The sequence below is a fragment of the Pseudomonas sp. PWP3-1b2 genome, from assembly GCF_049896045.1.
GTDB classification, from domain to species: Bacteria; Pseudomonadota; Gammaproteobacteria; order Pseudomonadales; family Pseudomonadaceae; genus Aquipseudomonas; species Aquipseudomonas antarctica_B.
In genome coordinates this window covers 24,932-82,602 of record NZ_JAFCTN010000023.1, presented here as the reverse complement: position 1 = coordinate 82,602, position 57,671 = coordinate 24,932, and the positions used below count along the sequence as shown (strand labels likewise).

General features: G+C 56.6%; 43 protein-coding genes, 1 other RNA gene and 1 pseudogene (1 of these 45 cut by a window edge). 26 read left to right on the top strand and 19 right to left on the bottom strand.

Annotated elements, in window-relative coordinates:
- The 3 genes from dnaJ to grpE all read right to left on the bottom strand — a co-directional run.
- On the bottom strand, nucleotides 1-153 hold the beginning of the coding sequence (gene dnaJ, locus ACP7A2_RS16530) for a molecular chaperone DnaJ (protein ID WP_426135077.1). 972 nt of this gene lie to the left of the window's left edge; the window shows 153 of its 1,125 coding nt (coding positions 1-153); it begins with the start codon at nucleotides 151-153; the stop codon falls past the left edge of the window.
- 317 nt (nucleotides 154-470) lie between these two features.
- The gene (gene dnaK, locus ACP7A2_RS16525) at nucleotides 471-2,387 is read right to left on the bottom strand and encodes a molecular chaperone DnaK (RefSeq protein WP_426135076.1); all 1,917 of its coding nucleotides are present in this window, start codon (nucleotides 2,385-2,387) and stop codon (nucleotides 471-473) included.
- Nucleotides 2,388-2,489: 102 nt separating this feature from the next.
- Entirely contained in the window at nucleotides 2,490-3,050 is a 561-nt protein-coding gene (grpE, locus tag ACP7A2_RS16520) for a nucleotide exchange factor GrpE (RefSeq protein ID WP_426135075.1), read from the bottom strand.
- Between the two features lie 254 nt (nucleotides 3,051-3,304).
- Here grpE and recN point away from each other — a divergent pair, with 254 nt between their 5' ends.
- Complete coding sequence (gene recN, locus ACP7A2_RS16515) at nucleotides 3,305-4,978, top strand: DNA repair protein RecN (protein ID WP_348057053.1); 1,674 nt, start codon at nucleotides 3,305-3,307, stop codon at nucleotides 4,976-4,978.
- A gap of 84 nt (nucleotides 4,979-5,062) precedes the next feature.
- Here recN and fur read toward each other — a convergent pair whose 3' ends face one another.
- On the bottom strand, nucleotides 5,063-5,467 hold the full coding sequence (gene fur / locus ACP7A2_RS16510; protein WP_024077449.1) for a ferric iron uptake transcriptional regulator: 405 nt from the start codon (nucleotides 5,465-5,467) through the stop codon (nucleotides 5,063-5,065).
- Nucleotides 5,468-5,565: 98 nt separating this feature from the next.
- Here fur and ACP7A2_RS16505 point away from each other — a divergent pair, with 98 nt between their 5' ends.
- Entirely contained in the window at nucleotides 5,566-6,093 is a 528-nt protein-coding gene (locus ACP7A2_RS16505; RefSeq protein ID WP_426135074.1) for an outer membrane protein assembly factor BamE, read from the top strand.
- 63 nt (nucleotides 6,094-6,156) lie between these two features.
- Here the strand turns inward: ACP7A2_RS16505 and ACP7A2_RS16500 are convergent, their stop codons facing one another.
- Complete coding sequence (locus ACP7A2_RS16500) at nucleotides 6,157-6,456, bottom strand: RnfH family protein (RefSeq protein ID WP_426135073.1); 300 nt, start codon at nucleotides 6,454-6,456, stop codon at nucleotides 6,157-6,159.
- Entirely contained in the window at nucleotides 6,449-6,883 is a 435-nt protein-coding gene (locus tag ACP7A2_RS16495) for a type II toxin-antitoxin system RatA family toxin (protein WP_348057047.1), read from the bottom strand. The genes ACP7A2_RS16500 and ACP7A2_RS16495 overlap by 8 nt, the downstream gene beginning before the upstream one ends.
- Nucleotides 6,884-7,049: 166 nt before the next feature.
- On the opposite strand from ACP7A2_RS16495, the gene smpB reads away from it, so the two are divergent.
- Complete coding sequence (gene smpB / locus ACP7A2_RS16490) at nucleotides 7,050-7,532, top strand: SsrA-binding protein SmpB (RefSeq protein WP_003235073.1); 483 nt, start codon at nucleotides 7,050-7,052, stop codon at nucleotides 7,530-7,532.
- A gap of 38 nt (nucleotides 7,533-7,570) precedes the next feature.
- On the opposite strand, the gene ACP7A2_RS16485 is transcribed toward smpB, so the two are convergent.
- Nucleotides 7,571-8,338 carry an FCD domain-containing protein gene (locus ACP7A2_RS16485; protein ID WP_348057045.1) on the bottom strand — a complete coding sequence of 256 codons (768 nt, stop codon included), beginning with the start codon at nucleotides 8,336-8,338 and terminating at the stop codon, nucleotides 7,571-7,573.
- Between the two features lie 252 nt (nucleotides 8,339-8,590).
- Here ACP7A2_RS16485 and ACP7A2_RS16480 point away from each other — a divergent pair, with 252 nt between their 5' ends.
- From ACP7A2_RS16480 to ACP7A2_RS16460, 5 genes are all read left to right on the top strand, one after another.
- The gene (locus tag ACP7A2_RS16480; protein ID WP_426135072.1) at nucleotides 8,591-10,285 is read left to right on the top strand and encodes a lactate permease LctP family transporter; all 1,695 of its coding nucleotides are present in this window, start codon (nucleotides 8,591-8,593) and stop codon (nucleotides 10,283-10,285) included.
- Nucleotides 10,286-10,355: 70 nt separating this feature from the next.
- Nucleotides 10,356-13,166 (top strand): FAD-binding and (Fe-S)-binding domain-containing protein, encoded by a 2,811-nt coding sequence (locus ACP7A2_RS16475; RefSeq protein WP_426135071.1) that lies wholly within the window; start codon nucleotides 10,356-10,358, stop codon nucleotides 13,164-13,166.
- Nucleotides 13,167-13,302: 136 nt separating this feature from the next.
- Entirely contained in the window at nucleotides 13,303-13,581 is a 279-nt protein-coding gene (locus ACP7A2_RS16470) for a hypothetical protein (protein WP_426135070.1), read from the top strand.
- A gap of 104 nt (nucleotides 13,582-13,685) precedes the next feature.
- Nucleotides 13,686-14,082: a transfer-messenger RNA gene (gene ssrA / locus ACP7A2_RS16465) on the top strand.
- Nucleotides 14,083-14,269: 187 nt separating this feature from the next.
- On the top strand, nucleotides 14,270-15,526 hold the full coding sequence (locus ACP7A2_RS16460) for an integrase domain-containing protein (RefSeq protein ID WP_426135069.1): 1,257 nt from the start codon (nucleotides 14,270-14,272) through the stop codon (nucleotides 15,524-15,526).
- Nucleotides 15,527-15,671: 145 nt separating this feature from the next.
- Here the strand turns inward: ACP7A2_RS16460 and ACP7A2_RS16455 are convergent, their stop codons facing one another.
- The 4 genes from ACP7A2_RS16455 to ACP7A2_RS16440 are packed head-to-tail and all read right to left on the bottom strand — an operon-like array spanning nucleotide 15,672 to nucleotide 22,180.
- Nucleotides 15,672-19,148 (bottom strand): DEAD/DEAH box helicase family protein, encoded by a 3,477-nt coding sequence (locus ACP7A2_RS16455; protein WP_057396619.1) that lies wholly within the window; start codon nucleotides 19,146-19,148, stop codon nucleotides 15,672-15,674.
- A 1-nt stretch (nucleotide 19,149) separates the two neighbouring features.
- Nucleotides 19,150-19,485: a 3'-5' exonuclease gene (locus ACP7A2_RS16450; protein ID WP_230853156.1), complete on the bottom strand. Its 336-nt coding sequence runs from the start codon at nucleotides 19,483-19,485 to the stop codon at nucleotides 19,150-19,152.
- Between the two features lie 36 nt (nucleotides 19,486-19,521).
- Nucleotides 19,522-20,700, bottom strand: coding sequence for a restriction endonuclease subunit S (locus tag ACP7A2_RS16445; protein WP_426135068.1), 1,179 nt, complete (start codon nucleotides 20,698-20,700; stop codon nucleotides 19,522-19,524).
- Nucleotides 20,693-22,180 (bottom strand): type I restriction-modification system subunit M, encoded by a 1,488-nt coding sequence (locus ACP7A2_RS16440; protein WP_057396616.1) that lies wholly within the window; start codon nucleotides 22,178-22,180, stop codon nucleotides 20,693-20,695. The genes ACP7A2_RS16445 and ACP7A2_RS16440 overlap by 8 nt, the downstream gene beginning before the upstream one ends.
- A gap of 134 nt (nucleotides 22,181-22,314) precedes the next feature.
- On the opposite strand from ACP7A2_RS16440, the pseudogene ACP7A2_RS16435 reads away from it, so the two are divergent.
- The 7 genes and pseudogenes from ACP7A2_RS16435 to ACP7A2_RS16405 form a co-directional block, all read left to right on the top strand.
- Nucleotides 22,315-22,455 (top strand): annotated as a pseudogene (locus tag ACP7A2_RS16435) (integrase); the annotation flags it as partial.
- A gap of 469 nt (nucleotides 22,456-22,924) precedes the next feature.
- Nucleotides 22,925-23,197 carry a hypothetical protein gene (locus tag ACP7A2_RS16430; protein WP_426135067.1) on the top strand — a complete coding sequence of 91 codons (273 nt, stop codon included), beginning with the start codon at nucleotides 22,925-22,927 and terminating at the stop codon, nucleotides 23,195-23,197.
- 278 nt (nucleotides 23,198-23,475) lie between these two features.
- Complete coding sequence (locus ACP7A2_RS16425; RefSeq protein ID WP_426135066.1) at nucleotides 23,476-24,876, top strand: YfjI family protein; 1,401 nt, start codon at nucleotides 23,476-23,478, stop codon at nucleotides 24,874-24,876.
- Nucleotides 24,860-25,219, top strand: a complete 360-nt coding sequence (locus ACP7A2_RS16420; RefSeq protein ID WP_426135065.1) for a hypothetical protein — start codon at nucleotides 24,860-24,862, stop codon at nucleotides 25,217-25,219. Before ACP7A2_RS16425 ends, ACP7A2_RS16420 begins: the two co-directional genes overlap by 17 nt.
- Complete coding sequence (locus tag ACP7A2_RS16415) at nucleotides 25,197-26,177, top strand: integrase domain-containing protein (RefSeq protein ID WP_426135087.1); 981 nt, start codon at nucleotides 25,197-25,199, stop codon at nucleotides 26,175-26,177. The genes ACP7A2_RS16420 and ACP7A2_RS16415 overlap by 23 nt, the downstream gene beginning before the upstream one ends.
- Nucleotides 26,174-26,470, top strand: coding sequence for a hypothetical protein (locus tag ACP7A2_RS16410; RefSeq protein ID WP_057396613.1), 297 nt, complete (start codon nucleotides 26,174-26,176; stop codon nucleotides 26,468-26,470). The genes ACP7A2_RS16415 and ACP7A2_RS16410 overlap by 4 nt, the downstream gene beginning before the upstream one ends.
- 56 nt (nucleotides 26,471-26,526) lie before the next feature.
- Nucleotides 26,527-27,825, top strand: coding sequence for a hypothetical protein (locus ACP7A2_RS16405; RefSeq protein ID WP_426135064.1), 1,299 nt, complete (start codon nucleotides 26,527-26,529; stop codon nucleotides 27,823-27,825).
- A gap of 278 nt (nucleotides 27,826-28,103) precedes the next feature.
- Here the strand turns inward: ACP7A2_RS16405 and ACP7A2_RS16400 are convergent, their stop codons facing one another.
- Nucleotides 28,104-30,383, bottom strand: coding sequence for a DEAD/DEAH box helicase (locus ACP7A2_RS16400; protein ID WP_426135063.1), 2,280 nt, complete (start codon nucleotides 30,381-30,383; stop codon nucleotides 28,104-28,106).
- Nucleotides 30,373-31,107: a hypothetical protein gene (locus tag ACP7A2_RS16395; RefSeq protein WP_057396610.1), complete on the bottom strand. Its 735-nt coding sequence runs from the start codon at nucleotides 31,105-31,107 to the stop codon at nucleotides 30,373-30,375. Before ACP7A2_RS16395 ends, ACP7A2_RS16400 begins: the two co-directional genes overlap by 11 nt.
- Nucleotides 31,108-32,493: 1,386 nt before the next feature.
- On the opposite strand from ACP7A2_RS16395, the gene ACP7A2_RS16390 reads away from it, so the two are divergent.
- The 3 genes from ACP7A2_RS16390 to ACP7A2_RS16380 all read left to right on the top strand — a co-directional run bounded on the left by ACP7A2_RS16390 (nucleotide 32,494) and on the right by ACP7A2_RS16380 (nucleotide 35,432).
- The gene (locus ACP7A2_RS16390; protein ID WP_426135062.1) at nucleotides 32,494-32,751 is read left to right on the top strand and encodes a DUF6124 family protein; all 258 of its coding nucleotides are present in this window, start codon (nucleotides 32,494-32,496) and stop codon (nucleotides 32,749-32,751) included.
- A 105-nt stretch (nucleotides 32,752-32,856) separates the two neighbouring features.
- Nucleotides 32,857-33,882 (top strand): hypothetical protein, encoded by a 1,026-nt coding sequence (locus ACP7A2_RS16385; protein ID WP_426135061.1) that lies wholly within the window; start codon nucleotides 32,857-32,859, stop codon nucleotides 33,880-33,882.
- Between the two features lie 116 nt (nucleotides 33,883-33,998).
- On the top strand, nucleotides 33,999-35,432 hold the full coding sequence (locus ACP7A2_RS16380) for an ArnT family glycosyltransferase (RefSeq protein WP_426135060.1): 1,434 nt from the start codon (nucleotides 33,999-34,001) through the stop codon (nucleotides 35,430-35,432).
- 15 nt (nucleotides 35,433-35,447) lie between these two features.
- On the opposite strand, the gene ACP7A2_RS16375 is transcribed toward ACP7A2_RS16380, so the two are convergent.
- Nucleotides 35,448-35,936, bottom strand: coding sequence for a TIGR00645 family protein (locus tag ACP7A2_RS16375; protein WP_348057023.1), 489 nt, complete (start codon nucleotides 35,934-35,936; stop codon nucleotides 35,448-35,450).
- Between the two features lie 163 nt (nucleotides 35,937-36,099).
- Between ACP7A2_RS16375 and ACP7A2_RS16370 the strand changes: the two genes are divergently transcribed.
- Nucleotides 36,100-37,923 (top strand): hypothetical protein, encoded by a 1,824-nt coding sequence (locus tag ACP7A2_RS16370; protein WP_426135059.1) that lies wholly within the window; start codon nucleotides 36,100-36,102, stop codon nucleotides 37,921-37,923.
- Nucleotides 37,924-37,926: 3 nt separating this feature from the next.
- Here the strand turns inward: ACP7A2_RS16370 and ACP7A2_RS16365 are convergent, their stop codons facing one another.
- Nucleotides 37,927-38,256, bottom strand: a complete 330-nt coding sequence (locus tag ACP7A2_RS16365) for a hypothetical protein (RefSeq protein WP_426135058.1) — start codon at nucleotides 38,254-38,256, stop codon at nucleotides 37,927-37,929.
- Between the two features lie 282 nt (nucleotides 38,257-38,538).
- Nucleotides 38,539-40,977, bottom strand: coding sequence for a Lon protease family protein (locus ACP7A2_RS16360; protein ID WP_426135057.1), 2,439 nt, complete (start codon nucleotides 40,975-40,977; stop codon nucleotides 38,539-38,541).
- A gap of 267 nt (nucleotides 40,978-41,244) precedes the next feature.
- Here ACP7A2_RS16360 and ACP7A2_RS16355 point away from each other — a divergent pair, with 267 nt between their 5' ends.
- Nucleotides 41,245-41,733 carry a DUF3015 domain-containing protein gene (locus tag ACP7A2_RS16355; protein ID WP_017139294.1) on the top strand — a complete coding sequence of 163 codons (489 nt, stop codon included), beginning with the start codon at nucleotides 41,245-41,247 and terminating at the stop codon, nucleotides 41,731-41,733.
- An 89-nt stretch (nucleotides 41,734-41,822) separates the two neighbouring features.
- On the top strand, nucleotides 41,823-43,676 hold the full coding sequence (locus ACP7A2_RS16350; RefSeq protein ID WP_426135056.1) for a DUF4105 domain-containing protein: 1,854 nt from the start codon (nucleotides 41,823-41,825) through the stop codon (nucleotides 43,674-43,676).
- Between the two features lie 808 nt (nucleotides 43,677-44,484).
- On the opposite strand, the gene ACP7A2_RS16345 is transcribed toward ACP7A2_RS16350, so the two are convergent.
- The gene (locus ACP7A2_RS16345; RefSeq protein ID WP_426135055.1) at nucleotides 44,485-44,775 is read right to left on the bottom strand and encodes a DUF3077 domain-containing protein; all 291 of its coding nucleotides are present in this window, start codon (nucleotides 44,773-44,775) and stop codon (nucleotides 44,485-44,487) included.
- Nucleotides 44,776-45,388: 613 nt separating this feature from the next.
- Here ACP7A2_RS16345 and ACP7A2_RS16340 point away from each other — a divergent pair.
- The 3 genes from ACP7A2_RS16340 to ACP7A2_RS16330 all read left to right on the top strand — a co-directional run bounded on the left by ACP7A2_RS16340 (nucleotide 45,389) and on the right by ACP7A2_RS16330 (nucleotide 48,936).
- Complete coding sequence (locus tag ACP7A2_RS16340) at nucleotides 45,389-46,474, top strand: type I restriction endonuclease (protein WP_426135054.1); 1,086 nt, start codon at nucleotides 45,389-45,391, stop codon at nucleotides 46,472-46,474.
- 1,492 nt (nucleotides 46,475-47,966) lie between these two features.
- Entirely contained in the window at nucleotides 47,967-48,323 is a 357-nt protein-coding gene (locus ACP7A2_RS16335; RefSeq protein WP_426135053.1) for a hypothetical protein, read from the top strand.
- A gap of 115 nt (nucleotides 48,324-48,438) precedes the next feature.
- Complete coding sequence (locus ACP7A2_RS16330; protein ID WP_426135052.1) at nucleotides 48,439-48,936, top strand: GreA/GreB family elongation factor; 498 nt, start codon at nucleotides 48,439-48,441, stop codon at nucleotides 48,934-48,936.
- Nucleotides 48,937-49,116: 180 nt separating this feature from the next.
- Here ACP7A2_RS16330 and ettA read toward each other — a convergent pair whose 3' ends face one another.
- Nucleotides 49,117-50,781, bottom strand: a complete 1,665-nt coding sequence (gene ettA, locus ACP7A2_RS16325) for an energy-dependent translational throttle protein EttA (RefSeq protein WP_426135051.1) — start codon at nucleotides 50,779-50,781, stop codon at nucleotides 49,117-49,119.
- A 285-nt stretch (nucleotides 50,782-51,066) separates the two neighbouring features.
- Here ettA and ACP7A2_RS16320 point away from each other — a divergent pair, with 285 nt between their 5' ends.
- Together ACP7A2_RS16320 and glyA are read left to right on the top strand one after the other, a co-directional pair.
- A complete protein-coding gene (locus ACP7A2_RS16320; RefSeq protein WP_426135050.1) occupies nucleotides 51,067-54,918 on the top strand; it encodes a sensor domain-containing protein in 3,852 nt (1,283 codons plus the stop codon).
- A gap of 229 nt (nucleotides 54,919-55,147) precedes the next feature.
- Entirely contained in the window at nucleotides 55,148-56,401 is a 1,254-nt protein-coding gene (gene glyA, locus ACP7A2_RS16315) for a serine hydroxymethyltransferase (protein WP_426135049.1), read from the top strand.
- Nucleotides 56,402-56,585: 184 nt separating this feature from the next.
- Here the strand turns inward: glyA and yjiA are convergent, their stop codons facing one another.
- Nucleotides 56,586-57,545: a GTPase gene (yjiA, locus tag ACP7A2_RS16310; RefSeq protein ID WP_426135048.1), complete on the bottom strand. Its 960-nt coding sequence runs from the start codon at nucleotides 57,543-57,545 to the stop codon at nucleotides 56,586-56,588.
- Nucleotides 57,546-57,671: the final 126 nt, after the last annotated feature.

The window sequence follows — 57,671 nt, the reverse complement described above, 5'->3', positions numbered from 1 at the left end:
GTTGGCCTCCTTGAACAACTCTTCGGATTCTTTGCTATCCGGATTACGGTCCGGGTGATGCTTCATCGCCAGGCGACGGTAGGCCTTTTTCAGGTCCGCTTCGCTGGAGCTGCGCTCCACACCCAATACTTCGTAATAGTCACGCTTTGCCATAAGTCTTTGCACTCTTAAGGACGTTCGGCGAGACCCTCCTGAGCCTTGCCAAACTCGTTGAGCCCCAATACAGGCCCGGACCCAACTCACGTCAATTCAACGATCCTGGTCTTTACTGCCTTTAGCCAGGTACCCGGCCAAAAACGCGGTGACTGTCGCTCGGAAAGCAGGAGCATCCCCGATCACACCGCCAACATCCGAACGCTGTCGCATGTTGTAAAAATTCGCATACCCCAGACACGCCAACGCGGGAGCAAGCTCCCGCGCGGCGACATCCTACCAGTCACCGCTGGAAAGCGGTCAACCGGGCGACCAACTTACTTGTGGTCTTTTACTTCTTCGAACTCGGCATCGACAACGTCGTCTTGCTTGTTTTCAGGCTCTGCTTGTTGTGCAGCGCCTTCAGCAGGCTGACCTTGTTCGGCGTACATTTTCTGAGCAACCGGCGCGGAGACTTTCGACAACTCCTCAACCTTGGCCTCGATGGCAGCCTTGTCGTCGCCTTTGATGGCGGCTTCCAGGGCAACCACAGCTGCTTCGATTGCGGTTTTCTCTTCAGCGGTCACTTTGTCGCCCGCTTCGGAAATCATCTTGCGCGTCGAGTGAACCAGAGCATCGCCCTGGTTGCGGGCGCCGGCCAGCTCAGCAAACTTGGCATCCGCATCAGCGTTGGCTTCAGCATCACGAATCATCTGTTGAATTTCTTCATCAGACAGGCCGGAGTTGGCCTTGATGGTGATCTTCTGCTCTTTGCCGGTAGCCTTGTCTTTCGCGCCGACGTGCAGGATGCCGTTGGCATCGATGTCGAAGGTTACTTCGATTTGCGGCACACCACGTGGTGCTGGTGGAATCTCAGCCAGGTCGAACTTGCCCAGGGACTTGTTCTGCGCCGCTTGCTTACGCTCACCTTGCAGCACGTGAATGGTCACGGCGCCCTGGTTGTCGTCGGCAGTCGAGAACACTTGGGATTTCTTGGTAGGAATCGTGGTGTTTTTCTCGATCAGCGCAGTCATCACGCCACCCATGGTTTCGATACCCAGGGTCAGCGGGCTAACGTCCAGCAGCAGCACGTCTTTCACGTCACCGGCCAGTACGGCACCCTGGATAGCAGCACCCATGGCAACGGCTTCGTCCGGGTTCACGTCTTTACGTGCTTCTTTACCGAAGAACTCGGTAACCAGCTTCTGAACCAGTGGCATACGGGTCTGACCGCCGACCAGGATCACGTCGTTGATCGCGCCAACGTCGATACCGGAGTCTTTCAGCGCAATGCGGCAAGGCTCGATAGTGCGTTGAACCAGGTCTTCAACCAGTGCTTCCAGCTTGGAACGCGAGATTTTCACGTTCAAGTGCTTTGGACCGGTGGCGTCTGCAGTGATATACGGCAGGTTCACGTCGGTCGACTGAGCGGAAGACAGTTCGATCTTGGCTTTCTCAGCGGCCTCTTTCAGGCGCTGCATGGCCAGCGGGTCACCCTTAAGGTTCATGCCGCTTTCTTTCTTGAATTCGTCAACGAGGTAGTCGATCAGACGAATGTCGAAGTCTTCACCGCCGAGGAAGGTGTCACCGTTGGTGGCCAACACTTCGAACTGGTGCTCGCCGTCAACTTCAGCGATCTCGATCACGGAGACGTCGAACGTACCGCCGCCCAGGTCATAAACGATCACAGTGTGGTCGCCCTTGGCCTTGTCCATACCGTAAGCCAGAGCGGCTGCGGTAGGTTCGTTGATGATACGTTTTACATCCAGGCCTGCGATGCGACCGGCGTCTTTGGTCGCCTGGCGCTGGCTGTCGTTGAAGTAGGCCGGAACGGTGATCACCGCTTCAGTCACTGTTTCACCGAGGTAGTCTTCGGCAGTCTTCTTCATCTTTTTCAAGATTTCAGCCGAGATCTGCGGCGGCGACATTTTCTGGCCGTTTACTTCAACCCAGGCGTCACCGTTGTCAGCCTTGGCGATTTTGTAAGGGACCATCTTGATGTCTTTTTGTACGACTTCTTCGTCGAACTTACGACCGATCAGACGCTTTACCGCGTACAGGGTGTTGTGCGGGTTGGTCACAGCCTGACGCTTGGCCGACTGGCCGACGAGAATTTCACCGTCGTTAGCGTAAGCGATGATCGACGGCGTGGTGCGCGCGCCTTCGGCGTTTTCGATAACTTTAGCAACGCCGTTTTCCAGCACGGAGACGCAGGAGTTGGTGGTCCCCAGGTCGATACCGATAATTTTGCCCATGATTTACTCTCCCGAAACTTGAATTTGGTTGCCGCAGCAGTGGTGGCTAACTGCGGTAGCACTTAAACGCTTGACTTATAGATGGGGCCGTTACGACTGATTTCAAGCCTGCTCATCAATAGAAGGTGCAACAGGTGCAGGAGCCTTGCTCACTACCACCATTGCCGGACGCAGCAAGCGACCGTTGAGTTGGTAGCCCTTCTGGAACACTTTCAACACACTGTTAGGCTCAAGGTCATGGCTTTCTTGCATGGCCATCGCCTGATGATGCTCAGCGTTAAACGGTTCGCCGCCTTGCGGATCAATAGCTTCCAGCTGATAACGCTTCAGGGTGTCCTGGAACATTTTCAGGGTCAGTTCGATCCCTTCGCGCATCGGGCGGATGTTTTCGTCGTCCGCATTGGACAACTCAAGACCACGCTCCAGGCTGTCAATGATCGGCAACAGATCACTGGCGAATTTTTCCAGCGCGAATTTGTGAGCCTTTTCAACATCCTGCTCGGCACGGCGGCGGACGTTTTGCAGGTCGGCGGCCACACGCAGCGATTGATCCTGCGCAGCGGCCAATTGCTCTTCGAGTACTTGCACGCGAGTCGCCAGCTCTTCTGCGGCAGCCGAATTGGCATCTGGAGTTTGCGTATCCTGCGTCTGTTCGTCAGCCATAGATTTCTCCTTTCAAAATCATGCGCGAACTCAACTCGCGCTTCTGTTCCGGTATATGGGGCCACAATTTTCAGGTTCAAGGGCGCAGGCGTTACCAAAAGTCTTTCCAGTGATGCAGATCAATTCCGGCCGGCTCATTCCTGTTCGCGCTAAATAACGCGACTGTTCAAGCAAATCGAGCTAAGCATCAGGATTGTCAGCCCGGAACAAAACACTGTATAAATAACCAGACCTAAAGCCTGGGAGCGGCCGTCATGCTCGTGCACCTGTCCGTACATAACTACGCAATCGTTGAACATCTGGATCTGGAACTGGATCGCGGGATGAGCGTAATCACAGGCGAAACCGGCGCCGGCAAGTCGATCATGCTCGACGCACTGGGCCTTACCCTGGGCGACCGCGCCGACAGTGGCGTGGTGCGCCCCGGTGCAGACAAGGCCGACATTCTGGCCACCTTTGACCTTGCGGATATTCCCGAAGCCGAAGTCTGGCTGACCGAACGCGACCTTAATAATGAAGGCCCGTGCATCCTGCGCCGGGTCATCACGGCTGAAGGGCGCTCGCGTGGCTACATCAATGGCACGCCCTGCCCGCTCGGCGACCTGAAAGCGCTGGGCGAATTGCTGATTGATATCCACAGCCAGCATGAACACCAGTCCCTGCTGAAAACCGACACCCACCGCCGCTTGCTCGATGAATACGCCGGCGCAACCGACCTTGCCCGCCAAGTGCAATTGGCCGCCCAACGCTGGCGGCAAACGCGTCAGGAACTGGAGCGCCTTTCCAATTCCGGCGACGAGCAACGCGCACGCCATCAATTGCTCAGCTACCAACTTGAGGAGCTGGAAAGCCTGGGGCTTGGCGAAACGGAGCTGGAGCAACTGGAGCAGGAACACAAAAACCTCACCAACGCCGAAACCCTGCTGGGCATCTGTCGCCAAGTGGTTGAGCAATGCAGCGAAAATGATTCAGGGAATGTGCTGAATGCACTGACGGCGAGCCTCAACCGTCTGTCGACTGTAAACAGTGGCTCGGGCTCTCTGAGCGAAGCCACCACGTTACTGACCAGCGCGCAGATTCAGGTAGAAGAAGCCGTCGGCGAGCTGAACCGCTTTCTGGATCACTTTGATGCAGACCCTGCGCGCCTGCAGGAAATCGAGGAACGCCTCGACACCATCTATACCCTGGCGCGCAAACATCGAATCCAGCCGACTGAAGTGGCGACCATGCAGCAGAAATTGCTGGATGAAATCGAGACATTGAATGCGAATGACGAGTCTATCGAGCGACTGGGTGAAGAACTCGCGTCCTTCGCTCGTCATTACCAGGAGAAAGCCCGCGAGCTGAGCGACCTGCGCCAGCAAGCTGCTACCGGCTTGGCGAGCGCTGTGGAGCAGGAAATTCAGCGCCTGGGCATGCCAGGTGGCCGCTTCACTATCGAATTGCGCACCAATACCAGCAACGAATTGCAGCCCCATGGGCTTGAGCAAGTGGAACTGCTGGTCAGCGCCAACCCCGGGCAACCACTCAAGGCCTTGGCCAAAGTAGCCTCTGGCGGCGAGTTGTCACGCATCAGCCTGGCGATACAGGTGATTACCGCGCAAACCTCACGCGTCCCGACGCTGGTATTCGACGAAGTCGATGTGGGTATTGGCGGGCCGACTGCGGAAATCGTTGGGCAGTTGCTGCGCCGCCTTGGTGATCGAGGCCAAGTGCTTACAGTCACTCACTTGCCGCAAGTGGCGGCACAAGGGCATCAACATCTATTTGTACATAAGGTACGAGGCAGCGACGCAACGCACACAGCCGTATCGAAGCTGAACAAGTCCGAGCGCGTAGAAGAAGTCGCGCGGATGCTGGGCGGTATCGACCTGACCAAAGAGTCCCTGGCTCATGCGAAGAAAATGGTCGTCGCAACCAAGGCTTAAGCTGGCATTTTTCTCTCTATAGAAAGCACGAAGGCGACCTTGAGGTCGCCTTCGTGCGTTTCGCAGAGCAAATCTGCGTCGTTTTTACTTTTTCTTACGGATGTACAGCACCAGATTATGGTCCACCAAATCGAATCCGTGCTCTTCGGCGATCGCCTTCTGGAGCTTCTCGATTTCCGGGCTGGTGAACTCGATAACCTCATTGGTATCCAGGTCAACCATATGATCGTGATGACCACCGTCAGCCAATTCGAACACTGCATGACCGCCGTCGAAATTATGACGAACCACCAGCCCTGCGGCTTCAAACTGGGTCAGCACACGGTAAACCGTAGCCAGGCCAACGTCCTCGTTAGACTCCATCAGTGCCTTGTAAACATCCTCGGCACTCATGTGGCGCTGCTCAGCAGAATCGAGCATTTGTAGAATCTTGACTCGTGGCAGAGTCACTTTAAGACCGGCTTTGCGTAGTTCGCTATTTTCAACCATGGTTAGCTTTCTCGCGGATGCTGCTTCGCAGCTTCTCTTAATACGGGTATGATCGGCGTTTACGTTGTCCCAGCCAAGATAGTGGAAGTCGCCCACCGATGCAAAACACCAAGCTCTTGCTAACCAGTTTCACCTTTGTGGGACTGCTCGCACTCGCCGGTTGTTCATTCCCCGGGGTTTACAAAATCGACATCCAGCAGGGCAATGTCGTCACGCAGGACATGATAGACCAGTTACGCCCGGGAATGACCCGACGGCAAGTACGGTTTATTATGGGCAATCCCCTGCTGACCGACACTTTCCATGCCGATCGCTGGGATTATCTCTACAGCATCCAGCCTGGTGGCGGTGAACGCCAACAGGAGCGCGTCAGCGTCATTTTTAATGGCAACGACCAGCTTGTCAGCCTGTCCGGTGACTTCATGCCCGGTGTAAGCCGTGATGAAGCGCTGCTGGGCAAAGACAACGGCACCACCGTGCCGGCTCCAGCGCAGGAAGCCGAACAACCGAAGTCCGAAGTGCCGGCCAAGCCAGGCTCCTTGCTGGACAAGATCCAGAAGGACGTCGATGGCGTGGAGACCGTTCCAGTCCCATCGCCACAGCCTCTGGACACCAGCCCGCAGTAAGTGTGCGGCGCTCAGCAAAAAGCCCGGCATGCCGGGCTTTTTGTTGCCTGCAAATTGCCAGGCTTACGAATTCTGTTTGGCCAGCGCAGCCTTGGCCGCTCGCAGCCTGCGCGCCTCTTTAGGGTCGGCCAGCAAGGGGCGATAAATCTCGATGCGGTCGCCCGATTGCACAGCGCGCACCTCAGGGTCCGCTACCACCTTGCCAAATATTCCCAGAGCGCACTCAGACAGCGCCAACTGCGGGAATTGCGCCGCCATTCCAGACAGCCGCACCGCCGACCTCACACTCGTGCCTGATGGCAAGACCACCGCCAATAACACCTGGCGATCTTCGGCGGCGTACACCACTTCAATCTCAACCATGCAGTTGTTTGGCTCGTTGGCAAAACGCATCCACCAGCGTATTCGCCGCCTGATTGAACAAAGGCCCCAAGGTCGCCCGCACAATTGGCCCCGCGTACTCGAAAGACAGGTCCAGGCTGATCTTGCAGGCTTTCTCCGTCAACGCTTTGAACACCCATACACCATGCAGCTGAGTGAACGGCCCTTCCTCCAGATTCATCTCAATGGATTTTCCGGGCACTAGAATATTGCGCGTCACAAAGTGCTGACTGAGACCGGCCTTGGCCACTCCAACACTCGCAACCATCTGCTCATCACTGCTCTCCAGCACTTCGGCGGTCGAGCACCACGGCAGAAATTCCGGATAACGCGCCACGTCGTTGACCAGGTCATAGAGCGCCTGCGCCGGATAGGGCAATAAAGCCGAACGTTGAATATGCGTCGTCATGTAAGCGCTACTTCCACTGCTGAGGCAAACATCGCGAAAAAACAGCCGGATCCGCGAGAGAAAAAAACCAAAGAACTGCCCGTATTGTCCGGGATTCGCTCAACACGCTCAAGCACGCAGGTTGACCGTAGCCGACACGCTCGCAACTCCCTATAATGCCGCCCCTATGGCTAAACAAAAGAAACACCCTACAGGGACCATCGCGCAAAATAAAAAGGCGCGACACGATTACTTCATCGAACATCGGTTCGAGGCTGGTCTGGTCCTGGCCGGCTGGGAAGTAAAAAGTCTGCGCGCCAGCAAGCTGCAACTGGTCGACAGCTACGTATTGCTCAAAGATGGCGAGGCATGGCTGCTGGGCAGTCATATCACCCCGCTGACCACTGCGAGCACCCACGTGATTGCCGACCCGGTGCGCACGCGCAAGCTCTTGCTCAACGCCCGAGAACTCGAAAAGCTCGCGGCGGCCGTACAGCAGAAAGGCTATGCCTGCATCTGCCTGTCCTGGTACTGGAGCAAGCACCTGGTCAAGTGCGAGATCGCGCTGGGCAAGGGCAAGAAGGAATACGACAAGCGCGACACCGAGCGCGAACGCGATTCCAATCGCGAGCTGCACCGCGCCGTGCGCAACAAAGGCAAGGAAGACTAATCCTTGTGTCAATGTAGCCTTGGGTCAAGCACCCTGGGCTACATGCCTTTGCGCCGCTCCGCCCGCGCCACACGCTGAACTTCTTGACGCACCTCTTCCAGCACTTCCTGCACATACAGCAGGTGACGTGTTGAGACCTCGCGCGCCTGCTCGGCCCGCCCCTCAATAATCGCCAGGTACAGATCCCGGTGCTGACCGATCAGCATGTCACGGGTTTCCGTACGCTGCTGGTACATGCCACCGATATTGGTCACCACGTTACGCTTGAGCAAATCGAACAGCCCGCGAATAGTGTGCAGCAACACCGCGTTATGGCTGGCCTCCGCAATAGCCAGGTGAAACCTCGCATCCGCCGCCCCCTCCTCCACGCGACTGACCTCATCGGAACGCGCATAGCAATCCTGCAACGCCTCAAACGCCGCCGTCAGCCGCTCACGATCAACTTCCGTTGCACGCAGCGCAGCGTAATAAGCACACGACGCTTCGAGGGTCTGGCGAAACTCCAGCAGATCACGCTGGGCCTCTGGGTTATTTTCCAACAGGTGCAGCAGCGGGTCACTGAAGGTTGATCCCAATGAGTCCGCCACATAGTTACCGCCGCCCTGGCGACTGACCAACAGCCCCTTGGCCGCCAGCTTCTGGATCGCCTCGCGCAACGACGGGCGCGACACGCCAAACTGCTCAGCCAGCGCGCGCTCGGCTGGCAAGCGTTCGCCCGACTTCAGCGTGCCCTCAAGGATCATGCCCTCAAGCTGCTCGACAATATCGTCAGACAAACGGCGCTGACGCACCTGATCAAACCCCATAACTCGCTCTCCACAATCCCGACCCCTCGCCGGGCCCTCTATTCTGGCCTATCGCCGCGCTTGCAGCACCTATCAGAACGCCCGCGATTTAGCTGATCAGCACACCTCACCCAAGCGCCTACGACGAAAGTTTCGCGGGCGGCAAATTGACACACCCCTACCGAGGCTTTTACTCTAGCCGACAGCAACTGTAAATTGGTATTACCAATTATCCAGACTGCCTAAACAACAACAATCAGGGGCCACCCCACCATGCAAACCTGGCAACAGCTTTACAGCCCTCTCGGCAGCCTCGGCCTGTCCGCACTGGCCGCCGTTATTCCGATCGTATTCTTCTTCCTCGCCCTGGCCGTGTTTCGCCTCAAAGGTCACGTCGCCGGCAGCATTACCCTGGGGCTGTCGATTCTGGTGGCAATCTTTGCATTCCAGATGCCCGTGGACATGGCGCTCGCCGCCGCCGGTTACGGCTTTGCCTACGGCCTGTGGCCGATTGCCTGGATCATCGTCGCCGCCGTCTTTCTCTACAAACTCACCGTCAAAAGCGGCCAGTTCGAAATCATCCGCAGCTCGGTGCTGTCGATCACCGACGACCAGCGTCTGCAAGTGCTGTTGATTGGCTTCTGCTTCGGCGCCTTCCTTGAAGGTGCCGCCGGTTTCGGTGCGCCCGTGGCGATCACCGCCGCGCTGCTGGTCGGTCTGGGCTTCAACCCGCTGTACGCCGCCGGCCTGTGCCTGATTGCCAACACCGCGCCGGTCGCCTTCGGCGCGCTGGGTATTCCGATCATCGTGGCGGGCCAAGTCACCGGCATTGATGCGTTCAAGATCGGCGCCATGACCGGCCGCCAACTGCCGCTGCTGTCGCTGTTCGTGCCGTTCTGGCTGGTGTTCATGATGGATGGTCTGCGCGGCGTTCGCGAAACCTGGCCGGCGGCGCTGGTCGCAGGCCTGAGCTTTGCCGTCACTCAATACTTCACCTCCAACTTCATCGGCCCGGAACTGCCGGACATCACCTCGGCGCTGGCCAGCCTCATCTCGCTGACCCTGTTCCTGAAAGTCTGGCAACCCAAGCGCACCGCGGGCGCACAGATTGCCGGCGCTACCGGCGGCACAACAATCACCGCCAGCGCTGGCGGCTTCGGCCTGCCGCGCCAAACAGTCGCGTCGCCTTACAGCCTGGGACAAATCTTTAAAGCCTGGTCGCCGTTTTTGATTCTCACCGTGCTGGTCACGATCTGGACCCTCAAGCCCTTCAAGGCAATGTTCGCCACGGGCGGCGCGATGTACAACTGGGTGTTCAACTTCGCAATCCCGCACCTGGATCAGATGGTGATCAAGGTTGCACCGATCGTCACCCAACCGACCGCTATTTCGGCCGTGTTCAAACTGGACCCGATCTCAGCCACCGGTACCGCGATTTTCTTCTCCGCACTGGTCTCGATGCTGGTTTTGAAAATCGACATCAAAACTGGTCTGACCACTTTAAAAGAAACCTTTTACGAGTTGCGCTGGCCGATCCTGTCCATCGGCATGGTGCTGGCATTCGCCTTCGTCACCAACTACTCCGGCATGTCCTCGACCATGGCGCTGGTATTGGCTGGCACCGGCGCGGCGTTCCCATTCTTCTCCCCCTTCCTCGGCTGGCTGGGAGTTTTTCTGACCGGCTCCGACACCTCGTCCAACGCCCTGTTCAGTTCGCTGCAAGCCACCACCGCGCACCAGATTGGCGTCAATGACGTTCTGCTGGTGGCGGCCAATACCAGCGGCGGCGTGACGGGCAAGATGATCTCGCCGCAATCGATCGCCGTGGCCTGCGCCGCCACCGGTTTGGTGGGCAAAGAGTCCGACCTGTTCCGCTTTACCCTCAAACACAGCCTGTTTTTTGCCACGATCGTCGGGTTGATCACACTGGCGCAGGCCTACCTGTTCACCGGTATGCTGGTGCACTGAGACCTGCACGTAATAGGGTAAGAATCGACGCCGGACACCGAGTACGGCGTCTGCTATTTCTGGAGGACCGATGAGCCTGCCTGCTGCTTTTCTGAGCGACGTCGCACAACTGATCCCGAAAGATCGTCGCTTCGACGATCCACTTTCCACTCTCGCTTTCGGCACCGACGCCAGTTTTTACAGGCTGATCCCACAGCTGGTAATTCGTGTGGAGTCGGAAGACGAAGTCGTGGCGCTGCTGCAACTCGCCCAGCGTGATCGCGTGCCGGTGACCTTCCGCGCAGCAGGCACCAGCTTGTCCGGGCAGGCCATCAGCGATTCGGTGCTGATTGTGCTGGGCGATAATTGGAACGGCCGCGAGATTCGCGGGCAAGGCACGCAGATCCGCCTGCAGCCCGGCGTGATCGGCGCACATGCGAATGCGTGGCTGGCGCCATTCGGACGCAAGATCGGGCCAGACCCGGCGTCGATCAACGCTTGCAAGATCGGCGGCATCGTCGCCAACAATGCCAGCGGCATGTGCTGCGGTACGGCGCAAAACACCTACCACACGCTGGCAGGTATTCGATTGGTCCTGGCCGACGGCAGCCGCCTGGACACCGAAGACGCCGCCAGCATCACAGCTTTTCGCAAAACCCACGGCGCGCTGCTGGAAAGCCTGGCGACGCTGGGCCGCGAGACGCGGGCAAACGCTGAGTTGGCTGCAAAGATCCGCCACAAATACCGTCTGAAAAATACCACCGGCTTGTCACTCAATGCCTTGGTGGATTTCGATGAGCCGCTGGATATTCTCAGCCACTTGCTGGTGGGCTCCGAAGGCACACTGGGCTTCATCAGCGCAGTGATCTACGACACCGTGATTGACCATCCAAACAAAGCTTCGGCGCTGATTGTGTTTCCGGATGTCGACACCTGCTGCAACGCGGTGACGGTGCTGAAAACCCAACCGGTCGCCGCCGTTGAACTGCTCGACCGACGCAGCATGCGCTCGGTGCAGAACAAACCCGGCATGCCCGCTTTCGTACAGCAGCTATCGGAAAATGCCTGCGCACTGCTGATCGAATCCCGCGCGGCGTCGCCGTCGTTACTGCATGAGCAACTCGCGCTGATCATGGCGTCCCTGGCGTCCTTCCCGGTGGAGAAACAGGTCGACTTCACCGAAGACCCCGTGGAAAACGCGCGCCTGTGGGCGATCCGCAAAGACACCTTCCCCGCCGTCGGCGCCGTGCGCAAAACTGGCACCACAGTGATCATCGAAGACGTGACCTTCCCGGTTGAACAACTGGCCATCGGCGTGAACCGCTTGATCGAACTGTTTGACAAACATCACTACGACGAAGCGATCCTTTTCGGACACGCCCTGGAAGGCAATCTGCACTTCGTCTTCACCCAAGGCTTCAACAGCAGCGAAGAAGTCGCACGCTATCAGGCGTTCATGGACGACGTGGCGCAACTGGTGGCAGTAGAATTCGGCGGCTCGCTGAAAGCCGAGCACGGCACGGGCCGCAATATGGCGCCCTTTGTCGAGCTGGAATGGGGCAGCGATGCCTATCAATTGATGTGGCAACTCAAACGCCTGCTTGACCCGAACGGCATCCTCAACCCTGACGTGGTGCTCAGCGACGATCCCCAAATCCACCTCAAACACCTGAAACCACTGCCTGCCGCTGACGAGCTTGTGGATAAGTGCATCGAGTGCGGTTTCTGCGAGCCGGTCTGCCCCTCGAAAGGCCTGACCTTGAGCCCGCGTCAACGCATCGTGATCTGGCGCGATATCCAGGCGAAAAAACGCGCGGGTATCGACACCACTGAATTGAAGGCGGCTTATCACTACCAAGGCATCGACACCTGCGCCGCCACCGGGCTGTGCGCCCAGCGCTGCCCTGTAGGCATTAATACCGGCGACCTGGTGAAAAAGCTGCGCAGCCGTGACGCCGACCGTACGAAAACAGCCGATTGGCTCGCCAGCCATTTCGCTACCGCACTGCAAGGCGCGCGCTTTACGCTGCACGTCGCCAATGGCGCACGCATGCTGTTGGGCGCGCCGCGTCTGGCGAAGCTGTCGGCAAAAGTCACGCAGCTGTCCAAGGGCCAAATTCCGCAGTGGAGCAGCGCCATGCCACAGCCGGAAAAAGCCATACGTTTCAGTCCCGCCGTCACTGATGAGCGACCGCGCGTGGTCTACCTGGCAGCCTGCGTTTCACGCGCCATGGGCCCGGCAGCCGGTGATAAAGAGCAAATGTCGCTGTACGTCAAAACCCGTGGCCTGCTGGAAAAAGCCGGTTACCAAGTCGTGTTTCCCGACAATCAGGACAGTCTGTGCTGCGGCCAACCGTTCGCCTCTAAAGGCTACGCCGAGCAAGCCGAACTCAAACGCCAGGAACTGATCGGCGCCCTGCTCCATGCCAGCCGTGGCGGGCTCGACCCCATCTATTGCGACACCAGCCCGTGCACTTTGCGGCTGGTGCAAGACCTCAGCGAAACGCGCCTCGACCTTTACGACCCAGTGCGTTTCATCCGCACCCACCTGATGGACCGCCTCGACTTCACCCCGCAGGAAGCGCCGATTGCGGTGCACGTCACCTGCAGCACCCAACACCTCGGCGAAAGCCAGGCCTTGATCGACCTCGCAAGGCGCTGCTCGAAAACCGTGGTGATCCCCGAAGGCATCCACTGTTGCGGCTTCGCCGGCGACAAAGGTTTCACCACCCCGCAACTCAATGCCCATTCACTGCGCACCCTCAAAAACGCCGTGCAGCACTGCAGTGAAGGCATCTCCACCAGCCGCACGTGCGAGATCGGCCTGAGCCAACACGGCGGCATTGATTACCACGGTTTGGTGTACCTCGTGGACCGCGTCACCCAGGCCCGCGTGCATTAAAGCTGCAAAAAAACAGAACCCCTGTGCGCCGGCGCAGTCATCTGCATAGGCCTCGGCGAACGAGGCTAAACAGAGATGTCGCTGGCATGCCTTGAACGCCAGCAATGTCGAGCCCTTTTTCGCAAGGAGATACCCTATGAAGCGTTCCGCTCTTGCTGGCTTGTTCATTACCGCTGCGATGCTGGCCTCCCCTGTTTTCGCTGCCGGCGAAACTGATCTGTGCAAGATCAACCTGGACAAAATCAACAACGGCCAAGCTCTGCTGGCGACTGATACCAGTGGCAAAAAAGGCGAAATCGACACCGTTGTCTCCCAAGCCAAGGCCGCTCACGCCGCCGGCGATGACAAGAAGTGCATCGAGATTACCTCCAAGGCCCTGCAAGACATGCAGAACAGCGAGAAAGGCGGCCAATAAACCCGTCGCCGTCTCAAGGCCAACCTTCGGGTTGGCCTTCTCCAACCGTTTGGCGTACACTGCACAGGCTTGTCACTCACTAAGAAACAACGAGTTACAAGCACGGGGCCGTTTAGGATTCGACGCCGGTCGCGAAACTTTAGGTGCATGCCGAGTTGGTAACAGAACTCGTAAATCCACTGTTGCAACTTCTTATAGTTGCCAATGACGAAAACTACGGCCAGGAATTCGCTCTCGCTGCGTAAGCAGCCTTAGCCCTGAGCTTCTGGTACCTTCGGGTCCAGCAATCACCAGGGGATGTCTGTAAACCCAAAGTGATTGTCATATAGAACAGAATCGCCGTGCAGTACGTTGTGGACGAAGCGGCTAAAACTTACACAACTCGCCCAAAGCACCCTGCCCTTCGGGTCGCTGAGGGTTAACTTAATAGATACGGCTACGCATGTAGTACCGACAGCGGAGTACTGGCGGACGGGGGTTCAAATCCCCCCGGCTCCACCACTTCATCATCTAAAGACGTCCACGGACGTCTTTTTTTGTACCTGAAATCCAGTGAAATCAAGGGTTTAAGCGCTACTTGGCGCTGGAGAGGTTTTTTGAGTTCCAGCCGTTTGGGTATTCCAAATGGTATTCCAAGCCATCCGGTGCTATTTTTTGGAATACCAAAACGGTGTCAGAGGAAGCTCTCATGCCTGCTCCAGCCCTCCGCCTTTCCGACCGCCAGCTCAAGGCAGTCAAGGCAAAAGACAAGGATTACGTCCTCAGCGATGGTGACGGCCTTCAGCTCCGAGTCAGGAGCAACGGCTCGATGCTGTGGAACTTCAACTACCGCGAGCCGGTAACCAAAAATCGTATCAATATGGGGCTGGGCACGTACCCAGAGCTCTCACTAGCGAACGCCAGGAAAAAAGTGGTGGAAGCGCGCGAGCTGCTTGCACAAGGCATTGATCCCAAGGTGCAACGCAATGCACAGGACGAAGCCAAACGAGCGGAGACGGAACATACGTTCGAGAACGTGGCCACCGCCTGGTTCGAGCTGAAGAAGGACTCCGTCACGCCGGCGTACGCCGAAGACATCTGGCGGTCGCTCACGCTGCATGTATTTCCAGACCTGAAAACAACGCCGCTCTCGAAAATTACCGCACCGATGGTCATCGAACTGCTTCGCCCAATAGAAGCTAAAGGCAGTCTCGAGACAGTGAAGCGACTGAGCCAACGGCTCAATGAGATCATGACCTACGGGGTAAACTCCGGGCTGATTTTCGCTAACCCCCTCAGTGGCATTCGGGCGGTATTCAAGAAGCCAAAAAAAGAAAACATGGCCGCGCTACGACCAGATGAGCTGTCCGAGCTCATGATCGAAATCGCGAACGCCAGCATCAAGCGGATCACCCGCTGCCTGATCGAATGGCAACTGCACACCATGACCCGTCCTGCCGAAGCGGCCACCACCCGATGGGCAGACATCGACTTCGACAAACGCATCTGGACCATCCCGCCGGAGCGCATGAAAAAGCGTCGTCCGCACACCATCCCGCTGACCGAACAGGCACTCGCGTTACTGGAGACGCTCAAGCCCCACAGCGGCCACAGGGAATACGTGTTCCCGGCAGATAGAAATCCGCGCACCCACGCCAACAGCCAGACTGCCAACATGGCGTTGAAACGCATGGGCTTCCAGAACCGCTTGGTCAGCCACGGCATGCGCTCTATGGCCAGCACCATCCTGAACGAGCATGGGTGGGATCCGGAGCTGATCGAAGTCGCGCTGGCGCATGTCGATAAAGACGAAGTTCGGAGCGCCTACAACCGGGCGGATTACATCGAACGCCGGCGTCCGATGATGGCCTGGTGGAGTGAGCATATCCAGAAGGCGGCAACGGGCAGCTTGTCGGCATCTGCGATCAATCAAACCAGTGACCGCAACGTCGTGCCGATACGCTGAGGATTCACCGGATGGCGACAACCCGCGTAATCCGTGGCGTGCAGCGTGGCGACAGAAGTGGCGACTGTCGCCAAGCGCGTAGCCAAACCCTATAACCCCGACGCCAGCACAAACCGGGCAGCGCCCATGATTGAGTCAGTCGCCATCAGGCTGCCGCACTGCGTTTGATTGAGGCGATCACCGAAATGATTGCGTTGGCATCCGCGTCGCCAAACGCACCGTCTAATCCCTCGTGGTGCAGCGCGGTAAAAGGCGGCTCATATAGTTGACCTGCTTCCATCACGCCCTGCCGGGTTAGACGCTCGATGATCATTTCAACAAACCGAATCTGCTGACTGCTGTAGCGGTTCTCGTCGAGGAATTGACCGAAAGCCTCTTTTGCGGCATTGCGATCCAAGCCTACCAATGATCGGATCAGCAGTGTCAGCGGTTGGTCAGTGCCGTAGCACTGCTCGAACTGCTCACGACTCTGAACCGGTTCTGACTCGTAGACAAAATGCTCCAGCTCGCTCAGATCGCTAGGCGTCAGCGGCCGGTTAAACTTGAGCTTGGCGATGGCCACATGGTTCTCATTGCCACGGATATAGGCTTCGACCTTTTTCTTGTACTGCTCCAGGTTGATGCCGGTATTGAAATCTTTCAGGTTGACTACAGTCGCTTCGCCAATCTCGTCGCTCAGCACGCTATAAACGGGGTTGCTCAGGCGGCGTTCGATAAACTTGATCAGCTCACGCATCTTGCGCCGCAGTTGCTCAAGCATCGGCAAGCTGATGTCCTGCCAGTACTCGTCGGTTTGCACGTCCTGAAGCAACGCAAGCTCAGCATGCACTGCCGGAATGCTGTCCATCACTTCTAACTGGCTGGCCAGCTCGACTACCTTGTCACGATATGTCACGAAGTCGCTGGTCGAGCGAAGTAACCCCAGCTGCAAATTCAGGCATAGGAGATCGAACAACTTGGCGGATATGTGCTCAGGAGCGCGCTCACTCGGCAAGCCGGCGACGTGACTGCGCAGATCACCCAGCGCTGCATCATCCAGCGCATTCCAAACTTCACGCTCGGCAAAGCGGGTTACGTGCTCAAGTTCGGTACGCACGATGAAGTTGTCCTTATTCATCGCCGCGACTTCGTCGTGCAGCTCGTCGGTCAACTCCCTGCGCAGCTCGACAAAGGCATCGTACTGGCCTCTGGTCTCCGCCAGATCAACAGGCTCGCGAACGTCCTTCGGCGCTAACAACGACAGCAGATCCAGCCGCGCTTTGAACAACCGCTTGCCTAGCGGTTCGGCCGTACCGCCCAAAGCGCCTTTGGGGTTTTCGTTGAAGTATTCGAAGTTGGCGCAGAAGTCGAAGATGGCGAACTCGCGCTTGTGCACACCAGGCGCAAACAGGTCCGGGCATAGGCGCGTGCCGCGGCCGATCATCTGCAAGAACTTCACCTTTGAGCGGACGGCCTTGAAGAACACTAAATTCAACACCTGTGGCACGTCGATGCCGGTATCGAGCATATCCACTGAAATGGCGATCTGCGGCTGCTTGTTCAGTTTGCTGCTGAAGTCATCGATCAGGGTCTGCGCATAACTCACTGCATGGGTGATCACCCGGGCAAACTCCCCCTTAAAGTGCGGGTAATGATGATTGAAGCGCCGTGCGATAAAATCGGCGTGCTTTTGGTTCACTGCAAAAATAATGGTCTTGCCGAGCTTGTCGCCACCCTCCACTGTCAGGCCATTTTGCATCAAGTGTTTTAGCATCAGGTCAACGGTTGGCTCGTTGAATAGCTGCTTGTTGACCTCAGACGCTAGCACCTCGGTAGGTGCATCACCTTCGGCACTGTAATCGCCCCAATCCAGCGACTCCCAATGCTCTTTCTCATCATCGCTGAGCTGGTCGTAACGGATGCCTTCGCGAACAAACTTGATCGGCACCGAATAAGCCTTGGGCGGCACTAGATAACCATCATCCACCGCTTCATTCAGGCCGTAGGCATCGGTCGGTACACCGGTTTCCAGACCGAACAGGTGATAGGTATCGCGATCCACTTCGTCACGCGGGGTAGCGGTCAGGCCCACTAGATAACTGTCGAAGTAACGGAAAATCGCGCCGTACTTCTGGTAAACACTGCGGTGCGCCTCGTCGATCACGATCAGGTCGAAATGGCCAACGCCGTACTTGCGACGGTCGCCCTCCATCTGGTCGATCAAACCCATCATGGTCGGATAGGTGCACAGATACACCCGACCTTGGCCATTTTTGTCGGTAACAAGATTGACAGGACTGGAGTCCGGCAGGAACTCCTTGAAGGCATTTGCGGCTTGTTTTACCAGGGCTACCCGGTCAGCCAGAAACAGCACGCGCTTGACCCAGTTACCCCGCATCAACAGCTCGATCAGGGCAATCGACATCCGTGTCTTGCCAGTGCCGGTGGCCATGGTTAGCAAACCGGCGCGGCGGCCCTGACTCAGTGATTCGGTCATCGCTCGAATCGCCCGGTGTTGATACGCCCGCTCAACAATCTCGCTATTGATCGGCAGTTCGCGCAAGTCGGTTTGCAGGCTGCGCCGCTGAATCGCCAACTCCAGCTCATCGCGGGTGTAAAAACCCTGCACTTCGCGTGGCGGCGCACGGCGGTCGTCCCACAGCCAGGTGTGGTTACCGTTGCTGTAGAAAATCAGCGGCCGCTGGCCCTTCTCGGCTTCCAGGCAATCGGCGTACAACTTGGCTTGCTGCTGCCCCACGTCCGGGTCTTTCAGGCTGCGCTTAGCTTCCACCACCGCCAATGGTCTGCCGTTGGCACCCCACAGCACGTAATCGACAAAACCCTCACCTTGCCCGTTGGGCATGCCGCTGACTGGCACTTCAGCGTCAGCGTTTTTGCCCAATTCCCAACCGGCCTCGCGCAGCAGCACATCGATAAACAAACGGCGGGTGTCGGCCTCGTCGTAATCATGGTTATCCGGCACTGCGATATTGGTCGCCTTGGCCTGGGCCAGCGCCGCTCGTGTGGCAACCAGCTCAGCATCCAGTCGCGCCAGCAGCGACTCGCGTTCACTTAGGGTTGCGGCTTGCTCGGCAATCGCCGCCTCTCGGGCTTCAAGGGTGCCGTGCTGGGCTGCAATCTGTTGCTGGAATTTGGCTTCCTGCTTTATCAGCTCAGCACGAGTAAAGGCTGCCGCCTCGCTAACGCTGACCAACTGCGGCACGCGTTTTTCGTCAAACGCGGCGTCGATGCTTTTTGGTTCGCTGGCGCGGGTATAGGTGCGCGCCAGCCAGAACAGCAAATGAAACAGCTCGCGCACCAACTTCATCGCATCGCTGTAGCCAATCGGTTGATTGGAGTGCACCGCCTGATTGCCAAATTTCTGAATCAAGCGCGCCTTCTGATGGATTTGCGGCGGCAATAGGCGCACAAACTCCACCTGAGTCAACAGCAAATTCAGACCGTTGTCGTAAGGCATGCGCAGGTCACGGTCATGCTCGTACAGCCAATGCACCGTCTGCTCCAGCGCATGCCGGGTACGCATGCAACAGGCACGCGGGTCGGAATACACCAACTGCTCCGCGCCCTTGGCCGGCTCAAATAGCGCTTTAAATTCGGGGATTAGAAATTCAAAGTTGCTCATATCAACCGGTTGCCTTCTGTGAGTCCATCTCGTCCAGGTGCTGGCGCACGCTGCCTATTGAATCCTGAATCCTGCGGGTAAAGCTGGAAGGCTCGCGGTAGCTCATCACCAGCCGATCAATCGCGCGGGTCATGGCCACATAAAGCAAACGCGCCTCGCCTGCCTCATCTTCGCCCTTTTTCGGCATGTCACCCAGGCCAGGAATCAGCACCAGACCGAACTCCAAGCCTTTGCTCGAATGCATGCTGACGATCTTGACTGCATCCTCATTGCCATACAACGCACTACGACCCCTGGGCGACTGGCCCGAGGCAAAGGCGATGTCAGCCTCACTCAACGCCCGCTCGATGCAGATGGAGTACCAGTTCGAGGACTAAAGTTTTCCTTCAAATGCCCGTTGTTGCAGTGAAGTAAACAGCTTCTCTAGCCCTGCCGAACTTGATTGAGAGGCTAAGGCATTTTTAATGATGTGCTGACATATCAAATCGAACTTATCTTGTAGGTTTCTTGGCGGAATCATCATAGGAAGCTCCCTCAATCGACCAAGAGTGATCTCACGAAATGTCGCACCTTTAACCTGCCTTTCAATCCAGCGCTGAGTTCCCGCAGAGCGAAGGTGGTGTAGAGCAAAATTCCGTGCGATCTTTTCGCCTACCGCAATACGTGCGGTCCCCTGCGTTAAATTCGCTCCATCCAAGGACTTGGGTACAAGTGCAGTGGTCCCGACGGTCGCTCGGATACTCATGACGATATCGCCCGCTTCGACACGGGACCGACTGAATTTCTTCGCAATTACTGGATCGGTCCGTCTTAGTCCTACTTCAATTATCTCTCCGTCAGTGATATCGCCCGTACGGATATATGGAGTGCCGCCAGCAAACTCCTTACCGGCCTGAACGATCCCGTAAGTGACAATTGTCCCTGGATTGACTGCTTCAGATAGGGGCTTTTCCGGCCACTCCTTCGGGTTGGTCATCGGGTCGCCGAACATCTCCAGAAACAAAGATTGCAGCAAGTGATTGAGCTTGGTGATGGCTTCACGACGCTTGGCACGCAGCGCGTCGGCCCTGTCCAAAATTGCCGCAATACGGCGCTGTTCGGGGAGCGGAGGGAGCGGAATCATTGCCGCACGAACGATTTTGTCACTTACAGCCGGATAGCTCGCTCCTGTGGCTAGGCGCACCATCTCGCCAACGAACTTTGGGTGCTTTACCCAATGAAAAAGATATGAACTATCAACCCTGTTCGAACGCGGTCGTAAAACGGTGTAGCCAGTTGAGGCCGTTGCACCATCAAGCTCAGTTGGCACAATAGCCACACCGTTTAGATTAGGACGCACGGTTGAGACAAGAATGTCTCCGGTCTTAACAATTTGTCGCGCACGAGATGGTGCATCCGAACATGCTATAGGGCTAATGCCTTCGATGCGCTTTGTATCTTTATCGACTGATGACAGGTCAATGTAATCAATCTCACCATCAGGATCTTCTGATGCTGGACTCCAAGTCAGACATCGATCAGTGCATTCGCCTAGCGCCACCAGATTACTCACCGATCATCTCCTCTAACTCTTCCATCCCTCGCATAATCTCCGCTTCCAGCGTTTTCAACTCGGCCAGAATTTTCTGCGGAGCTTCGTGCTGCACTTCTTCGTACACTACTTCCTTGTAGCGGTTAATCGACAAGTCATAGTCGTTGTCGACGATTTCAGCCTTGGGAACCAGAAAGCATTGCGCGGTACGGTCAAGGCCCGCGCTGGTCTTTCGCTTGTGCCAGCGGTCAAGGACGTCAGGCAGGTTATTGCATTCATGTTTGCTCGCATCTAGTTCGGTGCGCTTATCATCCAGCGAGAACCCATCAGCTTGCATGTTGTAAAACCAGACATGGTCAGTGCCGCCTGAGTTGGTTTTGGTAAACAGCAAGATGGCAGTGGACACCCCCGCGTAGGGGCGAAATACGCCCGACGGCATTGAAACAATGCCGTCCAGCTTGTGCTCTTCCACTAGCATCTGACGCAGCGCCTTGTGCGCCTTACTGGAGCCGAACAATACGCCGTCCGGGACAATCACCGCCGCGCGGCCACCGGCCTTCATGAGGCGCAGAAACAGGGCAAGAAACAACAACTCAGTCTTTTTGGTTTTGACGATTTGCTGCAAGTCCTTTGCGCAGGCCTCGTAATCCAAGCTACCAGCAAACGGCGGGTTGGCTAGAATCAGACTGAACTGACCTTCGACGCCAGCATGGCCTTCGCTGAGCGAGTCGCGGTTTTCAATCGCCGGGTTTTCCACTCCGTGCAGCAACATGTTCATCGAACCAACGCGCAGCATGATGCTGTCGAAGTCGAAACCGTGAAACGTGTCGTGGTTGAAGCGCTTGGCGCTGGCCGCGTCTTGGTACAACTCATGACTGTGGTGAGTGTTGAGGTATTCGGCAGCCGCCACCAGAAAACCAGCGGTGCCGCAGGCCGGATCACAAATGGTGTCCGACGGTTTGGGCGCCATCATTTCGACCATCAACTTGATAATGTGCCGAGGCGTACGGAACTGACCATTCTGCCCTGCGCTGGCAATCTTGCCGAGCATGTATTCGTAGAGGTCGCCCTTGGTGTCGCGGTCTTCCATGGGGATGGCGTCGAGCATGTCCACCACCTTGGCCAGCAACGCCGGATTGGGGATGGTAAAGCGCGCATCCTTCATATGCACGGCGTAGGTGGACTCGCCATCTTCGCCGCCCAGCGACTTGATGAAAGGGAAGACCTTGTCAGCAATCAACGTATATAAGCTGGCAGGATCACCCAGTGCCTTGAACGCCGCCCAGCGTAAATCTGCCTGGTAGGGGCTGAAAATCGGATTATCAATCGGCTGCCCGGTGCGCGCGGCCTTACGCTCTTTAACCGTCTGCAACTCGTCGAGACGCTTGATAAACAGCAGGTAGGTCATCTGTTCGATGACTTCCATGGGATTGGAAATACCGCCGCTCCAGAACGCATTCCAGATCTGGTCAACTTGGGATTTGATGGCGCCTGTGATCACTACTGATAACTACCTGGATTGAATAATGGGTTTACTGCCCAGCGCAGCAACAATGCGGGCAATAGGCCAAGCTGGGAAAACGCCGGCCTGACAAGGTATGCGCAGTGTAACGATTAGCGGGTGAGGCTGTCAGGCACAACCGCGCGGACTACATCGAACGCAAGTGCCCGATGATGGCTTGGTGGAGTGACCACATCCAGAATGCGGCCACGGGCAGTCTGTTGGCATCTGCTATCAATCTAACCAAGGACCGTAACGTCGTGCCGATACGTTGAGGGCTCACTGGATGGCGCCGGTAGCCGAAATTTTCGCCCAGATGCATTAGTAGTTCTGTTGGCGACACCGGCGACGCCGGCGACAACCCACGTAATCCATGGCGCGCAGCATGGCGACAGAAGTGGCGACTGTCGCCAAACCTCCTGCATGTCTGCGCTCCTCCGGCCAAGCCCCAGCGCATGGGAATGCTCCGCATTCCCATGCGCTGGGGCTCACATTTAAAAGACGACGAACGGCTCATCGTCCATCCAACGCCCCTCACGACCAAGGCATTCCAGCACCGCTGGCTGGCCCAATCGGCTGCGCGCAATCCGGTTGACCCAACCATACGCGGACGATAGAAAGAAGACTCAAAGCGCTGCCGTTGGCAGCACCCAGGTAGCCAGAACCTTTGAGGCTACGCCACATCGTGGTGGTTCACCCCAAGTGCGATTAGCGTCCGGCGGCTCGCACGGTCACAGCGATGTGATGGATGCCTACTTCTCAGCTTTGCCCACTGCGGCAACTCAGGCCTTCTCCTGGCTGCTCTGCAGCAACTTTCCGCTTGGCCATTTCTTGCGCCAACCTGTTGCCCGTCTCTTTGCCCCAAAAGAGACGGGCGCTCCTACCGCTGCTGCAGCCCAACTCGTACAAGGCTTTGCGGCATTCCTCCTCGTGACAATCGGCGTGACAAACACCGAAGTCACCAGCAACAGCGATGCAGATGATGGTGCCGCAGCCCACGCAATGGACTGCACCTGACTGACCGTCAGGCATGCCCCGGTCATCTCATTACTGCCTTCACCTGACTCAGGATCTCGCGGCACCGGTCTCGTCAACCAGTGCAGCCTCCACCCGCCCACCGCTATCGGTGTTCAGGAGGCCAGATCATGAGATGCCCAAGCTCCCGGTCGTAAGGAGCCGCCAGTCCCGCGTAAGTGGACAACCCTCACAGGTCGCAGGGGCCTTTATCCCTGATAACACTCAACAACCGTGGCGGGGTGAGTGAGGACGAAGTCGATAATCTCAGGAGAATGGCGATGCAACTGTGCGAAGCGTTCGAGCCACCACAACCGTTGCTGGAATACCAGCAGGCGCCACTGCCCTACCCGGTCGAAGCACTCGGGGAACTGTTGGGCCCTGCGGTCGAACGACTGGCCGAGGTGATCGGCGTGCCTTGCGCCATGGCGGCGCAATCGGTGCTAGCCACTGCAGCCCTGGTGAGCCAGGGTCATGCCAATGTCCAACTCGACGGCCGAACCTATCCGCTGTCCCTCTACCTACTGACGGTGGCGTCCTCGGGTGATCGCAAAAGCGCGGTGGACCACCTGGCACTGAAGGCCGCGCGCGACTGGGAACGACAGCAGTGGACCCTGTATGCGGAAAAGCTCAAAGCTTATCGCGTAGCCACCAGCATCATGACCAAACCCAAAACGTCAAAGAAACACGCGGAGGCGGAAGACAGTGAGCTATCCGAGCCGGTACCGCCGAGACTGATCATTGCCGAACCCACCATTGAGGCTCTGGTCAAAAGCCTGTGCAATGGTTTGCCCAGCATGGGCTTGTTCAATGATGAAGGTGGCCAGTTCTTGGGCAGCAGCACCATGAGCAAAGAGAACCTGCTCAAGGCGATCACCACCTTGTCGACACTGTGGGATGGTAGCCCGATCGACCGGGCGCGTTCCATGGCCGGAGAAAGCCTGCGCGCCTATGACCGCCGCCTCAGTCTGCATCTGATGCTGCAGCCCTACCTGGCCAACCAACTGTTCAAAGACCCGGTGATCAATGGCCAAGGCATCCTCGGCCGCTGCCTGATCAGTTGGCCCGAGCGCCTGGCTGGCCAGAGACTCTACAAGGCAATCGACCTGACCCGAGATGCCAAAGTCCAGGGCTACCAACAGCGGATCACCGCCCTGCTGCAAAAGCCCTGGTCGCTTCACAAGGATGGCTCACTCAATCCCGCCACGCTCGAGCTGACTGCCCGTGCCCGTCGTGCCTGGATTGATATTCACGACACCATCGAGTGCCAGTCTGGCGAGTTCGGCGAGCTAGCCGGTGTCCAGCCTTTCGCGGGCAAAGCCCCGGCGAATGTGCTGCGCATCGCGGGCGTGCTGGCCATGGTTGAAGAGGCCAGTCAGTTAGATGAAGCACACATCCAGCGCGCCTCCACGTTGATGGATTACTACCTGGCCGAGATCCAGCGCCTGACCGAACAGGAGCCAGTCAATAGCCGACGCGAAGAGGCGGATCGGCTGTTGCGCTGGCTGGTGCAGAAAGGCTGGACCCACTTCAGCATCCGAGACGTCAATCGCAACGGCCCTCGTTTTGCCCGCAAGAGCGCTGACCATACCGCCTCTTTATTGGTCGTACTGATCACTCATCGCTGGCTGAGCAGTCGCGATGGAAGAACCTTCGAGGTACGCTATGTTCCGCCTCAATGACGCGGTGCGCCGCTACCAAGCGCAACATCAACCGCAGCCAGAATCGCGGCGTGTCGCCACCTCTGTCGCCACCCTGTCGCCGCGCCCCAGGCCAGAAACGACGCGGGTTGTCGCCACTGTCGCCGCTGTCGCCACACCACCACTTGATCCTGCCTACCTCGTCCTGCTGATTGAGCAACTACGTGAAGAAGGGGCACTGTTGCAACACCATGAGAACGCCCTCCTGATCCGCCCGACACACTGGCGGCAGGTGGACAGGCTCAGCCCCCACTGGAAAGCCCTGCTGCTCTTTCTGCAAACAAACGAAAACGGTGATGATGATGGCTCTGGTCGGTCGGCGTGAGGGTCGCAACTTTGGCTACGGTCGGCAGCTGAGCTACGCTGGCCCACAGGCGCTCAAGGATCTGTTTGCCGACGGCCACTTCGCCACGGTCAAAGCGCATAGCGATCGCTGGCAAGCGTTCGTGCGTTGGTGTCGGTCAGAGGATGGACCCGGTTACAACGATGCGCGCCAGATCGATCGACAGACGCTGCAAGACTACGCCGCTTACCTGCGCCAGCAGATCCAGCAAGGCGAACTCTGCATCGCTACCGCGCAGAACCGTCTGAGCAGTGTTAACCGCACCCTCGCGGCACTGCGCGGTGATCAGGACGTGAGGATCGCCAGTCCGAGCCAGGCGTTGGGACAGCAGCGCTCGAACGTAAGCACCCGCGCGCCGGATGGCCAAGACCAGCAACAGGTACGGCGAGTATTCGAGGCGCTTGGCAAACAGCAACACGAGCGGGTGGCCGCGATTGTCCTGTTGGCCCGAGTAACCGGTATGCGCCTGCGCGAAGCGATCCTGGCTGACCTGCCACGCTTGCACCGCGAAGCCGAACACTTAGGCCGCATCAATATCCAGGACGGCACCAAAGGCGGCCGCTCAGGCGCATCAGCGCCGCGATGGGTCGCGGTAAATGAAGAGGTGAAAGCGGCGCTGCTGTTTGCTCGTAAGGCATCGCCGCCCCGCAGCCGCAACTTCCTGGCCCGAGACGAAAGCTACGCCGCGTTCCTGCAACAGACCGTACTTCCCGCCCGTGAAACGCTGCATGAACACGGGCTGAAGGGTTTTCATGAACTGCGAGCGGCCTACGCCTGCGAACGTTACGAGCAGCTCACTGGCCACGCGGCTCCGGTCAATGGTGGTCACTGCTATCGCATTGACCGCGACCTTGATCAACAGGCGCGCCAACAGATCAGCCTTGAACTCGGGCATAACCGGATCGATGTGATGTCGGCCTACATTGGAGGTCGAGCATGACCAAGTCCTTCGATATGGCGCTGTTCCTGAGCGGCGTACTGACCGGCTCGAAGGTCACTCAGCAACGCCACCTACGCCAAGCCCGAATCATGCAAGCGACCATTCAACAACGATGGCAACGCGATAATCCCTGGACCTGGCAGCTCAAGCACGTGCGCTGGTTTCTCACTCAACACCTGAACGACCATTGCGACGCCACCCGGTATTATTATCGACTCACAGCTCTGTTGATCTGGGAGCGGCTAGGGAATGACCGGCAACTGCTGATGGATATCTCGATGCGTCTTGGATAGACGACACACCGGCCTTAACAATTGACAAAACGATTGCTCTCAAATAAGGAAATCAAATGAAAGCCAGATTTTTGCCACCTAGAGTCGGCCATTATGGAAATCTCGTATGGCGTAGAGAGGAGTTCGTAAATAAAAATGCTGAAATATCAAGCTCACTTAAAAAACTGAGAAGCCTCGGGTACTGGGCAAGTGCATTCCCAGAAGGCGATGGCGTGACATTTAGCGCACCAAGCTTTACTGCCAACGAAGACGACAGAGATATACTTGAAGACTTCAGGAACTGCTTCGACTGGATTGACATTGAGCAAGCTCAGTCTCGCGACTCCAATACCGAAATAGCTGAACTGGAGACAGATAACAGAACATTAAACTGCACAATTATAATCCCTCTAGAAAAAATCTACATACAAAAAACCTTAACCCTGGGAAAGTATACATATTTCTGCCGTAAAGAATTCGACCAAGAGCCCTACGAGCGGTTATCAGACTTAGAAACTGAGTACGTACAATTCAACTGCAAACTAAACTATCGAGACCTACTAAGGCTCAATCGCACCATAGACCATAACGACTACGTTATAAATAAATGCTTATCTTTAGCAGAACATGCTTTAGACATCATAAGATATTCCCACAGCTCCTTTAAAAATAAAGCATTTACGCCAAATCCAGCTGGACAGCGCGATGATGGCTTTTATGATGTCGAAATCATCCCATCTGAGAGAACACACTTGAAACCGCTGAAACTTAGCGGAATATCAAAGCCACTATCGGTTAGTAATAATTGGCTAGGACCTCAAGTCGACGACCTGCTCTATCCAGGCACTCACTATTTAGCCGCCATCTACAATGAAGAAATCACAAACGAAATATCCTCATCCGTAACTTCATCATTACGCTCGTGCAGGCAGTCGTTTTACTCGATTGGCAGCGAGTCACAATTCTTAAATCTTTTATTTACACTCGACGGCCTTGCCGATCCTGAAAAAAAATGGACGGGATGGAAACATCGGAGTTACATAGCCGCCCTTATTTGCGAACGTTCCCCCAACAAATTCCACTCCATCCTTGAGGAGTTCGACCGCATATACAACGACATCCGAAACAAACAAGTTCATGAAGGAAGAGATTTTTACCAGATCCCCGATGATCCGGACGACGTATCCGAGACGATATTTTGCTATATTAAAACATTAATCCAGCTAATTGCTGACAAAGGCTTCTCTAATAAATCCGAATTAAAGCAATACGCCATGACGCTATTAAAGGAACAGATCTATAAAGACAAATGTCATGAGGTCGTTCAACGAGTATCTATAGCTCGAGAAAAAAAACCTGAGCATCCTTCATGGTAGGTTTACACTACGGAGCAGCCCTTTAATTTTTCGGTGAGTCACAAGCCCTCCCCACACATTTTCAAATCAAAAAATAAATTTTGGCCAGACCACTATCTTTATAAACAGCTTGCACCCTATTGCACGTAAACGTGGTCTGACCCCAGTTTTCCTGCATTGCTTTCCAGTTCAAATTGAAATTCCACGCTATTAAGTAGCTCTTAAAAACAAACAATGGAGCTTGCAAGACCGACAATAAATCCAGTAGCTTTTACTACAACCTATAACGACCCCTATCATTACGGTAGGTACCAATCGATAATATCTCGCACATGATAAGGCGCCTCGTAAACAGTGCTTTTAAATACTATATTTGACTCCGATATAGATTGCACATAACCGGTGATCTCTTCGATATCTTCGGGCGCAAAACCGTAACGCATAAGTAGCATATGCATCGAATTATTTGTTCCAAACCTTAACAACTCAATCATCTTGTCTGCACGGGCATCAGCGGTTAACGTTTTATAGACTTTAAAAGCCGCTATAAAAACGTCCGACAGGGAAAAAGATATAACCTGATCTAGATAGTCATATGTATCAAAGACGATCACATCGTAACTGACATCAGTTGCGGGCGTCCCATCCTTGTGAAGTGAATATACATAAAGACCACTATGAGGTAACTTATGAGCCGGTTGAGAAAACTCAGCGGCGCCACGACGCCCAAAGCTCCTACGTGATATACGGCTATATCTAACCCCTACAATCTCCTTGAATGATCGCCCTTGAAACGTTTGAAGCATTATACTGATTGCACTTTCAAAGACATTCATCTCCCCCTTGCCTAACTCTCTGTCCAAAGAACGCTCGAAGATAACTAAAAAATAGTCATTCAAGCGAATTCTGGTATCACGATTTTCATCCCCCTGAAGGACACTTCTAATAGTCAAATTTGAGCCATAAAGCACACCCAATATTTCTTTGGCAGCGTCAATAACTTCAGGAGAGGATAATCTATCAATTTTTGTAGAGGGCAAATGGAGCTCGTCGTCAAATGTCCCATTTTTCATAGAATCTAAGAGCTCGGCGTTATCACTATCTTCGTCATACGGCTGATCTATGACTGACCTTTCGTTCAACACAAATTTATCGTTAATCCTAGTAATGAAAAGATCAGCGCTTCTTGTAAACACATATCCATAATCGAATATCGCTTGTTTTGAAAGCCGCCCCGCTCGCCCAATCAAGTTTTTAAATGAAAGTGACTTTTCTTCGTCACTCTCGCCTTGAAATCGCATATTGTCTAGCCAGACGATATCAAAGGGCATATTTACACCCTGAGCAAGTGTACTGGTTGCAAAACAAATTTTTGCAAAACCTGCCCGAATGAATTCTTCGACCAAAAAGCGCACTTCTAACGGAACTGATCCATGATGGATGACTACTCCTTTTTGCAGTAGTTCAACCATTCTTGAGCGGTGGTCAATTTTGTTGGCACCAAGCAAATTCTCGACAGAAGTTATTATCTGCCTGGCCTTAGGATGCGTAATGCTAGGAAATTTGGCTATATGCTCTTCATACCCCTCTAGAAAGGAGCCATTATAAATAGATGCTTTGGACACATAAATTAAAATGGAATGATCACCACTAAAGGCAAAAGACTCAAATCCACCCTCAAACTTTACACAATTGCGTAGAAGATTACCTTTCTCTTCGAAAGGTGAAAATATATAGCAGTTGCCATTTGAATGCTGGAAGACACAAATTTTTCCCACTGTCCCGTGAGTGTAAGACCTAGCATAACCATTACCTTCAGGAATATCGTGTTTCTTAAACTGAGCGTCAGGATTGTCCACGAAAGGATGAGCGAAAATAAGTTTTGCTGATGAGAATGTTTTTTGTATTCGCCTTACTAAAACATCAAAAATCACACCCCGCGACCGATCTTCAGAAACGTGTGCCTCATCAAAGAAAAAGACTCTTAAATCCAGCTTGGCTGAAGTTGTAAAAAGATCTCTAGCTCGCTCAGGAGTGAGTACAAATATTCTACGAGGATTTCGACTTGTAAAAATAGCGTCAACAAATGGAGTGATCATCACCCCCTTATCGCCATCAAACCTCTCCTTCATAGTATTTATATATTCAGCAATCAAGGCTCTAGAAGGTACAACAACAACTGCATCACCCTCTTGCTCAGCAATGAAATCCCGAATCGAATAGGACTTCCCAGCACTAGTTGGCGCCGATATTGATACAAATTGCTTGCTATCAATAGCTCGACGAACACTTGCCTGCACGGGAGTCAAGTATCCCCCGTAGGCTTTTTTATGAGCTTCACCTATGGAAGATAGAAGCAAAGAGTATAGGTTCTCAGGCCTAATCACCTTATAGAAAAGTCCTAGCGCGGAGATTATTCGCTCTTCAAGCTGAGAAAACACATCCGGATGAAACACTCTATATAAAGATAGAGTTTCTAATATACCTGAATTAATCGGCCCTATCCTATGGACTTCATCAAGCACTCCAACCAGATCTTCAAAAGGAGTTAAACTATTTCGAATCAATCTAACCTTCATGAGTCACACCAATCATATAAACAAATTTCACGCTATGATTTTCGGAAAACTCTGCAGCTTTCTTTAGTGCATTTCTATATACTGTGAGCTGATCATCAGCATGAATCGAAAACGCCGCAATAACACCATGAACATTATTATCAAGATTAGAAATCCCTTCGCTTGTAGCCAGGCTTACTAAGTGAACCCTATCTCGTTTGTGTTTTTTTACCGTAACGAAATCTCCAGCTTGTTTTAGCGCACGCCCATACGAAGTAGTACTTGAGCAATACTTCGCCTCTCCAAAATTTATGATATGGCCAGGGCATATACTATGAAAATCGAAGCCTTCATTCTGTTTAGCTTGAGGCTTCCAAAGCTCCGCGATGGGTATGAGAGTGTGTTTGAAAACAACCTCAAGAGCTTTGGCCGCTCCCATTGAGACCATTAGCTCACCAAACTCATCAACGACAGAGTCTTCTCTTTCAGCAGCTTTAAATATTTCGACAAGAAGCTGCGCGGTTTCTTGAACAGTGTATTCATAGGAGGATCTGGTGCCGGCATCCAAGGTCATCATCCATGAAGTATCCACTACAGACTCGGAAAGCACCTTGGCTATTTTTGATATCTGGGACACATGAACATGGCAGAGTTTTACGAAGTCAATTCCATTTGCATTAAATACCTCGGTGAACTCACACCCCCAGCTAGAATCCGGAAGCGTCCCGCCATAAGTTATCGTCACGTAGATTCCTCCTTGAAAAGCGGGCTAAAAAAAATAGGAAGTACGCCACAACAGTCTGCGGATCTTATGAGGTCTGGAATTATGAGAAAGAAGGAATGCGGAAGAAAAGCGCACCCTAACTGACGAGAATCAGCTCTAAGCGAAAAGCAAGGCACGTCCACTCTATAGGTAGTCTTAGCCACAAATCGGATCCCTGATTAGGCACATCGCCATCACGGATGAGGCTAGCGCGCTAGGCTTAGAAGGTAAAGAGCCTGCAGTAACTACATTGGTCTAATTTTTGGAAAACTACTGCCTAAACCAGTCTGGATGGAAGCAGGAAATCTCTGCTATGAACCGCCCTGGCTTGGCGGGGCAAGCGCGAGGATTCATCATGCTGAGCCATAACACTATGCCGCAGTGCCTATGCTTGATGGCCAGCGTGAGGTCATAAGAAACGATGGTAGCTGCCGAAAGGATTGGGGATGAAGGAGACAGATTTACTTTCCGGGCTCCAAGCGCTGCAGCCTCACCGACTGAGCGTCTTACTTTCATTAAGCCAAATACAAAAAAGCCTCTTTTTTGGTTTTTAGTATTCCAAATGGTATTCCATCGAAAAACCAGAACAGGTTTTAATCATCAAAAACAATAGGTTAGCAATTTAATTCAGATTCCCCCGGCCCACCAATTCGAAGCATCGACAAAACTCGCCTAGTGCGGGTTTTGTTGTTTCTGGGTTGTAGAAAACCCCGCGAGCCTGCCGTCGGAATTTTCCTGCACGATATATAGGCTTCGGTGAACTGGCGCGATACGACCAGCGAATGCAGCCTTCAACCGTCGCTGAAACAAATACAGCACGCGAAAATGCCCCCAATCTCTATCCTTGGCGCACAAGCAGCGGTTGAATAAAACTACCCATCAGCTCAGTACAGAGCGCAGGCAGTTAGAACCTGCCCAGCAGGTCCTGAGCTTTTTTTGCCTGAGGTAAAGTGAATGAAGCGAACAGCCGTCCTCACTGATGACCTGCACGCCGAACCCTGACGCAAACCCAAAAATGGCATTGCTACGCTTACGCTGGTGAGGGATCAACCGGGCCTTAGGATTTTTCCTTCAATACGTAGCGGCATTCATGAACTGGCCCCCTCCCCCTAACCCCACTAACCTCCTCCAGTCGCTGCAAAATCAGCGACCGGGTTTAGCAGCTCGGTTAATATCAATGCCTGCAAAGCCACCATCCGATCGAGCGATGCTTTGAGCATCAGCTCCTTCGCATTATGGCGGCTGTGCGTGGGGCACTTTCGGGTGCGCTGGGTTCCTTGATTCCTGGTCTGCTAACCCGCGTACAGTCGCCACCCTTTTCGTTTAGCAGCGATGTCTGGCGACTCCAACAATCAAGGAGTTTGAGCCATGAAAAAAATCACCCCTAATCCCCCAACCACCAACATCTTCACCATCGCCGATAACATCGGCCCCGAAACCCTCCTGGTCCAGGCCAGCGAAACCCTCGCATCCCTGAATGCCATGACCACCGACCTCGCTTTCGAGCTCGACGGCTCGACCCGACAAAAATGGCTCGCTGCCCAACAGTTAATCGTCCTGAGCGAGCTGTTGATCGACCGCGTGTTGAACACACAATCCTTCACCCACGAACTACCTCAGCCATAAAAACACCAAAAGGCGAGACGCCTGACAACGCCTCGCCCTCTGGAATCCCCCCACACTTCCCATTAACCTGACGCCCTCTATCAGACAACCGGAAGTCCGATACCCGTGTTCAAGCCCCTCGCTGTCATCGCGCTCGTCTGCGCGCCTTTGCTTGCCAACGCTGCCGACCTGGCCGGCGTGTGGACGGGCACACTCGGCAAGTCCGCCATCACCGCTTGCTTCAACGGCGCCCATGGCTCCAACGGCAGTTATTACTACCAACGCATCCTCACGCCCATCCAACTGACTCAAGCCAATGCCAGCGAGCCGTGGGCCGAGGAAGGCAATACCGGTTTCTGGCACCTGGATGAACCTCAGGGCGACACGCTGAAGGGTACCTGGAGCAAGACGCTTGGCGGCAAAAGCCTTGCGTTGAGCCTGAAGCGGGCGGATTCGGACAGTTGCGCCAGCGACACCTATAACAATCCGCTCGAAGCAGTGCCGCCGCCGGTCACGGTCGAGAACAAAACCTTCGGCGACCACGCCTATCAAGTGAGAACCCAGGGTGGGCAAGTCACCTTTAAACTTGAAGGCGAAGGGCCGGCGATCGAGCGCATCAACCGCGACCTTGCGCGGTTGGCGGTCAGCCCCGATGGCCAGGCTGACTTCTATCGCGAACGGCGCAACGCGCTGGACCAAAGTGGTGGCACCTCGACCAGTGAAATCACGGTGGAGCCGTTTTACTGGTCGTCACAGTGGATCACTGTGCGGTTTTACCGTTGGACAGCCGGTTATGGTCGCGGCGGGATCAGTTGGGGCCTGCACAGTTGGAACCTGCAGACCGGCGAAAGCGTCGACCCGTGGAGTTGGTTGGGCGGGCATGAGGAGTGGGACAGCCCTTACTCCGGCCAGGTCAAGTTACCTCACGCCTTCAGCACGTGGCTGGCGCAGCAAACGACGCCCGAGGAAGGCTGCCCGGCGATCACCAGCTATTCGACGTTCGACTTGAGCTTCAACACTTCGGGCCTTCAGCTTTCAACGCCAGCCACCGGCGACGGCTGCGACAACGAGTTGAGCTTCACCTGGGAGCAATTGGACCCCGTGCTGAACGCGCAAGGCAAAGCCGCATTGCCAAGCCTGAAGCTGCCCTGAAACGGGCCTTACAAAAAACTGACACTCGTTCATGAAGTATTCAGAAATGCTCACAGATACTAGCCGATCGCCACGGCCGCTCCCCCGAGCGGTCCCTTGCCCCGGTAGCCAGAACCATGACGCGTCCCGCTCCTCTGCTGCTTCTTCTCGCCTGTCTGTTGTTCTTCTTTTCGCTTGGTGGCCATGAGCTGCAAGGCTCCACCGAGGCCCGTGTCGCCGGGATCGCGATGGCCATGCACCTGGACAACGACTGGGTGATCCCGCGACTGTTCCGTGAACCCTTCCTGGAAAAACCGCCCCTGAGTTTGTGGCTGGACGCCGGCGCCATTCGCCTGTTTGGTGGCACGACCTGGGCGGTGCGCCTGGCCTCGGCGTTTGCCGGGTTGTTCAGCGTGATGCTGTTTTACGGGATGTTGCGCAAGTTCGGGCGACCGAAGAACCTGGCGTTCTGCGCCGCGCTGATCCTGGCAACAATGGCCAGCTACTGGGGCAATGTGCGCGGCGTAGGTGAGGACTCGTTGCTCAGCCTGGGCGTGACAACCGCGCTGCTGGCGTTCTATCAAGCCGTTCGACCTGATCGCGAAGGCTCTGCTGTCTGGGCGTGGGCCTTGTTCACCGTCGGAATGGTCATCGCCACCCTGAGCAAAGGCGTGCTGGGCCTGGCGATGCCGGGCATAGTGATTTTTGTGTACCTGGTCAGTACCAGCGTGATGGATAAACGCGTGCACATCGGCGACTGGCTCAAGCCCGCGCTGTTCACACTGTTGGCGCTGATACCGCTGCTGATCTGGCTGGGTTTTCTGTTTCAGCGCGGCGGGATGCAGGCGGTTGCCGAGGTACTGTGGACCAACAGCGTCGGGCGTTTCAGCGGCTCGTTTGTGGAAGCCGGGCATTACGAGCCCATTTACTACTACATCGCCAAATTGCCCGAGGCGTTCCTGCCGTGGAACATCCTGGTGTACCTGGGCCTGTGGCACTTTCGCAAAAGCCTGGTGCGCAACCGCTACCGCCTGTTTTTCAGCGTATGGCTGGTGGCGCAATTCACCTTGCTGACCCTGGCATCGAGCAAACGCATTGTTTACCTGATGGCACTCACACCCGCCGCTGCCGTGCTCGCCGCGGAATATGCCGGGGTGCTGCTGGAGTGGGTAAAAACCCACAAACCGGGGCTGTATCGCCATCACCGCAGCGTGATCACTGGCGTTTTCACCTTGGCCATCGCCTGTTACCTGACGGCAGCGTTCTGGTTTGCGCCCAAAGCCGACAAACGCCAGTCGTTTGTGCCGGTGATCAGCGCGGTGCAGAAGCTCCAGGCCGAAGGCAAAGACGTGGTGTTGTTCCAGCCCAACGAACGCATCGCCGGGGCCAGCGTGTTCTACCTGCAAGCCTACTTGCCGATCCTGCAGACCGAAGCCGAGCTGCGCAGCTATCTCGCGGCCAAGCCCGGCAACGTGGCATTGCTGGACCGTACTGAGCAGTTGAGCGAGAAGGTCACGGTGATCAAGGAAATGTCGATCAACCGCCAGCCTTACTTCTTCGTCGAGCAGTAAGGCTGACGCGGTGCATCAGTGCTTGGTGAGCTTGTCCAGGTAACCCATGGCGAACGCCGAGATTACGAAGGTCATGTGGATGATCACGTACCACATCAAATGCTGCGGATCGACGTTCTTGGCGTCCATGAAGATGCGCAGCAGGTGGATGGACGAGATCGCCACGATGGACGCAGCGACTTTCATCTTCAGCGATGAAGAGTCCATGGTGCCCAGCCAGTTGAGCTTTTCCTTGTTGTCGTCGATATCCAGCTGCGAGACGAAGTTCTCGTAGCCGGAGATCATCACCATCACCAGCAAACCGCCGACCAGCGCCATGTCGATCAACGACAGCAGCAACAAAATCACATCGGCTTCCAGCATGCTGAACACGTTGGGAATGACGTGGATGATTTCCTGGAAAAATTTCAGCGCCAGAATCAGCAGGCCCAGGGAAAGCCCCAGGTAAATCGGCGCCAACAGCCAGCGTGAGGCGTACATCGTATTTTCAATAAAGCGTTCCATCAGATCTCACACAGCTTGGCTAAAAATGGCTGCGAGTATACCAGCCGCTCACAAACACCTGTAACCGTGAGAAAACTGACCTGAGCGGCATCTGTAAGAAGATTTTTCTGCTAGTGTCGAGCCCATCGAATCGGCTCGATGACGTCGAACAGGAAAAACTCAGATGATGGATGTGCGATCCCATTTGGCCACGCTCGGCCTGGGTGCGGTGTTGCTGATGACTGGCGGCTGCTCCCCCAAAGAAGAGCAGAAGCAAGCCACCCTCGAAGAGAAAACGGCCAAGTTCGAGCAGTCGCTCGACAGCATCCAGGACCCCAAACTGCGCGACGCCATCGCCGACCTCGGCGGTTCGCTGCTGTTGCTGGAGCGCGCACGCGGCAAGCTCGCCAACAAGCCCATCGAGGCCGAATACGGCGAAGACACCCTCGCCCTGCTTAAGCATTACCCCACGCCTCAAGCCTTGGTGGACACCTACATCAATGGGCTGTTCGTGCTGCGCAAAACCTCGCATTCCGACTACCTGACCGACTTGCAGCCGGTGTTCCCGTTTAACTTCAACACGCCGGACCAGTTCCCGTTTCCCCACGGCCTGGAATGGCAGTCGGTAACCTTGAGCAACAATAAAGTCATTCCCTTCCAGCCGGAATGGTCGGAAACCGACCCCGGCATCCAGCTCAGCCCCAGCAGCTCCAACCTGACCAACCCCGATGACTTGACGATCACGTACCCGTTCATCGACGGCATCGAGACCGAAAACAAGAGCCAACCGCAGCCGGTGAGCCTAAAAGGCGCGGTTGAAGTGGTCGCGCCGGGCAAAGTGCTGACCTTCGACCTGACCAAAAAAGACGTCGGCCACAAACGCACCGAGGGCAACATCACCCTCAACCTGCTGCTGCTTGAGAAAAACTACGCCGAGATCGAGCTGACCAACAGCGCGCCGCTGGCGCCGGAAGTCGGCGACGAATCGCCAAACCCTCTGCTGGTGCAAGCCCGAGACAGCACCGGGCAGTTCCTCACCCGCGCTGGCTCGATCAACGAAAATGCCGCGCAAGTGGCGTTTTACGAGAAGCAGCTGGGCGAAATGCAGAAGCAGACGGCCTGGACGGACGCGTTCGAGAAGCAGCTCAGCGATGAGCAAAAAGCCTTTGAGCACAAGCAGAGCAGCCATTACGCCAAGGTGTATTTCAACGGCGTGATCGACAACCTGCAGGTCAACGTTCTCGATTTCTCCACCGCCACGCTCACACGCAAGGACCTTGACCTGCCGGTACAGCGCTTCGACAAGAACAGCCTGCAAAATACCGTGCAACCCCTGCCGATGCCGGTCACGGTGTATGACGACGGCGTCGCCAGCTGGCTCAAAGACGCGGCGATGACCGAAGACCAGCTGAAAAAAAGCGTCACCATCAGTCAGTCGACCGAAGACGCGAGTGCCGCCAAAGTCGTGTTCGACCACCCGTTCACCTTCAACGACGAACTGGTCGGTGCTGAACGCAACAACAGCGACGCGCCCATCACTTTCTTTACGGCGGATGAAAAGGGTGAGCGTGGCGAGCCGATTGAGCTGCCCACCGAAGCCTTTGAGATGAACGCGGGCAGCGGCACGCTGACGTACGACCTCAACCTGTTTCCGGAAACCCCGGCGTTTGTGGTGGGCTCGGTGCCGCTGTTCCTGGCCACGATTGATAAAGCCGTGATCGACGTCACCAAGCTGCCCAAAGGCCTGTCGCTCAAGGACAACGCGCTGGTGGTCGACCAGAAAGAATTCCCTTCCGACAGCTGGCGTTTCTACGCCAAGGACGCCAGCGGCAACTACCTCAAGGAAATCCTCGCGGTCAGCCACCGCGCCGAGGAATACGGCACGGCCCTGTTTGACGTGCATTACTTCTACGGCCAGCCGACCGCTCTGGAAAGCTACCAGCGCACCGACCTCGACACCGTGCAATACGGCTTCGAGGTCAAGCTGGACAAGCCCGAGAGCAAGTAAGCCTCAGTGGTGGGTGTCACGGGTCGCGTGCTCCCGGCCGCCATTGAGCTGCCGCAGATGCGCCTGCAAGTGCAGGCACCAGATCTGCGGGTCATCGGCAAGCTCATAGCCGTGCAACGTCAGGCTGTCGACAATCGATCCCAGAATGGTTTCTGCCACGAAAGGCCCATGAAACGGGCCTTGAGACTTGATGGCGGAAGGCTGCTCACCGGTCATTCCGGCAGCAAACAACAAGGTCCACATTCCGTTATCCCCCGCGAGAGGGCGAATGGAGCATTCGATACGGGTGACCAGCCCCAGGCATTGGCGGGTAAGGCAAAGGTTGCGCGGCATGGCGGCGACCCTCGGTAGATCGGTGTTCAACCTCGGCGCAGGGCCGAAGCTGTCTCTATCCAGCGACTCCTGTGGATATCCCTTGAATTGAGGATAGAGGAAAACCGTGCCAAACCAGGGCTGTAGAGACCAACGGGCGTTGGTCCCTGGGCGTGGAGTCAATTTTGTGGCGATACGCCACTGATTTAAGGTGGGAGCTGGCTTGCCTGCGATGACTGAGTCACAGGCGACACCTCTGCTGGCTGGCCCTCCGCAATCGCAGACAAGCCAGCTCCCACACCATCAGGTAGGTTTGGCTTCTGCCAACGCCTGCTGCGCCAACTCCTTCTCCGCCTCCTTCAAGTCTTCTTCGCTGATCATCTCGGCAATCGCGCGCAAGCGCTCTACCACGCGCGCATTCACGGTGCCTTCAGGGAATTGCCCCTCCTCGTCCGGCTCACCGGCCGGCTCGCCCACCAACAGGCTCAGCGCCTCGTCCGCCTGACGCACCGCATAGATGTGGAACTGCCCGGCCCGCACGGCCTGCAGCACCTTCTCGTCGAGCATCAGCGTGGCGACGTTGGCCTTGGGAATAATCGCCCCTTGCTCACCGGTCAACCCGCGCGCTTCGCAGAGGCGGAAGAAGCCTTCGATCTTCTCGTTGACCCCGCCCACCGCTTGCACTTCACCAAACTGGTTGATCGAGCCGGTGATGGCAAAGCACTGCTTGAGCGGCGTCTTCGACAGGGCCGAAATCAAGGTGCACGCCTCGCCGAGCGAGGCGCTGTCACCGTCCACGTAACCGTAGGACTGCTCCAGCGCGATACTCGCCGAGATCGCCAGCGGGAATTCCTGGGCATAACGGCTGCCCAGGTAACCGGTGAGGATCATCACGCCCTTGGAGTGAATCGGCTGGCCGAGGTTAACCTCACGTTCAATGTCGACGATGCCGCTGCCGCCCGGATACACCGTGGCGGAAATGCGCGCCGGCACACCAAAGGCCGAATCACCGACCTCCAGTACTGTCAGCCCGTTGCACTTGCCCACGGCCGCGCCGGCGGTATCAATCAGAATCACGCCAGCGAGCATGTCGTCGAGAATCCGTGCCGACACCCGCCCGGTGCGCGTGGCCTTGGCCTTGAGCGCGCGTTCGATATGCCCGGCATCGGTCATTTCGTCGCCAGCCAGGTGGCGAATGAAATCCGCCTCGCTGACCAGTTGGAACAAGTCGCCAATACGCGCCGACAAACGGCCCTGATGCTCCGCCAACCGCGCGCTGTAAGTGGCCAATCGCGCCACCGCGTCCGAGGTCAGTGGCGCCATGCCTTCTTCCGAGGTGCGGGTTTTGAGTAACTGGGCGAACTGCTCCAGGCTCTCGTCGACCATCGGGATGTCTTCGTCGAAATCCACCAATACGCGGAACATCTCCTGGAAATCCGGATCGGCGTCCTGCAACGCATAGTAGAGCTGGCGCGAGCCGATGATGATGACCTTGACCTGCAACGGGATCATTTGCGGGTTCAGGGTCACGGTCGCCAGGCGGCCCAGTTCGCCCAACGGCGCTTCCATCTTCAACTTGCGCGACTGCAAGGAACGCTTGAGCGCATCCCACACAAACGGCTCGCTGAGCATTTTTTCGGCTTCAAGGATCAGGAAGCCGCCATTGGCACGGTGCAATGCGCCGGTGCGCAACTGACGATAGGTGGTGTAGAGCGCGCCCTGATCGGTGCTGTATTCGATGCGGCCGAACAGGTTGTCGTAAGTCGGGTGCGGTTCAAACACCACCGGCGCGCCGCCGTTGACCGGATGGCCCACTACCAGGCTCGGGCAGTATTGCTCTTCGAGCAGCTTGCGCGCCTGGGCGTCGGTCTTGGCGTCATCGACGAACTGCTCGACCACGGATTTCAGCAGGTACACCTGCATGGCCTGCAGATAACCGCACACCGCAGCGTTTTCTGCGTACTTTTCCGACAACGGCGAGAGCAATGGCTGTAGGGCCAGGGTGATGGTCTCTTCGTTGAACTGACGCATCTGGTTGTTCGATTCGCGCTTCCACTGCGGCAGGCTGGCCAGCTCTTCGTTGAGGCGTTCTTCCAGCTCGGAAATATCCGAGTGGAAACGCTCGCGATCGGCTTCCGGCAACTGCGAGAACTCCGCCTCGTCCAGCGCCTTGCCTTCGAGCATCGGGGTGAACGCAATGTTGGAGCTGTCGCGGTACAACGCCACGTCTTTTTCCAGCGCCAGGCGTTCGATCACGTCCAGAGCCTTGTCGTAACGCTGATTGAACGCACGGTCGATGGCGCTTTTGCGCTGCTGGTACGTTGGGTGTTCGAAGACCGCCGGGAACGTGGCCACCAGGTTGTCGATCAAGCCGTTGATATCGTTGATGAACGCCGCAGCGCCGCCCGCAGGTAATTCCAGCGCACGCGGTTCGCGAGGGTCATCAAAATTGTTCACATAGACCCAGTCAGCCGGGGTCTGCAGGCGCTTGCCTTCGGCCTTCAGGTAGCGTTTGACGAACGAAAAGCGGCCGGTACCGGGCTCGCCCATGACAAACACGTTGTAACCGGGGCGTGGCATGGCCACACCGAACTGCAACGCTTCAACCGCACGTTCCTGGCCAAGCACACCGCGAAAGGGCTCCAAATCATTGGTGGTCGAGAAGCTGAACTGTTCAGCGGAAAAAGGACGAGTCAGCGCTTCGGGCGCTAAACGCAAGCTGGCAGCAACAGGATCAGGCATCGGGCTTCCTTACATCAGGCGGGGCAGATGTCGGCATTCTGGCTCCCGGTTACGCGCTCTGGCAAGGCACGCTTTGGGTAAAGCATAGACAGTGAAGCCGTCCTGCAAAAAAAACGCAGTAACTCTTATTGTTTTATAAAAAATCACGGAACCCCGGGATCGTGCCTAAACTCCAAACTGCGCGGGTTGGACTAATAACTGACCCCTAGGGCGCTGCGACGCGTCTGAACCCTTGTCCATTGGTTTGCACACAAAGAGAACAAAGCTATGAAACGGATCCTTCTTGGTACTCTTTTCACCGTCGTCTCCCTCAACGCAATGGCAGAATCACCAGGTGGCCCGAACTGCGGTTGGGGCAACATGTTGTTCGAAGGCCAGCGCGGCACTCCAGCTCACTTCCTGGCTTCCACCACTAACGGCACCTCCGGTAACGCCACGTTCGGCATGACCTCTGGCACCAACGGTTGCAGCACCAACAGCGCCCTGACCTACGGCGGCAAGTCCTGGATTGCCATGAATGGCATGATGAACGAGCTGTCTGAAGACATGGCCAAAGGCAATGGCGAAGCACTGACCACCTACGCGGTGGTACTGGGCGTTGCGCCGGAAGATCGCGAGCACTTTGCTGCCGTGACCCACGAGCACTTCCAGCAGATCTTCAGCAAGGCTGACGTGACCGCTGACGACGTGCACAACAACACCCTCGCCGTACTGAAAAGCGACACCCGTCTGGCGAAATACGCAACTCAAGCTTAAGCTCGACACGCCCGCGCCCTCCAAGGCGCGGGTCTTATTTTTGGACCCGCCCCCCTTGGGTCTCACTTTTTCCGACTTAAGTTGCCCTTATGCTCAAACGCTTTGCCTGGCTGGCACTCTTCGCCTGCGCCCCGCTGTACGCGGCCCCGCATATTGATGATCAACGTTTGCAGCAATTGGCCAACGATCCGTTCTGGCTGTCCTTGGGCCATTACGAAGCCGGCAAAATCAGTGGCTGGCGCAGCTATGTCAGCGACAAAAAATTCTTCCTCGCCCCCGATGGCGCGCACCACCCGGACGCTGAACTCAAGGCCACCGTTGAAGCGCTTTATGCTCCGGCAAGCCAGGGTGAAAAACACGTCCAATGCGTTTATCCCGCACGTACGCGCTGGCTCAAGGCTCAGTTGAACCTGACCGACTTGCCCGCGCTGGAGTGCAAGGAATTCACGCAATGGTTCAAGGACGTCGCGCCCCACAGCGCGGTGATGATCTTCCCGGCGGCCTACCTCAACAGCCCGTCGTCGATGTTCGGGCACACCCTGCTACGCATCGACCAGGCTGACGTGCAAAAAGACAACACGGCCCTGCTCAGCTATGCGATCAACTTCGGTGCCTACATCGAAGGCTCCGACAACAGCATTCTCTACGCCTGGAAAGGCCTGATGGGCGGCTACCCCGGCCTGTTTGCCCTGGTGCCGTATCAAGAAAAGCTCTCGGAGTACCGTAGCCTCGAGAACCGCGACCTGTGGGAATATCGCCTGAACCTCACCGAAGTCGAGACCAAGCGCATGGTCGAGCACGTGTGGGAGCTCAAACAGATCCAGTTCGACTATTTCTTCTTTGACGAAAACTGCTCCTATCGGCTGCTCGAACTGCTGCAAGTGGCCCGACCGAGCCTGCGCCTGACCGAGCAATTCCCGCTGACCGCGATTCCGACCGACACGGTCAAAGCCGTGAAAGACGCAGGTCTGGTTGAGAAGATTGACTACCGCCCCTCCCGTGAACGCGAGCTGCTGGAACGCGCCAAGCCGCTGAACAGCGACGAGCAACAATGGGTGCTGAAAGTCAGCGACGACACCCAGCAGTTGCAAGACCCTGCGTTCAAAGCCATCGCCAAAGACCGCCAGGCGCTGATCATCGACGCGGCCTATCGCCTCGGCCGCTACCGCGCCAACGGCCTGGAGCGCGACCCCGAACGCTCCCAGCGCAGCTTCGAACTGCTGCGCGCGATCAACCAGAACCCGCCGCCGAACCTTCAGATTGAACGCCCTGGCCTGCCGGAAAACGGCCACGAGTCGCGCACCTGGCAAGCCGGTGTCGGCACGCGCGGTAACAAAGCTTTCGGTGAATACGGCCTGCGCATGGCCTACCACGACCTCAACGACAACGCCGAAGGCTTCCCGCTCGGCGCGCAAATCGAAATTCTGCAAATGAAACTGCGCCAGTACGAAGGCAACCACTGGCAACTGCAGCAACTCGACCTGGCTACCATCCGCTCCCTGACGCCGCGTAACGCCCTGCTGCAGCCGTGGTCATGGCAAGTCACCGGCGGCCTGGAACGTGTGCCCGGCAAGCATGATGACGAAACCCTCGTCGCCCACGTCAACGGCGGCGCGGGCGGCACCTGGCAACTGACCGATGACATGCTCGGCTTCGCCCTCGGTACCGTGCGCGTGGAACACAACAACGACTTCAACGAAGCCATCTCCCCCGCAGCCGGGTTCAACACCGGCGTGCTGTGGAAAAACCCGCTGGGGAATTTGAGCCTGGAGGCTAAAGGCGACTTCTTCACCAATGGCGAAGTGCGGCGCAGCCTGAGCCTGAACCAGCAATGGGAATTGTCGCGCAACCTGGGCCTGCGCCTGAGTGCCCAGCGCGAATACAGCCATTTGTCGACGCCGGTGAATGAAGTGATGCTGGAAGTGAAGTGGTATCACTACTGACTGAAGCTTGGCAGTGATCGAAAGGTGGGAGCGGCGGTGCGACGATTCGACTTGCTCGCGAAGGCGCTGCATCAGTAACGGCTTGGCAGACTGAACCACCGCCATCGCAGGCAAGCCAGCTCCCACACTTTTTGGTGCCTGACATAAATTCTGAGCCCGCCGCAGTACAAAGGTGAGAGCCGGGCTTGCCCGCGATAGCAGTCGTTCTGGCAATGATGCATTGACTGACCCGCCGTCTTCGCGAGCAAGCCCGCTCCCACATTTGGCCCGCATGCAGTCAAGTCCATCTCATTGTTCACTGGCATCATTTTGAAGTGATGCTTGAAGTGAAGTGGTGTCACTACTGACTGAAGCCTGGTGAAGATCAAAATGTGGGAGCGGGCTTGCTCGCGAAGGCGGTGTATCAGTAACGGCTTAGCTGACTGGCCCACCGCCATCGCAGGCAAGCCAGCTCCCACACTTATTTGTGCCTGACATAAATTCTGTGCCAGCCCCAGTCCAAAGGTGGGAGCCGGGCTTGCCCGCGATAGCGGTCGTTCAGGCAATGATGTGTTTAATGACCTACTGTCTTCGCGAGCAAGCCCGCTCCCACACTTGGCCTGCATGCAGTCAAATCCATCTCATTGTTCACTGGCATCATTTTGAAGTGATGCTTGAAGTGAAGTGGTGTCACTAGTGACTGAAGCCTGGTGAAGATCAAAATGTGGGAGCGGGCTTGCTCGCGAAGGCGGTGTATCAGTAACGGTCTGGCAGACTGACCCACCGCGTTCGCGAGCAAGCCTGCTCGCCACAAGGGCGTGGCTTATCTTTAGATGGCGGGTGTTATCGCCTGGGTAAGGTCGTCGACGACGGCCTTGCCCATCTCGCACAGGTAATGGGCAGCCCACGCGTATTGTTCGCCGCGCACATCCATGGCGGCTTCCATGGCAAGTTTCTTGGAGTAAAAAAGCAGGGTGGAGGCGTGTTCCAAGGCCTCATCAATCGGCATGCCGGCATTGACGCGGAACAGCGGCTTTTCGTTTTCACCGTAGTCGCCAAAGGTGACGACGCCGAGCGTGGTGATTGAGGACAGGGGTGGATCAGGGACAACTTTGCTCATGGTGATTGCTCTCTGATGAAGTAGAGCCGCCACATCACATCGCTAAACATGAAGAGGGTGGCAGCTGTGTGCAGGTTAGCGATCCGGGTCAGAGGTGCACCCCGGGTAGACTCGAAGGTCTCCAGCACACAGCCGCCATAAGACGCTAAAAGCAGGCAAACGCCAGCGAATAGTGTTGGGAGCGGTGACACGCCTGAAACCCGGATCGCTAAACCCGTTCGCTGATGTGCAGCGATCCAGAGAGGCTAGTGATCCGAAAGGTATGACGCAATAGACCGGAGAGTCTCTAGGAAACGTCCTGCAAGTTAAAGGGAATCGTCGTTGATGGCCCTTTAACCCGACACCTTTTATTTTGATCAATCCGGACGCAGAGCTTCCAGGCGGGCACTCCCATGCAGATCGTTGGAACGACCACGCCCGAATGTCAAATCCCTAGCCTGCTTCCAACCTATTGATATATAGGGAGGAAATTTCAGACATTTTTTTAGCTTTTTTCAGGCAAAACAAACAACCTCTTACTTCATTCTCTTTATCGAGTTTTGTGACTAGTATCGGGTGGCGGTCAATTCGACATCCCATCTATCCACGGATCTGAATAGGTAAGAGGCTTAACATGGATTTTTTTGAAAAGCTCACCAGTCTGGCAGCAAAAGTTCGGTTGCAAGGCCCCGCCATCCAAACAGAAGAAGCGACAAAAAATGCTTTCGTGATGCCTTTTATAAATACGGTATTGGGCTACGACGTGTTTGACCCACAGGAAGTGACGCCAGAATTCGTCTGTGATGTCGGAACGAAAAAAGGCGAAAAGATCGACTACGCAATCATGAAGGATGGAGAAGTCCAAATACTCATCGAATGCAAAAAAATCGGCGAGTCCCTGAACATCAACCACGCTTCGCAGCTGTTTCGGTACTTTCATGTGACGAGTGCACGAATTTCAATTCTTACCAATGGTCAGGTCTACAGGTTTTTCACCGACTTGGACGCGCCCAATAAAATGGACGAAAAACCATTTCTGGAGCTGGACCTGCTGGACATCGATGAGTACTCCGTTCCGGAGCTAACCAAACTCACCAAGTCGGCCTTCGACGTTGACTCAATCATCAACGCTGCCGGAGAGCTGAAATACGTTAGCCAGCTTAAAAAGCTAATTGGCGCCCAAGTCAGCAAACCAGAAGACGACTTCGTCAAATTTTTCGCATCTCGGGTCTACGAAGGTGTGATCACGCAAAAAGTACGCGAGCAATTTTTCGAACTGACGCGAAAAGCCTTAGCGCAATTTTTAAATGACCAGATCAATGATCGGCTCAAGTCGGCGATGAGTGGTGCAATCCAACCGACAATGGCGACTATGCCTATCGCGAACAGTGCGAATGCAGATGCGCAGGATAGAGACGAGTCAGATGACAAGATTCTTACGACGCTAGAAGAGTTGGAGGGTTATCACATTGTCCGGGCTGTAGTCCGATCGGTAGTTGATGCCAAGCGGATCGTTCAACGAGATACCCAGAGCTATTTTGGGATATTGCTGGACGACAACAATCGCAAGCCAATATGCCGCCTTCATTTCAATCGAAGTCAAAAATACCTCGGGATATTTGACGAGGAAAAAAATGAGACCCGGCATGCTATCTCATCTATTGATGAGATCTACGAATACGCCGACCAGCTGAAAAAGACCGTGGGATATTACGATTGAGCGCTGCATCGGAGTACAGGAATGGTCAATATACCGGTGTGAGCGAGCTTGCCACTGGCCATTGAAGTGAATGGTATTTCTACTGACCACAAAAGCTAGATCGTCCTCACGCGCAGCATAGGCATCGACCAAAAAAGCGGACGCAGAGCGTGCAAGATGGCATTCCCACGCAGAGCGTGGGAATGATCTCCATAACTAACTGAGGCGAGGTGAGGTGAGGTGAGGATCAAACTGTGGGGTTTGCTCACGAAGGCGGTGTATCAGTGACGGCTTGGCAGACTGAACCACCGCCATCGCAGGCAAGCCAGCTCCCACACTTTTTGGTGCCTGACATCAATTCTGCGCCCGCCGCAGTACAAATGTGAGAGCCGGCTTGCCCGCGATAGCAGTCGTTCTGGCAATGATGCATTGACTGACCCACCGTCTTCGCGAGCAAGCCCGCTCCCACATTTGGCCCGCATGCAGTCAAGTCCATCTCATTGTTCACTGGCATCATTTTGAAGTGATGCTTGAAGTGAAGTGGTGTCACTACTGACTGAAGCCTGGTGAAGATCAAAATGTGGGAGCGGGCTTGCTCGCGAAGGCGGTGTATCAGTAACGGCTTAGCTGACTGGCCCACCGCCATCGCAGGCAAGCCAGCTCCCACACTTTTTGGTGCCTGACATAAATTCTGTGCCAGCCCCAGTCCAAAGGTGGGAGCCGGGCTTGCCCGCGATAGCGGTCGTTCAGGCAATGATGTAATTAATCACCTACCGTCTTCGCGAGCAAGCCCGCTCCCACACTTGGCCTGCATGCAGTCAAATCCATCTCATTATTCACTGGCGTCATTTTGAAGTGATGCTTGAAGTGAAGTGGTGTCACTACCTACTGAATGAAGCCTCGTGAAGATCAAAATGTGGGAGCGGGCTTGCTCGCGAAGGCGGTGTATCAGTAACGGCTTGGCAGACTGGCCCACCGCCATCGCAGGCAAGCCAGCTCCCACACGTTTTGGTGCCCTACATAGATTCTGCGCCCGCAGCAGTTTAAATGTGGGAGCGGGCTTGCCCGCGATAGCAGTCGTTCTGGCAATGATGCATTGACTGACCCACCGTCTTCGCGAGCAAACCCGCTCCCACATTTGGCCCGCATGCAGTCAATTCCACCTCATTATTCACTGCCATCATTTTGAAGTGATGCTTGAAGCGAAGTGGTGTCATCAGTGACTGAAGCCTGGTGAAGATCAAAATGTGGGAGCGGGCTTGCTCGCGAAGGCGGTGTATCAGTAACGGCTTTAGCAGGCTGACCCTCCGCGTTCGCGAACAAGCCTGCTTGCAACGAGGGTGGGTGTTATCGCTTGGGTAAAGCAGATGCAGGGCGTCCAGGCCGGCATTCCCGCGCAGAGCGTGGGGACGATCATTGCCTCAACACATTTCTCACCGCCCTTTCACACCGCCCCAACAAATCCCTGACTAGACTTCCCCCTATCAGCCGTGAAACGGCCAGGGAGTACGCCATGTGGCGGTCTGCGGTAATGCTGTGCGCGGTGGTGTGGCTGGCAGGTTGCCAATCGACCCATGAGGATTTACTGGCCAGGGGTTATCCACCCGCCTTCGCCGACGGGTTTGAAGACGGTTGCAGCAGTGGCCGTCAGGCCGCGGGGGTGATCAGCGGGGAGTTTCGCAAGAACGTGCCGCGTTACTTGAAAGACCGTCAATACGCCGAAGGCTGGGAAGACGGGTTTCGCCAGTGCAAGGCGATACGGGAGAGCGAGGAATTGCGCGACTACAAGGACAACCACTGGGACGACCGCGAACGCGCCTGGCAGCAGGAGAAGGACCGCGATGCGGCCAGGGCCTATCGCTCGCAATAGGTCCTGCGTTACGACTTTTAAAACGGACGCAAAGCGTTCAGGGCGGCATTCCCACGCAGAACGTGGGAACGATCACGCGCCGACCGTGGCCCAAACTCCATAGAAGGAGAATGTCATGAGTCGAGCTTTTGTAAACGAAGACAATGCCGCCGCCCAGGCTGATCAGCCGGTGGAGCGTCAAGTCAGCGAACAACCCAACCACCTCACTGCGCAAGGTTTGGCGCAATTGCAGGCCAAGGTGGCGCAGTTGCAGCAGGAATACAGCGCCGAATCTGCCAAGGGCGAGAGTGCCGACAAGCAGCGCCAGGCTGATCTAGAGCGGGATTTACGCTATTTCAATCAGCGGGTGCAAAGCGCCCAGGTGGTGGCGCCCGCCACGTCTACCGAAAAGGTGCAGATAGGCAGTTGGGTGACCTTTGCCAATGAGCAGGACGAGCGGCAGCGCATTCAATTGGTCGGTGAAGACCAGGCTGATGCAACCGTGCATTTGATCAACTGGGGCTCACCGTTGGGTCGTGCTTTGCTCGGGGCCCAGGTGGGCGACGAGGTGCTGTGGAAGCGCCCGGCCGGCGATCAGATGGTTGAAGTGTTGCGTGTGGAGCCTGAGGCTTAGCTGCAGCTTTGAGACTGCATCGCAGGCAAGCCAGCTCCCACAGTTGATCGGTGTCAGCCAGGCTAACGCGGTCAATGTGGGAGCTGGCTTGCCTGCGATGAACCCACTTCGGTCCCCCTGAAAAAAAGCAAAAAAAAAACGGAGCCCGAAGGCTCCGCTTTTTCAAACCACCAGCCCGAATCAGGCCAGTTTTTTGTGCCGTACACGGTGCGGCTGGGCAGCCGCATCGCCCAGGCGCTTCTTGCGGTCTGCTTCGTACTCGGTGTAGTTACCTTCGAAGAACACGGCTTGCGAGTCGTCTTCGTACGCCAGGATGTGAGTCGCGACGCGGTCAAGGAACCACCGATCGTGAGAAATCACAATGGCAGCGCCCGGGAAGTCCAGCAGGGCTTCTTCCAGGGAACGCAGGGTTTCAACGTCGAGGTCGTTTGACGGTTCGTCGAGCAGCAACACGTTGCCGCCCTCTTTCAGGGTCAGGGCCAGGTGCAAGCGACCGCGCTCACCACCGGACAGGTCCTTGACGAACTTCTGCTGATCGCCGCCCTTGAAGTTGAAACGGCCGACGTAGGTGCGCGACGGAATTTCATAGTTGCCGATGCGGATCTGGTCGGAGCCGTCGGAGATTTGCTGGAACACAGTTTTGCTGCCATCCAGGTCTTCGCGGCTTTGGTCCACGCACGCAAGCTGTACGGTATCGCCAACTTCGATGCTGCCCGAATCGGGTGTTTCCTTGCCCATCAGCATGCGGAACAGGGTGGATTTACCCGCTCCGTTACCACCGATTACGCCGACGATTGCGCCTTTTGGCATGGAGAACGACAGGTTGTCGATCAACACGCGGTCGCCATAGCCTTTGCAAACGTTTTTGAACTCGATGACCTTGTCACCCAGGCGCGGGCCGGCCGGGATGTAGATCTCGTTGGTTTCGCTGCGCTTCTGGAATTCCTGCGACTGCATTTCTTCGAAGCGTTGCAGACGGGCCTTGGATTTGGACTGGCGGGCCTTGGCGCCTTTGCGCACCCACTCCAGTTCTTCCTTCATGGCTTTTTCGTGGGCCGATTGCTGCTTGGATTCAGCGGCCAGACGGTCGGACTTGGCTTCCAGCCAACCGGAATAGTTGCCCTCGTAAGGGATACCGGCGCCACGGTCGAGCTCGAGGATCCAGCCGGCCACGTTGTCCAGGAAGTACCGGTCGTGCGTGATCGCGACCACGGTGCCCGGGAAATCGTGAAGGAAATGTTCCAGCCAGGCGACGGAATCGGCGTCCAGGTGGTTGGTCGGTTCGTCGAGCAGCAGCATGTCGGGGGCCGACAGCAGCAGGCGGCACAGGGCCACACGACGTTTTTCACCACCGGAGAGGAATTCGACCTTGGCGTCCCACGCCGGCAGGCGCAGCGCGTCGGCGGCGACTTCCAGCTGGCGCTCCAGGTTGTGGCCGTCGCCCGCTTGCAGGATGGCTTCGAGCTTGGCTTGTTCAGCGGCCAGTTTGTCGAAGTCGGCATCTTCTTCAGCGTAAGCAGCGTAGACCTCGTCCAGGCGAGCCTGGGCGTTCTTGATCACGCTGACGGCTTCTTCCACCACTTCGCGCACGGTCTTGGTCGGGTCCAGGATCGGCTCTTGCGGCAGGTAACCAATGTTCAGCTCGGGCATCGGGCGGGCTTCGCCTTCGAACTCGGTGTCGACGCCGGCCATGATTTTCAGCAGCGTGGACTTACCCGAACCGTTGAGGCCGAGTACGCCGATCTTGGCGCCCGGAAAAAAGGACAGTGAGATGTTTTTCAGGATTTCCCGCTTCGGCGGAACAATTTTTCCCAGCCGATGCATGGTGAAGACGTATTGAGCCATGGGTGAACCTAGCGTCAGTGACTGATGAATTAAGCGGGCCAAGCCCGTGCCAGGCCATGCGCCGCGCGGGCCGTTGACGATGATCAATGCCTGCGTGCGAAAAAAGCCTGAATGTTTGGGGCTGGAACGCCCTGCGTAACCGGCAAAGCTACCTGAATGCGCAAAGGCAGTCCAGCCAGGCGGCGCTGGCACTTTGCCACAACTCAAGGCATGCTAGCCGCCCTTCGGGCGTCCGGCTTATAGTGCACGTCGCGCGCCAGCCCAGCCAAACCGCAGGATCACAGCTTGTCCAAAGTCACGCCGCCCACTCCCCTGCGCGCCGCTCATATAGCGCCGGGAGCCCCCCTGCACGGCACCCTCAAAGGCGCATTGGCGACGCTCGTCCTCATGCTGCTCGCGTTACTGTTCTGGCAACTGCTCGACCAACTGCAGCAAAACCAGAAGAACCAGCAGCAATACACCATCGATTACAGCGCCGACCTCGCCGAACAGATCAGCCTGAACATGGCCCTGAGCGCAAAAATCGCGCTGAACCTGTTGCCGATGGTTGAGCCACCGCGCGGCGACGAGCAGCAACAAGCGCTGATGCGCACCTTGCAGCGCTCGCTGCCGGAGCTGCGCAGTGTGGCCCTGCTTGCCCCCAGCGGCGCGATGCTCAGTGACAGCGCCAAAGACAGCGACGACGCCGCCTGGCTCGAAGAGCTGGTGCAGCGCAGCCACTCGCAACCTTATTACCTGAGCAATAACAGTGACGGCAGCATCATCTACCTGTTGCTGCACCAGCCCAGCGGCGGCTCCAGAATGTACTGGGCGCTGCGACTGGCACCGAACTACCTGACCAACCTCACCCGCCAGGACGGCCAGGGCCAGCGCCCGATGTGGGCCATCGAAAACCGCATGAACCACCGCGTGGTCAGCCGTGACAGCGGTATGCCGGCGCAGTGGACCTCTGCCCTGACCCCGGACGAATTGAATAAAAGCGTACTGGTCACGCCCCTGAGCAAAAGCGACTGGCAATTGCGCGGCCTGTTCGACCGCAGCGCGGTGCTGCAACAGCTGCTGCCGGCGTTTATCGGCAAATGCCTGCTGGGGCTGGCCTTTTCGCTGATCCCGGTGATCGTACTGCTGAACATGCGCCGCCGTCAGCGCCAGGTGAACGAAGGCCGGCGGCGCTATCAGGATATTTTCGAAGGCACCGGCGTGGCCCTGTGCGTACTTGACCTGTCCGGGTTGAGGACGTTTTTCGCCAAGGCCAAAATGCACACCCGCGAGCACTTGCAGGACTGGCTGCACAACAATGCTGAGGAGCGCAAACAACTGCTCAAGGAGTTGCGCGTTACCGAGGTCAACCAGATGGCGGTGCGCCTGCTGAATGTGAGCTCATGCGATGAAGCCTGGGAACGCCTGATCGACGATTGCCCGCGTAACGCCACGGCCATCGGTTACCAGGTGCTCGAAGCGGTGCTCACCCAGCAAAAACAGCTGGAGCTGGAAATTCAGCTCAACGACGTGGCCGGCAACGACCAATACCTGTGGTTGGTAATGCGCCTGCCGGAGCAGCAGGACGACTTCAACGCCGTGATCCTGAGCATCAGCGATATCACCAGCCGCAAGCTGATCGAGCTGTCGCTGGTGGAACGCGAGAGTTTTTGGTCGGACGTGGTGCGTACCGTGCCCGATCACCTGTATGTGCAGGACGTGATGAGCCAGCGCATGATTTTCAGCAACCACCATTTGGGCCACACCCTCGGCTACAACAAGGCCGAACTGCAGCAAATGGGCGAGTATTTCTGGGAAATCCTGCTACACCCCGACGACGCCGAGTATTACCACGAACTGCGTCAACAACAGCGGTTGGTCGGCTATGCGACCCAATTGCAGTGCCAGTTGCGTTTTCGTCACCGCAATAACCAATGGCGCCGTTTCGATATCCGCGAACAAGCGCTGGCCCGCGACAAGACGGCGGTGATCACGCGGATCATCGGCGTGGCCAAGGACATTACCGACCAGATCGAAGCCAGCGAATCCCTGCGCGACAGCGAGAAGCGTTACCGCATGCTCGCCGAAAGCATCAGCGACGTGATCTGCTCCACCGACAGCCAACTGGCGCTCAACTACATCAGCCCGTCGGTCAACGCCGTGCTGGGGTACGACGTGGATTGGGTGTTCAAGAACGGCTGGCAGTCGATCATTGCCAACCCGCAACAACTGACCGGCATGAGCAGCCTGGTGGAGCACGTCAGCCGCGCAGTGGGTGACCCCGCCGCGCTGAACCGCCTGCGCGATGAAGTGCAAACCCAGCTGTTCCTGTTCGACTGCCTGCGCGCCGATGGCCGCAAGGTGCCGATCGAGTTGCGCCTGGTGCTGGTGTGGGATGAACACGGCGCGTTTGAAGGCATCCTTGGTGTGGGCCGCGACATCAGCCAGCAGCGCCGCGCCGAGAAAGACCTGCGCATGGCGGCCACGGTATTCGAACACTCAACCTCGGCGATTCTGATTACCGACCCGGCCGGGTATATCGTGCAGGCCAACGAGGCGTTCAGCCGGGTCAGCGGGTATGCCGTGGCGGATGTGCTCGACCAGTTGCCGAACATGCTCACCGTCGACGAACAACAGGAAGCCCACCTGCGTTACGTGCTCAAGCAATTGCACCAGCACAGTACCTGGGAAGGCGAAGTGTGGCTCAAGCGCCGCAACGGCGAGCATTATCCGGCCTGGGTGGGCATTACGGCCGTGTTCGACGACGAAGGCGACCTGGCCAGCTATGTGTGTTTCTTCAGTGATATCAGCGAGCGCAAGGCCAGCGAACAGCGCATCCACCGCCTGGCCTATTACGACGCCCTGACCCACCTGCCCAACCGCACGCTGTTCCAAGACCGCCTGCACACCGCGTTGCAGTCGGCTGAGCGGCAGAAGTCGTGGGTGGTGCTGATGTTCCTCGACCTAGACCGTTTCAAGCCGATCAACGACTCGCTGGGCCACGCCGCCGGCGACCGCATGCTCAAGGAAATGGCCACGCGCCTGCTGGGTTGCGTCGCCGAAGACGACACCGTGGCGCGCATGGGCGGCGACGAGTTCACCTTGCTCCTGCAACCGCGGGTCAGCCGTGAGATGGCGCTGAACCGCGCGATTTCGGTGGCCGAGCAGATTCTGGCCAGCCTGGTGAAACCCTTTGTACTGGAAGGCCGCGAGTTCTTTGTGACCGCGAGTATCGGCATCGCCCTCAGCCCACAGGACGGCAATGAGCTGAGCCAGTTGATGAAGAACGCCGACACCGCGATGTACCACGCCAAGGAGCGCGGCAAAAACAACTTCCAGTTCTACCAGGCCGACATGAACGCCAGCGCCCTGGAACGCCTTGAGCTGGAAAGCGACCTGCGCCATGCACTGGAACAGGACGAATTCGTGCTGTATTACCAGCCGCAGTTCAGCGGCGACGGCAAACGCCTGACCGGCGCCGAAGCCTTGCTGCGCTGGCGCCACCCGCGCCGTGGCCTGGTACCGCCGGGGGATTTCATTCCGGTGCTGGAAGAGTTGGGGCTGGTGGTGGACGTGGGCGATTGGGTGATCAGCGAGGCCTGTCGCCAGCTCAAGACCTGGCACCAGAACAAGGTGCGCGTGCCGAAAGTCTCGGTGAACATCTCGGCGCGGCAATTCTCCGATGGGCAATTGGGTGAGCGCATCGCCACCATCCTCAGGGACACCGGCCTGCCGCCCGCGTGCCTGGAGCTGGAGCTGACCGAAAGTATCCTCATGCGTGAAGTCACTGAGGCCATGCAAATCCTCGCCGGCCTTAAAAACCTAGGCCTGAGCATTGCGGTGGATGACTTTGGCACCGGGTATTCGTCGCTGAACTACCTCAAGCAGTTCCCGATCGACGTGCTGAAAATCGACCGAACCTTCGTCGATGGCCTGCCGTCCGGCGAGCAGGACGCACAAATCGCCCGAGCAATTATCGCCATGGCCCACAGCCTGAACCTGGCGGTGATCGCCGAGGGCGTGGAAACCCATGAGCAGCTGGATTTCCTGCGTGAACACGGGTGTGACGAGGTGCAGGGGTATCTGTTTGGACGGCCGATGCCGGCGAACCGGTTTGAGGCGCAGTTCAGCAATGAGGCGCTGTTCCTGTTTGACTGAATACTTGCTGTGGGGCTGATGGCCTCATCGCAGGCAAGCCAGCTCCCACAGTTTGAATTGCACACACCTTCCAGTGCGGGAGCTGGCTTGCCTGCGATGGCAATGGCACAGGCCCCCTTGTCCCTGAGTGAATCCCGCTTGTCCGCGACATGATGTCCTTTCATATGCCATCTAAAACCCATTGGGTTAGAATGCCCTCCTTTTCTGCCCCCGATCCTTGAGGACCGCCATGTTCAGCCGTGATTTGACTATTGCCAAGTACGACGCCGATCTCTTTGCCGCCATGGAGCAAGAAGCCGTGCGCCAGGAAGAGCACATTGAGCTGATCGCTTCGGAAAACTACACCAGCCCTGCGGTCATGGAGGCTCAAGGTTCGGTACTGACCAACAAGTACGCCGAAGGCTACCCAGGCAAGCGCTACTACGGTGGTTGCGAGTACGTCGACGTGGTTGAGCAGTTGGCCATCGACCGTGCAAAAGAACTGTTCGGCGCCGATTACGCCAACGTCCAGCCGCACGCCGGCTCCCAAGCCAACAGCGCCGTGTACCTGGCTCTGCTGCAAGGCGGCGACACCATCCTGGGCATGAGCCTGGCCCACGGCGGTCACCTGACCCACGGCGCCAGCGTTTCCTCCTCCGGCAAGCTGTACAACGCCGTTCAATACGGTATCGATGCCAACGGCCTGATCGACTACGACGAAGTCGAGCGTCTGGCAGTTGAACACAAGCCAAAAATGATCGTAGCCGGTTTCTCTGCCTACTCGCAGATCCTCGACTTCCCGCGTTTCCGCGAAATCGCTGACAAGGTTGGCGCCTACCTGTTCGTTGACATGGCTCACGTGGCCGGCCTGGTCGCCGCTGGCGTTTACCCGAACCCGGTGCCTTACGCTGACGTGGTCACCACCACCACGCACAAAACCCTGCGCGGCCCACGTGGCGGCCTGATCATGGCGCGCGCCAACGCCGAGATCGAGAAGAAGCTGAACTCCGCCGTATTCCCAGGCGCTCAAGGTGGCCCGCTGGAGCACGTGATCGCCGCCAAAGCGATCTGCTTCAAGGAAGCCCTGCAGCCTGAGTTCAAGACCTACCAGCAACAAGTGGTGAAGAACGCCAAGACCATGGCCGAGGTGTTTATCGCACGCGGTTTTGACGTGGTGTCGGGCGGTACCGAGAACCACCTGTTCCTGTTGTCGCTGATCAAGCAGGACATCTCCGGTAAAGATGCTGACGCTGCCCTGGGCAAAGCTTTCATCACCGTGAACAAGAACTCCGTGCCGAACGACCCACGTTCGCCGTTCGTCACCTCCGGCCTGCGCTTCGGCACCCCGGCTGTGACCACGCGTGGTTTTAAAGAAGCAGAGTGCAAGGAACTGGCTGGCTGGATCTGCGACATCCTGGCAGACCTGAACAACGAAGCCGTGATCGACGCGGTACGTGAGAAGGTTAAGGCCATCTGCAAGAAGCTGCCGGTGTACGGCGCTTGATAGCAGTTGCTTGAATAAGAAGCCCGGCTGAAGAGCCGGGCTTTTTTATGCCTGTGTGCAGTTGAAATACAGTCAACTGTGGGAGCTGGCTTGCCTGCGATAGCGGTGTATCAGGCACTGATGGGTTAGCTGACAGACCACTATCGCAGGCAAGCCAGCTCCCACAGTTTGATTGCATTGCAAGTCAGGGTTGGTAGACCCGTTGGAAACCCTCGCGGATTTTGTCTTCCGGCAACTCATCGGCAATAAACACAATCACACTTTCCCGCGCCTCGACCTCGGCCCACTCGGTGTCCCAGTCAAACCCGTAGAGCTTGAGCACGCCCTGGAACACCATGCGCCGGTCTTCGCCGGCAATGTTCAGCACGCCTTTATATCGCAGCAATTGCTTGCCGTGGTCTTCCAGCAGTTCGTTCATGAACTCGCTGAGGCGGTCGATATCCAGCGGCTGGTCGGTGCGCAGCACCAGGCTGGAAATTCGGTCGATGGACGGCGCAGCACTGACCGGGCGCAGGCTCATGCCGGCGTTCAGGTTGAAGCCGCGCACGTCGAGCAGTTCGGCCAGGTCGATGTTGCCGTGGTCGACCACACGAATCGGCGCGCGGCGGTTGATGCGGGTCAGGCGTTGGCTGAGAGCGTCAAAGGTGGCGTCGTCCACCAGGTCGCGTTTGCTCACCAGCAGGCGGTCGGCAAAGCCGATCTGGGCCTGGGCGATGGTCTGGGTCAGGTGGTGCTCGGCGTGGGCGGCGTCCACCAGCGTGATGATGCCGTCGAGAATGTAGCGCTCGCGCAGTTCTTCATCGATGAAAAAGGTCTGGGCCACCGGCGCCGGGTCGGCCAGGCCGGTGCACTCGATCACCAGGCGGTCAAAGGCGATTTCGCCGCTGTCCAGGCGTTCGAGCAACAGGTAAAGGGCTTTGGTCAGGTCGGTGTGGATGGTGCAGCACACGCAACCATTGGACAGGGTCATGACTTGCACCGGCTCGGTGCCCAACAGTTGGGTGTCGATGCCAGCGTCACTGAATTCGTTTTCGATCACGGCGATTTTCAAGCCGTGCTCGGCCTTGAGTAGATGGCGCAGCAAGGTGGTTTTGCCAGCGCCGAGGAAGCCGCTGAGGATGGTGACGGGGATGGGAGAGGACAAAAATATTCTCCTGAGGAATACAAAACAAATGTGGGAGCCGGCCCCTGTGGGAGCTGGGGTTCCCGCGATGCAAAACACACCGGGGTGCCCTCATAACCCGGTGTTTCTATAGCCCGCAAACCACCG

Bases quoted from the DNA above. Each gene is read 5' to 3' on its own strand.
- dnaK (WP_426135076.1), bottom strand. From the start codon at position 2,387: ATGGGCAAAATTATCGGTATCGACCTGGGGACCACCAACTCCTGCGTC.
- grpE (WP_426135075.1), bottom strand. From the start codon at position 3,050: ATGGCTGACGAACAGACGCAGGATACGCAAACTCCAGATGCCAATTCG.
- recN (WP_348057053.1), top strand. From the start codon at position 3,305: ATGCTCGTGCACCTGTCCGTACATAACTACGCAATCGTTGAACATCTG.
- fur (WP_024077449.1), bottom strand. From the start codon at position 5,467: ATGGTTGAAAATAGCGAACTACGCAAAGCCGGTCTTAAAGTGACTCTG.
- ACP7A2_RS16505 (WP_426135074.1), top strand. From the start codon at position 5,566: ATGCAAAACACCAAGCTCTTGCTAACCAGTTTCACCTTTGTGGGACTG.
- ACP7A2_RS16500 (WP_426135073.1), bottom strand. From the start codon at position 6,456: ATGGTTGAGATTGAAGTGGTGTACGCCGCCGAAGATCGCCAGGTGTTA.
- ACP7A2_RS16495 (WP_348057047.1), bottom strand. From the start codon at position 6,883: ATGACGACGCATATTCAACGTTCGGCTTTATTGCCCTATCCGGCGCAG.
- smpB (WP_003235073.1), top strand. From the start codon at position 7,050: ATGGCTAAACAAAAGAAACACCCTACAGGGACCATCGCGCAAAATAAA.
- ACP7A2_RS16485 (WP_348057045.1), bottom strand. From the start codon at position 8,338: ATGGGGTTTGATCAGGTGCGTCAGCGCCGTTTGTCTGACGATATTGTC.
- ACP7A2_RS16480 (WP_426135072.1), top strand. From the start codon at position 8,591: ATGCAAACCTGGCAACAGCTTTACAGCCCTCTCGGCAGCCTCGGCCTG.
- ACP7A2_RS16475 (WP_426135071.1), top strand. From the start codon at position 10,356: ATGAGCCTGCCTGCTGCTTTTCTGAGCGACGTCGCACAACTGATCCCG.
- ACP7A2_RS16470 (WP_426135070.1), top strand. From the start codon at position 13,303: ATGAAGCGTTCCGCTCTTGCTGGCTTGTTCATTACCGCTGCGATGCTG.
- ACP7A2_RS16460 (WP_426135069.1), top strand. From the start codon at position 14,270: ATGCCTGCTCCAGCCCTCCGCCTTTCCGACCGCCAGCTCAAGGCAGTC.
- ACP7A2_RS16455 (WP_057396619.1), bottom strand. From the start codon at position 19,148: ATGAGCAACTTTGAATTTCTAATCCCCGAATTTAAAGCGCTATTTGAG.
- ACP7A2_RS16430 (WP_426135067.1), top strand. From the start codon at position 22,925: ATGGATGCCTACTTCTCAGCTTTGCCCACTGCGGCAACTCAGGCCTTC.
- ACP7A2_RS16425 (WP_426135066.1), top strand. From the start codon at position 23,476: ATGCAACTGTGCGAAGCGTTCGAGCCACCACAACCGTTGCTGGAATAC.
- ACP7A2_RS16420 (WP_426135065.1), top strand. From the start codon at position 24,860: ATGTTCCGCCTCAATGACGCGGTGCGCCGCTACCAAGCGCAACATCAA.
- ACP7A2_RS16415 (WP_426135087.1), top strand. From the start codon at position 25,197: ATGGCTCTGGTCGGTCGGCGTGAGGGTCGCAACTTTGGCTACGGTCGG.
- ACP7A2_RS16410 (WP_057396613.1), top strand. From the start codon at position 26,174: ATGACCAAGTCCTTCGATATGGCGCTGTTCCTGAGCGGCGTACTGACC.
- ACP7A2_RS16405 (WP_426135064.1), top strand. From the start codon at position 26,527: ATGAAAGCCAGATTTTTGCCACCTAGAGTCGGCCATTATGGAAATCTC.
- ACP7A2_RS16400 (WP_426135063.1), bottom strand. From the start codon at position 30,383: ATGAAGGTTAGATTGATTCGAAATAGTTTAACTCCTTTTGAAGATCTG.
- ACP7A2_RS16390 (WP_426135062.1), top strand. From the start codon at position 32,494: ATGAAAAAAATCACCCCTAATCCCCCAACCACCAACATCTTCACCATC.
- ACP7A2_RS16380 (WP_426135060.1), top strand. From the start codon at position 33,999: ATGACGCGTCCCGCTCCTCTGCTGCTTCTTCTCGCCTGTCTGTTGTTC.
- ACP7A2_RS16375 (WP_348057023.1), bottom strand. From the start codon at position 35,936: ATGGAACGCTTTATTGAAAATACGATGTACGCCTCACGCTGGCTGTTG.
- ACP7A2_RS16370 (WP_426135059.1), top strand. From the start codon at position 36,100: ATGATGGATGTGCGATCCCATTTGGCCACGCTCGGCCTGGGTGCGGTG.
- ACP7A2_RS16365 (WP_426135058.1), bottom strand. From the start codon at position 38,256: ATGCCGCGCAACCTTTGCCTTACCCGCCAATGCCTGGGGCTGGTCACC.
- ACP7A2_RS16360 (WP_426135057.1), bottom strand. From the start codon at position 40,977: ATGCCTGATCCTGTTGCTGCCAGCTTGCGTTTAGCGCCCGAAGCGCTG.
- ACP7A2_RS16355 (WP_017139294.1), top strand. From the start codon at position 41,245: ATGAAACGGATCCTTCTTGGTACTCTTTTCACCGTCGTCTCCCTCAAC.
- ACP7A2_RS16350 (WP_426135056.1), top strand. From the start codon at position 41,823: ATGCTCAAACGCTTTGCCTGGCTGGCACTCTTCGCCTGCGCCCCGCTG.
- ACP7A2_RS16345 (WP_426135055.1), bottom strand. From the start codon at position 44,775: ATGAGCAAAGTTGTCCCTGATCCACCCCTGTCCTCAATCACCACGCTC.
- ACP7A2_RS16340 (WP_426135054.1), top strand. From the start codon at position 45,389: ATGGATTTTTTTGAAAAGCTCACCAGTCTGGCAGCAAAAGTTCGGTTG.
- ACP7A2_RS16335 (WP_426135053.1), top strand. From the start codon at position 47,967: ATGTGGCGGTCTGCGGTAATGCTGTGCGCGGTGGTGTGGCTGGCAGGT.
- ACP7A2_RS16330 (WP_426135052.1), top strand. From the start codon at position 48,439: ATGAGTCGAGCTTTTGTAAACGAAGACAATGCCGCCGCCCAGGCTGAT.
- ettA (WP_426135051.1), bottom strand. From the start codon at position 50,781: ATGGCTCAATACGTCTTCACCATGCATCGGCTGGGAAAAATTGTTCCG.
- glyA (WP_426135049.1), top strand. From the start codon at position 55,148: ATGTTCAGCCGTGATTTGACTATTGCCAAGTACGACGCCGATCTCTTT.